The 55,399-nt window shown below is 62.1% G+C and carries 58 protein-coding genes (2 of these 58 cut by a window edge); 44 read left to right on the plus strand and 14 right to left on the minus strand.

Annotation, left to right across the window (positions count from 1 at the left end):
• The 3 genes in view from ACOSV0_RS01490 to ACOSV0_RS01500 are tightly spaced (at most 13 nt apart) and all read left to right on the plus strand, a layout consistent with a single transcriptional unit that may run on beyond the window.
• Positions 1-1,137, plus strand: the 3' portion of a protein-coding gene (locus tag ACOSV0_RS01490) for a D-alanyl-D-alanine carboxypeptidase family protein (RefSeq protein WP_434108261.1). The gene continues 93 nt to the left of window position 1, outside the view; the window shows 1,137 of its 1,230 coding nt (coding positions 94-1,230); its start codon lies off the left edge, out of view; its stop codon occupies positions 1,135-1,137.
• 13 nt (positions 1,138-1,150) lie between these two features.
• Positions 1,151-2,107, plus strand: coding sequence for a D-amino acid aminotransferase (locus tag ACOSV0_RS01495; protein WP_434108263.1), 957 nt, complete (start codon positions 1,151-1,153; stop codon positions 2,105-2,107).
• Complete coding sequence (locus ACOSV0_RS01500; protein ID WP_434108265.1) at positions 2,079-2,348, plus strand: DUF493 family protein; 270 nt, start codon at positions 2,079-2,081, stop codon at positions 2,346-2,348. The genes ACOSV0_RS01495 and ACOSV0_RS01500 overlap by 29 nt, the downstream gene beginning before the upstream one ends.
• 71 nt (positions 2,349-2,419) lie before the next feature.
• On the opposite strand, the gene ACOSV0_RS01505 is transcribed toward ACOSV0_RS01500, so the two are convergent.
• Positions 2,420-3,388: a transcriptional regulator GcvA gene (locus ACOSV0_RS01505; protein ID WP_434108266.1), complete on the minus strand. Its 969-nt coding sequence runs from the start codon at positions 3,386-3,388 to the stop codon at positions 2,420-2,422.
• Between the two features lie 98 nt (positions 3,389-3,486).
• Between ACOSV0_RS01505 and ACOSV0_RS01510 the strand changes: the two genes are divergently transcribed.
• From ACOSV0_RS01510 to lipA, 3 genes are all read left to right on the plus strand, one after another.
• On the plus strand, positions 3,487-3,813 hold the full coding sequence (locus ACOSV0_RS01510) for a DUF2917 domain-containing protein (RefSeq protein ID WP_093645639.1): 327 nt from the start codon (positions 3,487-3,489) through the stop codon (positions 3,811-3,813).
• Between the two features lie 207 nt (positions 3,814-4,020).
• Positions 4,021-4,746 (plus strand): lipoyl(octanoyl) transferase LipB, encoded by a 726-nt coding sequence (gene lipB, locus ACOSV0_RS01515; RefSeq protein ID WP_434108267.1) that lies wholly within the window; start codon positions 4,021-4,023, stop codon positions 4,744-4,746.
• A gap of 13 nt (positions 4,747-4,759) precedes the next feature.
• Complete coding sequence (lipA, locus tag ACOSV0_RS01520) at positions 4,760-5,767, plus strand: lipoyl synthase (RefSeq protein WP_434108268.1); 1,008 nt, start codon at positions 4,760-4,762, stop codon at positions 5,765-5,767.
• A gap of 117 nt (positions 5,768-5,884) precedes the next feature.
• Here the strand turns inward: lipA and ACOSV0_RS01525 are convergent, their stop codons facing one another.
• Both ACOSV0_RS01525 and ACOSV0_RS01530 read right to left on the minus strand, forming a co-directional pair.
• Positions 5,885-6,019 (minus strand): hypothetical protein, encoded by a 135-nt coding sequence (locus ACOSV0_RS01525; protein WP_281370241.1) that lies wholly within the window; start codon positions 6,017-6,019, stop codon positions 5,885-5,887.
• Positions 6,020-6,073: 54 nt separating this feature from the next.
• Positions 6,074-6,661: a hypothetical protein gene (locus ACOSV0_RS01530; RefSeq protein ID WP_434108269.1), complete on the minus strand. Its 588-nt coding sequence runs from the start codon at positions 6,659-6,661 to the stop codon at positions 6,074-6,076.
• 133 nt (positions 6,662-6,794) lie between these two features.
• Here ACOSV0_RS01530 and tauA point away from each other — a divergent pair, with 133 nt between their 5' ends.
• The 3 genes from tauA to ACOSV0_RS01545 are packed head-to-tail and all read left to right on the plus strand — an operon-like array spanning position 6,795 to position 9,531.
• The gene (gene tauA / locus ACOSV0_RS01535; protein WP_434108270.1) at positions 6,795-7,817 is read left to right on the plus strand and encodes a taurine ABC transporter substrate-binding protein; all 1,023 of its coding nucleotides are present in this window, start codon (positions 6,795-6,797) and stop codon (positions 7,815-7,817) included.
• A 41-nt stretch (positions 7,818-7,858) separates the two neighbouring features.
• Positions 7,859-8,665, plus strand: coding sequence for a taurine ABC transporter ATP-binding protein (locus ACOSV0_RS01540; RefSeq protein ID WP_434108271.1), 807 nt, complete (start codon positions 7,859-7,861; stop codon positions 8,663-8,665).
• Positions 8,666-8,697: 32 nt separating this feature from the next.
• Positions 8,698-9,531 (plus strand): ABC transporter permease subunit, encoded by an 834-nt coding sequence (locus tag ACOSV0_RS01545; RefSeq protein ID WP_434110364.1) that lies wholly within the window; start codon positions 8,698-8,700, stop codon positions 9,529-9,531.
• A 115-nt stretch (positions 9,532-9,646) separates the two neighbouring features.
• Here the strand turns inward: ACOSV0_RS01545 and ACOSV0_RS01550 are convergent, their stop codons facing one another.
• Positions 9,647-10,330, minus strand: coding sequence for an HAD family hydrolase (locus ACOSV0_RS01550; protein ID WP_434108272.1), 684 nt, complete (start codon positions 10,328-10,330; stop codon positions 9,647-9,649).
• A gap of 239 nt (positions 10,331-10,569) precedes the next feature.
• Here ACOSV0_RS01550 and ACOSV0_RS01555 point away from each other — a divergent pair, with 239 nt between their 5' ends.
• Positions 10,570-12,237, plus strand: coding sequence for a Na/Pi cotransporter family protein (locus ACOSV0_RS01555; protein WP_434108273.1), 1,668 nt, complete (start codon positions 10,570-10,572; stop codon positions 12,235-12,237).
• A gap of 137 nt (positions 12,238-12,374) precedes the next feature.
• On the opposite strand, the gene ACOSV0_RS01560 is transcribed toward ACOSV0_RS01555, so the two are convergent.
• Entirely contained in the window at positions 12,375-13,145 is a 771-nt protein-coding gene (locus ACOSV0_RS01560) for a DeoR/GlpR family DNA-binding transcription regulator (RefSeq protein ID WP_434108275.1), read from the minus strand.
• 556 nt (positions 13,146-13,701) lie between these two features.
• Between ACOSV0_RS01560 and ugpQ the strand changes: the two genes are divergently transcribed.
• From ugpQ to ACOSV0_RS01600, 8 genes are all read left to right on the plus strand, one after another.
• Positions 13,702-14,487, plus strand: a complete 786-nt coding sequence (gene ugpQ, locus ACOSV0_RS01565) for a glycerophosphodiester phosphodiesterase (protein ID WP_434108276.1) — start codon at positions 13,702-13,704, stop codon at positions 14,485-14,487.
• A 98-nt stretch (positions 14,488-14,585) separates the two neighbouring features.
• Positions 14,586-15,698, plus strand: a complete 1,113-nt coding sequence (locus ACOSV0_RS01570; protein ID WP_434108277.1) for an ABC transporter substrate-binding protein — start codon at positions 14,586-14,588, stop codon at positions 15,696-15,698.
• 157 nt (positions 15,699-15,855) lie between these two features.
• Positions 15,856-16,794 carry an ABC transporter permease gene (locus ACOSV0_RS01575; RefSeq protein WP_434108278.1) on the plus strand — a complete coding sequence of 313 codons (939 nt, stop codon included), beginning with the start codon at positions 15,856-15,858 and terminating at the stop codon, positions 16,792-16,794.
• Positions 16,791-17,582, plus strand: coding sequence for an ABC transporter permease (locus ACOSV0_RS01580; RefSeq protein WP_054035688.1), 792 nt, complete (start codon positions 16,791-16,793; stop codon positions 17,580-17,582). Before ACOSV0_RS01575 ends, ACOSV0_RS01580 begins: the two co-directional genes overlap by 4 nt.
• 45 nt (positions 17,583-17,627) lie before the next feature.
• Entirely contained in the window at positions 17,628-18,698 is a 1,071-nt protein-coding gene (locus ACOSV0_RS01585; RefSeq protein WP_434108279.1) for an ABC transporter ATP-binding protein, read from the plus strand.
• Between the two features lie 496 nt (positions 18,699-19,194).
• Positions 19,195-20,475 carry a dicarboxylate/amino acid:cation symporter gene (locus tag ACOSV0_RS01590; protein ID WP_434108281.1) on the plus strand — a complete coding sequence of 427 codons (1,281 nt, stop codon included), beginning with the start codon at positions 19,195-19,197 and terminating at the stop codon, positions 20,473-20,475.
• Between the two features lie 58 nt (positions 20,476-20,533).
• The gene (locus ACOSV0_RS01595; protein WP_434108282.1) at positions 20,534-22,531 is read left to right on the plus strand and encodes a sensor histidine kinase; all 1,998 of its coding nucleotides are present in this window, start codon (positions 20,534-20,536) and stop codon (positions 22,529-22,531) included.
• Between the two features lie 16 nt (positions 22,532-22,547).
• The gene (locus ACOSV0_RS01600; protein WP_434108283.1) at positions 22,548-23,900 is read left to right on the plus strand and encodes a sigma-54-dependent transcriptional regulator; all 1,353 of its coding nucleotides are present in this window, start codon (positions 22,548-22,550) and stop codon (positions 23,898-23,900) included.
• A 109-nt stretch (positions 23,901-24,009) separates the two neighbouring features.
• On the opposite strand, the gene ACOSV0_RS01605 is transcribed toward ACOSV0_RS01600, so the two are convergent.
• Positions 24,010-24,540 carry a TlpA disulfide reductase family protein gene (locus tag ACOSV0_RS01605; RefSeq protein ID WP_434108284.1) on the minus strand — a complete coding sequence of 177 codons (531 nt, stop codon included), beginning with the start codon at positions 24,538-24,540 and terminating at the stop codon, positions 24,010-24,012.
• A 172-nt stretch (positions 24,541-24,712) separates the two neighbouring features.
• On the opposite strand from ACOSV0_RS01605, the gene ACOSV0_RS01610 reads away from it, so the two are divergent.
• Positions 24,713-25,381, plus strand: coding sequence for a hypothetical protein (locus tag ACOSV0_RS01610; RefSeq protein ID WP_434108285.1), 669 nt, complete (start codon positions 24,713-24,715; stop codon positions 25,379-25,381).
• A 332-nt stretch (positions 25,382-25,713) separates the two neighbouring features.
• Here ACOSV0_RS01610 and ACOSV0_RS01615 read toward each other — a convergent pair whose 3' ends face one another.
• Both ACOSV0_RS01615 and ACOSV0_RS01620 read right to left on the minus strand, forming a co-directional pair.
• On the minus strand, positions 25,714-27,333 hold the full coding sequence (locus ACOSV0_RS01615) for a YifB family Mg chelatase-like AAA ATPase (RefSeq protein ID WP_434108286.1): 1,620 nt from the start codon (positions 27,331-27,333) through the stop codon (positions 25,714-25,716).
• A 120-nt stretch (positions 27,334-27,453) separates the two neighbouring features.
• A complete protein-coding gene (locus ACOSV0_RS01620; RefSeq protein WP_169485370.1) occupies positions 27,454-27,711 on the minus strand; it encodes an accessory factor UbiK family protein in 258 nt (85 codons plus the stop codon).
• 399 nt (positions 27,712-28,110) lie between these two features.
• Between ACOSV0_RS01620 and ACOSV0_RS01625 the strand changes: the two genes are divergently transcribed.
• The 7 genes from ACOSV0_RS01625 to ptsP all read left to right on the plus strand — a co-directional run bounded on the left by ACOSV0_RS01625 (position 28,111) and on the right by ptsP (position 35,907).
• Positions 28,111-28,449: a P-II family nitrogen regulator gene (locus ACOSV0_RS01625; RefSeq protein WP_006048089.1), complete on the plus strand. Its 339-nt coding sequence runs from the start codon at positions 28,111-28,113 to the stop codon at positions 28,447-28,449.
• Between the two features lie 50 nt (positions 28,450-28,499).
• The gene (locus tag ACOSV0_RS01630; RefSeq protein ID WP_434108288.1) at positions 28,500-30,008 is read left to right on the plus strand and encodes an ammonium transporter; all 1,509 of its coding nucleotides are present in this window, start codon (positions 28,500-28,502) and stop codon (positions 30,006-30,008) included.
• A 239-nt stretch (positions 30,009-30,247) separates the two neighbouring features.
• On the plus strand, positions 30,248-31,537 hold the full coding sequence (gshA, locus tag ACOSV0_RS01635) for a glutamate--cysteine ligase (protein ID WP_434108289.1): 1,290 nt from the start codon (positions 30,248-30,250) through the stop codon (positions 31,535-31,537).
• Between the two features lie 100 nt (positions 31,538-31,637).
• Entirely contained in the window at positions 31,638-32,594 is a 957-nt protein-coding gene (gene gshB / locus ACOSV0_RS01640; RefSeq protein ID WP_434108290.1) for a glutathione synthase, read from the plus strand.
• 341 nt (positions 32,595-32,935) lie between these two features.
• Complete coding sequence (locus ACOSV0_RS01645) at positions 32,936-33,463, plus strand: PTS sugar transporter subunit IIA (RefSeq protein ID WP_434108291.1); 528 nt, start codon at positions 32,936-32,938, stop codon at positions 33,461-33,463.
• A 116-nt stretch (positions 33,464-33,579) separates the two neighbouring features.
• Entirely contained in the window at positions 33,580-33,849 is a 270-nt protein-coding gene (locus tag ACOSV0_RS01650) for an HPr family phosphocarrier protein (RefSeq protein WP_085482323.1), read from the plus strand.
• Between the two features lie 309 nt (positions 33,850-34,158).
• Complete coding sequence (ptsP, locus tag ACOSV0_RS01655) at positions 34,159-35,907, plus strand: phosphoenolpyruvate--protein phosphotransferase (RefSeq protein ID WP_434108292.1); 1,749 nt, start codon at positions 34,159-34,161, stop codon at positions 35,905-35,907.
• Between the two features lie 87 nt (positions 35,908-35,994).
• On the opposite strand, the gene ACOSV0_RS01660 is transcribed toward ptsP, so the two are convergent.
• The 3 genes from ACOSV0_RS01660 to gpmA form a co-directional block, all read right to left on the minus strand.
• Positions 35,995-36,753: a HesA/MoeB/ThiF family protein gene (locus ACOSV0_RS01660; RefSeq protein WP_434108293.1), complete on the minus strand. Its 759-nt coding sequence runs from the start codon at positions 36,751-36,753 to the stop codon at positions 35,995-35,997.
• Between the two features lie 187 nt (positions 36,754-36,940).
• Positions 36,941-38,527 (minus strand): S41 family peptidase, encoded by a 1,587-nt coding sequence (locus tag ACOSV0_RS01665; RefSeq protein ID WP_434108295.1) that lies wholly within the window; start codon positions 38,525-38,527, stop codon positions 36,941-36,943.
• A 320-nt stretch (positions 38,528-38,847) separates the two neighbouring features.
• Positions 38,848-39,594 (minus strand): 2,3-diphosphoglycerate-dependent phosphoglycerate mutase, encoded by a 747-nt coding sequence (gene gpmA, locus ACOSV0_RS01670; RefSeq protein ID WP_434108297.1) that lies wholly within the window; start codon positions 39,592-39,594, stop codon positions 38,848-38,850.
• Between the two features lie 137 nt (positions 39,595-39,731).
• On the opposite strand from gpmA, the gene ACOSV0_RS01675 reads away from it, so the two are divergent.
• The 5 genes from ACOSV0_RS01675 to ACOSV0_RS01695 all read left to right on the plus strand — a co-directional run bounded on the left by ACOSV0_RS01675 (position 39,732) and on the right by ACOSV0_RS01695 (position 42,716).
• A complete protein-coding gene (locus tag ACOSV0_RS01675) occupies positions 39,732-40,157 on the plus strand; it encodes a rhodanese-like domain-containing protein (RefSeq protein ID WP_434108299.1) in 426 nt (141 codons plus the stop codon).
• Positions 40,154-40,414 (plus strand): glutaredoxin 3, encoded by a 261-nt coding sequence (grxC, locus tag ACOSV0_RS01680; protein ID WP_028199035.1) that lies wholly within the window; start codon positions 40,154-40,156, stop codon positions 40,412-40,414. The genes ACOSV0_RS01675 and grxC overlap by 4 nt, the downstream gene beginning before the upstream one ends.
• Before the next feature lie 163 nt (positions 40,415-40,577).
• A complete protein-coding gene (gene secB / locus ACOSV0_RS01685) occupies positions 40,578-41,048 on the plus strand; it encodes a protein-export chaperone SecB (protein ID WP_054035743.1) in 471 nt (156 codons plus the stop codon).
• Between the two features lie 21 nt (positions 41,049-41,069).
• Positions 41,070-42,068 (plus strand): NAD(P)H-dependent glycerol-3-phosphate dehydrogenase, encoded by a 999-nt coding sequence (locus tag ACOSV0_RS01690; RefSeq protein ID WP_434108300.1) that lies wholly within the window; start codon positions 41,070-41,072, stop codon positions 42,066-42,068.
• 99 nt (positions 42,069-42,167) lie between these two features.
• Positions 42,168-42,716 (plus strand): O-acetyl-ADP-ribose deacetylase, encoded by a 549-nt coding sequence (locus ACOSV0_RS01695; RefSeq protein ID WP_434108301.1) that lies wholly within the window; start codon positions 42,168-42,170, stop codon positions 42,714-42,716.
• Here ACOSV0_RS01695 and trmL read toward each other — a convergent pair.
• Entirely contained in the window at positions 42,689-43,159 is a 471-nt protein-coding gene (gene trmL, locus ACOSV0_RS01700; RefSeq protein ID WP_434108302.1) for a tRNA (uridine(34)/cytosine(34)/5-carboxymethylaminomethyluridine(34)-2'-O)-methyltransferase TrmL, read from the minus strand. The two genes, ACOSV0_RS01695 and trmL, sit on opposite strands and share 28 nt — an antisense overlap.
• An 18-nt stretch (positions 43,160-43,177) precedes the next feature.
• Positions 43,178-43,972 (minus strand): phosphoribosyltransferase family protein, encoded by a 795-nt coding sequence (locus ACOSV0_RS01705; RefSeq protein WP_434108303.1) that lies wholly within the window; start codon positions 43,970-43,972, stop codon positions 43,178-43,180.
• A gap of 84 nt (positions 43,973-44,056) precedes the next feature.
• Here ACOSV0_RS01705 and ACOSV0_RS01710 point away from each other — a divergent pair, with 84 nt between their 5' ends.
• The 8 genes from ACOSV0_RS01710 (at position 44,057) to ACOSV0_RS01745 (ending at position 51,300) form a co-directional block, all read left to right on the plus strand.
• The gene (locus tag ACOSV0_RS01710) at positions 44,057-45,022 is read left to right on the plus strand and encodes a methyltransferase domain-containing protein (RefSeq protein WP_434108304.1); all 966 of its coding nucleotides are present in this window, start codon (positions 44,057-44,059) and stop codon (positions 45,020-45,022) included.
• A gap of 303 nt (positions 45,023-45,325) precedes the next feature.
• The gene (locus ACOSV0_RS01715) at positions 45,326-45,799 is read left to right on the plus strand and encodes a DUF2244 domain-containing protein (protein WP_063494650.1); all 474 of its coding nucleotides are present in this window, start codon (positions 45,326-45,328) and stop codon (positions 45,797-45,799) included.
• A gap of 66 nt (positions 45,800-45,865) precedes the next feature.
• Positions 45,866-47,485, plus strand: a complete 1,620-nt coding sequence (gene coxB / locus ACOSV0_RS01720; protein ID WP_434108305.1) for a cytochrome c oxidase subunit II — start codon at positions 45,866-45,868, stop codon at positions 47,483-47,485.
• A 44-nt stretch (positions 47,486-47,529) separates the two neighbouring features.
• Positions 47,530-49,143: a cytochrome c oxidase subunit I gene (ctaD, locus tag ACOSV0_RS01725; protein ID WP_434108306.1), complete on the plus strand. Its 1,614-nt coding sequence runs from the start codon at positions 47,530-47,532 to the stop codon at positions 49,141-49,143.
• A 121-nt stretch (positions 49,144-49,264) separates the two neighbouring features.
• A complete protein-coding gene (locus ACOSV0_RS01730) occupies positions 49,265-49,399 on the plus strand; it encodes a cytochrome oxidase small assembly protein (RefSeq protein WP_434108307.1) in 135 nt (44 codons plus the stop codon).
• Positions 49,400-49,442: 43 nt separating this feature from the next.
• On the plus strand, positions 49,443-50,057 hold the full coding sequence (locus tag ACOSV0_RS01735) for a cytochrome c oxidase assembly protein (RefSeq protein WP_175051996.1): 615 nt from the start codon (positions 49,443-49,445) through the stop codon (positions 50,055-50,057).
• A 33-nt stretch (positions 50,058-50,090) separates the two neighbouring features.
• Positions 50,091-50,300 (plus strand): DUF2970 domain-containing protein, encoded by a 210-nt coding sequence (locus ACOSV0_RS01740; protein WP_434108309.1) that lies wholly within the window; start codon positions 50,091-50,093, stop codon positions 50,298-50,300.
• Between the two features lie 142 nt (positions 50,301-50,442).
• Positions 50,443-51,300: a cytochrome c oxidase subunit 3 gene (locus ACOSV0_RS01745; RefSeq protein WP_434108310.1), complete on the plus strand. Its 858-nt coding sequence runs from the start codon at positions 50,443-50,445 to the stop codon at positions 51,298-51,300.
• Between the two features lie 185 nt (positions 51,301-51,485).
• Here ACOSV0_RS01745 and ACOSV0_RS01750 read toward each other — a convergent pair whose 3' ends face one another.
• Entirely contained in the window at positions 51,486-51,695 is a 210-nt protein-coding gene (locus tag ACOSV0_RS01750) for a twin transmembrane helix small protein (RefSeq protein ID WP_007179452.1), read from the minus strand.
• A 114-nt stretch (positions 51,696-51,809) separates the two neighbouring features.
• Here ACOSV0_RS01750 and ACOSV0_RS01755 point away from each other — a divergent pair, with 114 nt between their 5' ends.
• From ACOSV0_RS01755 to ACOSV0_RS01775, 5 genes are all read left to right on the plus strand, one after another.
• Complete coding sequence (locus ACOSV0_RS01755) at positions 51,810-52,526, plus strand: SURF1 family protein (RefSeq protein WP_434108312.1); 717 nt, start codon at positions 51,810-51,812, stop codon at positions 52,524-52,526.
• Between the two features lie 71 nt (positions 52,527-52,597).
• Positions 52,598-53,260: an SCO family protein gene (locus ACOSV0_RS01760; protein ID WP_434108313.1), complete on the plus strand. Its 663-nt coding sequence runs from the start codon at positions 52,598-52,600 to the stop codon at positions 53,258-53,260.
• 22 nt (positions 53,261-53,282) lie between these two features.
• A complete protein-coding gene (locus ACOSV0_RS01765; RefSeq protein WP_434108314.1) occupies positions 53,283-54,392 on the plus strand; it encodes a COX15/CtaA family protein in 1,110 nt (369 codons plus the stop codon).
• Between the two features lie 6 nt (positions 54,393-54,398).
• On the plus strand, positions 54,399-55,304 hold the full coding sequence (cyoE, locus tag ACOSV0_RS01770; protein WP_434108315.1) for a heme o synthase: 906 nt from the start codon (positions 54,399-54,401) through the stop codon (positions 55,302-55,304).
• 4 nt (positions 55,305-55,308) lie between these two features.
• Positions 55,309-55,399: the 5' portion of an SCO family protein gene (locus ACOSV0_RS01775; RefSeq protein WP_434108316.1), read on the plus strand. Its footprint extends 539 nt past the window's final position; 91 of the gene's 630 nt are visible here — the first part of the coding sequence; the start codon lies at positions 55,309-55,311; its stop codon lies off the right edge, out of view.

Here is a 55,399-nt window from a genome sequence, read left to right on the forward strand (position 1 = left end):
CTGCCGGCTACGCTCGTTGCCAGCACGGCATTCGCGCAAGTGCCGCCGCCCGCGGTGAATGCGCGTTCGTGGGTGCTCGTCGATGCAACCAGCAATCAGGTGCTCGCCTCGGGCAATCCCGACGAACGCGTCGAACCGGCCTCGCTGACCAAGCTGATGACCGCGTACCTCGTCTTCGAAGCACTGCAGACGAAGAAGATCACGATGGACCAGACCGTGATGCCGAGCGAAGCAGTGCGCCGCGTGAAAACCGACGAGTCGCGCATGTTCATCGAGGCGAACAAGCCGGTGACCGTGCACGATCTGGTGTACGGCATGATTATCCAGTCGGGTAACGACGCGGCGATCGCGCTGGCCGAACTGGTGGGCGGCAGCGAGTCGCAGTTCGTCAACATGATGAACACCGAAGCGCAGAAACTCGGCATGAAGAACACGCATTTCGCCGATGTGAACGGCATGCCCGACCCGCAGCACTACACCACGGCGGGCGACCTCGCGGTGCTGTCGGCCCGTCTGATTCGCGATTTCCCGGACTACTACAACATTTTCTCGGTCAAGGAATTCACGTACAACAAGATCAAGCAGCCGAACCGCAATCGTTTGCTGTGGATCGATCCGACGGTGGACGGCCTGAAGACCGGTCACACGCAAGCCGCCGGTTATTGCCTGATCGCCAGCGCGAAGCGTTCGCTGCCGGGCACGACCGACGGTTCGCGCCGCCTGGTCTCGGTAATGATGGGCGAGGTCAAAGAACACGACCGCGTGCAGGACAGCCTGAAGATGCTGAACTACGGTTACACCGCGTATGACACGGTGCGTCTGTACAAGGCGAACCAGGTACTGGGCACGCCGCGCGTCTACAAGGGTGCGCAGGACACCGTGCAGATCGGCGTGAAGGGCGATCAATACATTACCGTGCCGAAGGGCATGGGCGACAAGGTGAAGCCGCAGATCGAGCAGATCGATCCGCTGATCGCACCGATCGCGAACGGTCAGCAGGTCGGCACCGCGAAGCTCGTGGCCGACGGCAAGGTGCTGGCGCAATTCCCGGTGGTCGCGTTGCAAGCCGTGCCGCAGGCCGGTGTGGTCGGCCGTGTGTGGGATTCGCTGATGCTGATGTTCAACAAGAAGAAATAAGAGTTCGATTGCGATGACCGCTGTTTCCGATGTTTCGCTCGACCCGATCGTTTATCTGAACGGCGAGCTGGTGGCCTTGTCCGAAGCGCGCGTGCCGGTTCTCGACCGTGGCTTTATTTTCGGCGACGGGATTTACGAAGTCGCGCCGTTGTATCCCCACGCGGGCGGCCGTACGGCGTTTCGCTTCGGGCATCATCTGGCGCGCCTCGCGCGTTCGCTCGATAAGATCGGCATCGTCAATCCGTTCGACAACGCCGGTTGGCGCGAGCTGATCGAGCGCGTGGTCGCGGCCAATGAAAAGGACGCGGGCCTGCGCGCCGATCAGGACGCGATTGCCTACGTTCAGATCACACGGGGCGTCGCGAAGCGCGGTCATGCGTTTCCGGCCGGTGTTCAGCCGACCGTGTTCGTGATGGTCACGCCGCTGAACCTGCCGGATGCTGCCCAGCGCGCGCAGGGCGTGCGCTGCGTCACCGCAGAAGACCGCCGCTGGCTCAATTGCGACATCAAATCGGTCTCGCTGCTCGGCAATGTTCTGATGGCTCAGTACGCGGCCGAAAACGACGCGTTCGAGACGATCCAGTTTCGCGACGGCATGCTGACCGAAGGTTCGTCTTCGAATATCTGGATGGCGAAGGACGGCGTGTTGTATGCGCCGCCGCGCAGCCACAAGATTCTCGAAGGGATTCGCTACAGTCTGATCGAGGAACTGGCGAGTGAGTGCGGCATTCGCTTCGAAGCGCGCGAGATCGCCGAAGCCGAGCTGCGTGCCGCTGACGAGATTCTGGTCAGTTCCGCCACCAAGGAAGTGCTGCCGGTCACGCAACTCGATGGTCAGCCCGTTGGTAGCGGCAAGCCGGGTGCGGTGTTTGCGGCGTTGTACGCGGCCTATCAGCGTGCCAAGGCCAGGGAAGCGCAAGAAGCGCAGCAAGGAGTAGAAAGTGAATCCCGCGAAAGAATCATTGCTTGAGTTTCCGTGCGATTTTCCCATCAAGATCATGGGCAAAACGCATCCCGAGTTCGCCGAGACGATTGTCACGGTGGTTCGGCAGTTCGATAACGAAGTCGACCCTGCTCGTGTGGAAACGCGGCCTTCCAGCGGCGGCAATTACACCGGTTTGACGGTTACGGTGCGCGCCACGAGCCAGGCGCAGCTCGACGATATCTACCGCGCGCTCACCGGGCATCCGATGGTGAAAGTGGTGCTTTAAAGCGCAGTTCGAGCGGGCGCCGACTCTGACTTTGGCGCCCGCACTGCAAGCCGTTCCAACGATGCCTCGTATTACGGCGCGACGTGCAATGCGTCCGCCGCCAGATCTGCGCTTGCTCCAGGTCCCTCCTCGCAAGCGCGCTCGAAAAGCTGCTTGAACCGTCCCACTTCTTCGAATACCCAATCGCGGAACGCTTTGACTCGCGCGGTTTCGAGCATCTGCGGCGGGCAGATGAAGTAGTACTGCCACGGGCTGGGTCCATCCACGTCGAATAGCCGCACAAGGCGGCCTGCTGCGATCTCGTGCATCGCCAGCGAACGGCGTGTCAGCGCGATCCCCTGACCGTCGATGGCCGCCTGCAGCAGATTCGACGAATCCTGATACAACACGCCACGCTTCGGTTCCGGCCAATCGGTGAGTCCGGCGGCGTCGAACCACGGGCGCCAGAGTTCGTCGTCCGAGCGTAGCAGTGGGACCTTAGCCAGATCGGCGGGCGTTTGCGGCAGCTTGCCGCCGTTGAAATTCGGCGCGCAGGCCGGAAAGAAGATCTCCTCCAGCAACAACTCCGCATGCAACCCCGAATATTTGCCGTAGCCGAAGCGGATCGCCACGTCGACGTCGTCACGCGCGAAGTCTGTTAACGCGTTGGTGGACAGCAGTTCGAGGTCCCACTGGGGATGCGCCTCGATAAAGCTGCCGATGCGCGGCGTCACCCAGCGCGCGGCAAATGAGGACAGCATGGACACGACCAGGCGCCGTTCGCGGTCGCCGGCGCGGATTTCGCGGGTGGCGTCGGCAAGCGACATCAGCGCGGTGCGTACGCGCGTGGCATAGCGGCGGCCCGTGTCCGTGAGCCGTACGCGCTTGCCGTCCCGGGCAAACAGCGTGATGCCCAGTTCGGCCTCCAGCGCGCGAATCTGGTGACTGACGGCGCCGTGCGTGACGAACAGTTCGTCCGCCGCGCGCGAGAAGCTCTCGTGGCGGGCGGCGGCTTCGAACGCCTTGACGGCATTCAGTGGAGGTAATTGCCGGAGGTCCATCGCAATATTTCTCACATAAAGGTGAAAATAGATCGTTTTGCGTAAACCCTTGCTACGCCTAGGATTGTAGTCGTGAAACGAATTTTGGCGAGGGCATCATGCGAGAAATTTCCTCTAGCATCGGCTTTGAAATCCGCAACGGCGAAACCATTCCTATGAAGGTAGCACGCAGCACCAAGCTGGTCGTGCACGGCGGCGCGGTGTGGGTCACGCGCAGCGACGATACCGAAGACTACTGGCTGCAGCCCGGGCACACGCTGCGGCTGCGGCGCGGTGAACGCCTGTGGTTGAGCGCCGAAGGCAGCACGCACGCGAAGGTCGCGTTTTCGGTGCCGACGCGCTGCGATGAACGTGCGTTGAACTGGCTCGCGCGGGTCGGCGAACGGTTGGCGGCCCGGATGCGTGGGGGCTGGCGCACGGTTTGAGCGCGGAAGGGGCGCTGCGGTGCTGCGGAGGCGCGTCGCGGGAGATGAGTGGCGCTCCAGGCGGAACAGCGCGGTATTGGAAGACGCCCTGACCAGAACGACGCTGCAGCAAAACAGCGTTCCGGCGTGAATTCGCAGTGACGCAGCGGCGCCCGGGCGAAGCCAGTTCCGGCGGGGATTCCCAGATTTCGGTAAACTGTCGAAATCATGTGCGCCACCCCGGTTTCCCCGTCTCCCTTGCCTGCCACGGCGCCGCTTACGCTGCGCTGGCTCCGCAACGAACCCTATAAAGCCAGTTTCGAAGCGATGCGCGTGTTCACTGACGCGCGCACCGCCGATACCCCCGACGAAATCTGGCTGGTCGAACATCCCCCTGTATTCACGCTCGGCCAGGCCGGCGACCCGGCCCATCTATTGGCCGCCGACAGCGGTATTCCGCTTGTCAAGGTCGACCGGGGCGGACGGATCACGTATCACGGACCCGGACAGGTGGTGGCCTACCTGCTGCTGGACCTGCGCCGGCGCAAGCTGATGGTGCGCGAGATGGTCACCCGGATCGAGCAGGCCGTGATCGACACCCTCGCGGCGTATAATCTCGCCGGAGAACGCAAGGCGGGCGCCCCCGGTATCTACGTGGCGCCCGGGCCGGACGCCGGGTTGCATGCCGGTGCCAAGATCGCCGCGCTGGGTCTGAAAATCCGCAACGGCTGCAGCTATCACGGCGCGAGCCTGAACGTGAATATGGACTTGCGGCCGTTTCTGGCCATCAACCCATGCGGCTACGCGGGGCTCGAAACAGTCGATATGGCAACGCTGGGCGTTGCCGCAGGCTGGGACGACGTGGCCCGTACCTTTGCAGCATGTCTCACCGCAAACCTCGACGGCAGTCCCGCGGCCGTCGCCCAACCGCAGGCCGGTGCTCTCACCGCCTGACTGGACCGAACGAATGACTGACGTTACCGCGAACCTCGCAGCTTCTCCTGTTCCTGATGCCGCGCCGGCCACCGCCGCTGCCTACGACGCCACCGCGAAGCAGAAAGCGCAAGCCAAAACCGCCCGTATTCCCATCAAGATCATTCCGATCGAAAAGCTGAAGAAGCCGGACTGGATTCGCGTCAAAGCGGCCACCGGCAATTCGCGCTTCTACGAAATCAAGCAGATTCTGCGTGAGCACAACCTGCACACGGTGTGCGAAGAAGCGAGCTGCCCGAACATCGGCGAATGCTTCGGCAAGGGCACCGCGACGTTCATGATCATGGGCGACAAGTGCACGCGCCGCTGCCCGTTCTGCGACGTGGGCCACGGCCGCCCCGATCCGCTCGATGTGGATGAACCGGGCAACCTGGCTCGCACCATCGCTGCGTTGAAGCTGAAGTACGTGGTGATCACAAGCGTCGACCGCGACGATTTGCGCGATGGTGGCGCAGCTCACTTCGTGGAATGTATCCGTCAGACGCGCGAGCTGTCGCCGGAAACCCGCATTGAGATTCTGACGCCGGACTTCCGCGGCCGTCTGGATCGCGCGATCGGCATTCTGAATGCCGCGCCGCCCGATGTGATGAACCACAATCTCGAAACGGTGCCGCGTCTGTACAAGGAAGCGCGCCCCGGTTCGGACTATGCGCACTCGCTGAAGCTGTTGAAGGACTTCAAGGCGCTGCACCCGGACGTCGCGACCAAGTCAGGTCTGATGGTCGGTCTCGGCGAAACCGAAGAAGAAATTCTGCAGGTGATGCGCGATCTGCGCGAGCACGACGTGGACATGCTGACGATTGGCCAGTATCTGCAACCGTCGGAACACCATCTGCCGGTGCGCTCGTATGTGCATCCGGACACGTTCAAGATGTACGAGGAAGAAGCGTACAAGATGGGCTTCACGCACGCAGCGGTGGGCGCGATGGTTCGCTCGAGCTACCACGCCGATCTGCAGGCGCATGGAGCCGGGGTGGTTTAAACGGTTTAGTGTGTTGTCAGTTTGAAAATGCAAAGCCCGCACATGTTGCGGGCTTTGTTTTTTGGGGTGCGGGGGGGAGCGGTTCAGCAGTTCCGCCTTGCGATCTACCTGCGTTGCCTAGCGGTAATGACGCGCGAGCAGACTGCAAGTAACGGATATCACTCCGCCGATGATCGTGAACGGGTAGAGAAAGAGGATAAAGCGATGGCGCAGTGCGCGGTCTTCGATGAGGCGGTCGATCAAGTTGGGCATGTTGGATCTCCTTGAGACTGGGACAAAAAGTATAGCTCAGAGTATCAAATTTAGTTAGGTAAACGAATAATGAGATGCGGAAAAGGAGACCGCGACGATAACGGTTATGAGCATCGAGAACCACATCAACCAACTGTCGCGCTCCTGTTCTCCCGCGTGACGCGCTGGACGAACCGCTGCGTCGGCCGCACCCAGGCATACCAGGACTGACGCTGCGACGATGAAGAGCACATGCCAGAGAAGTGCCGCCAGCATGAGCACTAACGTGCTGTGCGTCGGCGCTTCGCTCAAAGCATTACCAATCTCGTAGCACGCGCTCGCACACATCGAAATGACGACCCAGAAAAGCTGGCCGTCCTGAATGGATCGCCGCGTGATACCGCGCGCCGCGTGCCGGTAGTAGCGCGAAAAATTCAACAGAGGAAGCAATGCAACCGGCGCAAATACAGGCACGGCCACATTGAAGAACAACCAGCTCAAGCGGATAAGAAAGTCGACCATAGGAATACGAATTGAAAGTAATCCGTTGATCATGCCGCTGCCGCGAAAGCGCGACAATCCGCCGAATGGCCAGCTTGCATTGAGACGCACCAATCCACCATCATCCGCTTGAACCGATCCACTGCCGATCAAAACAGTCACACCGATCCAACTCAACGTGAAAAGCAATGCTCGAACAGCGTCATTAGCAATTGCGGATTAATTAGAACCGTCCGTGGACAAACTCCCTATAGTCGAAAGCCTCCCAGACAACACACACTAAAGGGGCTTCCCGATGAACCGCTTCCTTCGCCCGCTCGCCGCGTTTGCTACGCTGCTCGCGCTGTCCGCGTCGTTTTCTTCCGCGGCACACGCCGACACCAAAGAAGTCGTGATCGCATATCAGGACATGGTTGTGCCATGGCGTTATGCGCAGGCAACTGGCGAAGTGGAAAAAGCCACCGGCTACAAGGTCACCTATCGCAAGCTCGGTAGCGGCGCCGACGTGATTCGCGCGCTGGCATCCGGCTCGGTGCAACTTGGCGAAGCGGGATCGAGTCCGATCGCAGCCGGGCTGTCGCAAGGCGTCGATATTTCGCTGTTCTGGATTCTGGACAACATCAACGATGCCGAAGCGCTGGTTGCGCGTGACGGTTCGAATGTCACCAGTGTCGCCGGTTTGAAGGGCAAGAAGATTGGCGTGCCGTTCGTGTCGACCTCGCACTTTCACACATTGGTCGCCTTGCAGAACGCCGGCGTGAATCCGTCCGATGTGAAGATCGTGAATCTGCGCCCGCCTGAAGTTGCGGCGGCGTGGGAGCGCGGCGACATCGACGCGACCTACATCTGGGACCCTGTACTGGCGAAGGTGAAGAAAAACGGCAAAGTGCTGATCACGTCGGGTCAGGTTGCGCAGCAAACGGGCAAGGCGACTTTCGACGGCTTCGTCGTCGACCGCAAGTTCGCTAGCCAGAACGCGGAGTTCGTGGCGCGCTTCGTGAAGGTGCTGGCCGCGACCGACGCGAGCTACCGCGATCACACGTCGGCATGGACCGCGACATCGCCGCAGGTCGAAGCGGTTGCGAAGGAATCCGGCGCCACCGCACAGGAAGTACCGGCGAGCCTCGCACTGTATGCATTCCCGACGCCGGCGCAGCAGGCCTCGAATGCGTGGCTTGGCGGCGGTGCGCAATCTGGCGCGGCTAAATCGCTCGCCGCGACCGCTGCGTTCCTGAAAACGCAAGGCACGATTCAGAACGTGCTGGCCGATTACTCGACCGGCGTCGATCCGCAGTTCGTGCAGCGTGCGGCGCATTGATTTTTGAGCATGGTCATCCATCAGCTTCATGAGGCACGGCGATGAGCGGTCTTGAGATACGAGGGTTGCATGTCGCCTACGAAGGCGCGCGCGGCGCGGCGCCGCACGTCGCGCTCGCGGACGTCGATCTGCGCATCGAGCCGGGTGAGTTTGTCGTCGCGCTGGGTGCGTCGGGTTGCGGCAAGACCACCTTGCTGAACTGCATCGCCGGTTTCATTCAGCCGACCGGAGGTGAGGTGCGCCTGAACGGTGAGCCGGTGCTTGGGCCCGGCGCGGACCGCGGTGTCGTGTTCCAGAAGTACGCGCTGATGCCCTGGCTCGACGTGCTCGATAACGTCGCACTTGGCTTGCGTTTTCAGCGTGTGCCGAAGGTGGAGCGTGAGCGCATCGCGCTGGAGATGCTGGCGTTGGTCGGGCTCGAGAAGCATGCACGCTCGCGGGTCTATGCGCTGTCGGGCGGCATGCAGCAGCGCGTGGGCATTGCACGCGCGCTGGCAAGCGATCCGCAAGTGCTGCTGATGGACGAACCGATGGGCGCGCTCGATGCGATGACGCGCGAGTCGATGCAGGAACTCGTGCTGGACGTTTGGGGCCGCACCCGCAAGACGGTGTTCTTCATTACGCACAGCGTGGAGGAAGCCTTGTTTCTGGCGACCCGTCTCGTCGTGATGACGCCGGGGCCGGGCCGTATCGCCGAGAGCTACGATCTGCCATTTGCGCGGCGCTTTCTTGAGACTCGCGATGCACGCGAGGTCAAGTCGTCGCCGGAGTTCATCGAATGGCGTGAACGGCTGGTGCGCCGTCTGCACGAACGGACTGAGCGAGATCAGGAAGAGGTGTTGTCGTGACGGCTTCGCGCGAATCTTTGAGCGACGTGTCGCTGACCCAAACCGGCGAACCGCCGCGGCGCAAAGCGCGGCCGGTACGCGGCTGGCGCTTACCGGGCGAAGGTCCGACCGCGGCGCTGAGCGCTGTTTCGGTCACGACGCTCGCCGCGCTGTGGTGGTTCGCCACGCATCTGCACTGGCTGCCGCCGCTATTTTTGCCGACGCCCGAAGCCGTTTGGGCCGCGTTTCTGGACGCCTGGCACGGACGCATTCAAGGCGGCTTGCCGCTCTCCGAGCATCTCGCATGGAGCGCGCTGCGTGTGTTCGGCGCGTTTGCGCTGGCCGCGGTCACGGCGGTGCCGGTTGGAATCTTGATGGGCGTGAGCCGGGTTGCACGCGGTTTGCTCGATCCGCCGCTGGAGTTCTACCGGCCGTTGCCGCCGCTTGCGTATCTGCCGCTCGTGGTGATCTGGTTCGGTATCGACGAGACGGCGAAGATCGTCGTGATCTACCTCGCCTGTTTCGCGCCAATTGCGATGGCGGCGCGTGCCGGCGTGCGCAGCGCGACCATCGAGCAGATTCATGCGGCGTATTCGTTGGGTGGCCGCTTCGCGCAGATCGTGCGCTTTGTGGTTCTGCCGGCGGCGTTGCCCGAGATACTGACGGGTTTGCGGATTGCCATCGGCTTCGGCTGGACCACGCTGGTTGCCGCCGAGATGGTGGCAGCAACCGCCGGTCTCGGTCAGATGGTGCTCAATGCATCGAGCTTTCTGCGTACCGACGTGGTGGTGATGGGCATCGTGCTGATCGGATTGATCGCGTGGCTGTTCGATCTTGGCATGCGTGCGCTGGAGCGGCGTCTGGTGCCGTGGAAGGGGCGTGTGTAGTTAGCGCACGCGAGGCAGCGCCGGTCGCAAGCGGCGGGCAGCGGTTCTGCTACCAGCGGCAAGTGCAAACGGGCCTTTCGCTACGCACTCCGTTCAAGCGAGTCGCAGCCGATTTTCAGCAAAACAATTCAATCACCTGCCAGCCGCGTTCCGTGGCAATGGCGCGCAGACGCGGGTCGGGATTGGTCGCGACCGGGTGCGTGACGCGCTCGAGCAAAGGCACGTCGTTGATCGAATCGCTATAGAACCAGCTCTGCGGAAAATCCTGCAGGCGATGGCCGAGCGAGGCCAGCCAATTCTCGGTGCGTGTGATCTTGCCTTCACGGAACGTTGGCACGCCGACGGCGTTTCCGGTAAAGCGCGCCGAAGGATCACCGCCTTCGGTACCGAGATCGATACCCAGCAGATGCTCGAAGCCGAGCGCCTTGCCGATCGGTCTCGTAATGAACACGTTGGTGGCGGTGACGATGCAGCATAGATCGCCCGCTTCGATATGACGTTGCACGAGTTCGCGCGCGGCCGGCAGAATTGCCGGCGCAATCACATCCCTCATGAATTGCGCATGCCACGCGTCGAGCTGCTCGCGCGAATGGCGAGCCAGCGGCGCCAATGTGTAGTTCAGATAGGCAGCCATGTCGAGCGTGCCGGCCACATATTGCCGGTAGTAATCGTCGATTTCTTCCGCGTGCTGCGCAGCGCCTTCTATGCCCAATCCGGCAATAAAGTGAGCCCACGCCTGATCGCTGTCGAGCGGCAGCAGCGTATGGTCCAGGTCGAACAGCGCAAGGTTGCGGCTCATCCAGAGTCCTCGTGATGTCGTGATGAAGTGGGCAAGCTAAGTGACCGGGCGAGCCGCGCTCCGGACGAAGACCGGCACATGGCAACATAGCAATTCACAGTGTGGCACGAGCGTATATTTAAAAGCACAAAATTACAATAAGGCAAAAATGTGCAACACTACTGTCATAAACACCCCGGTGCCGGTTCGCGCGGCATGCGGTTCGGGTCATGGCAGCAGGAACGGATGCGCAGTGCCTTATGTTGATTCTCCTTAACCTTCTGGCTGGTGTGGCGCTCCTCGTGTGGGGATCGCACATCGTACGTACCGGCATCCTGCGTGTGCTCGGCGCCGATCTGCGCAGTGTTCTCGGGCGCAGCACCAGTAGCCGCTGGCGTGCCTTCTTCGCGGGTGTTGGCGTTACTAGCCTCGTGCAGAGCAGCAATGCAACGGCAGTGATCGTCACGTCGTTCGCCGCACAGGGTCTCCTGCCGTTGACCAGTGGTCTCGCGATCATGCTTGGCGCCGACGTCGGCACCGCACTGATGGCACGCTTGCTCACACTCGATCTGTCATGGCTGTCGCCGATCCTGATCCTGGTCGGCGTGCCGCTCTTTCTGTCGCGCAAGCAAACACGCCTGGGCCAGATTGGCCGTACGCTGATCGGGCTCGGTTTGATCCTGCTGGCGCTGCACCTGATCGTCGAAGCCGCCCAGCCGATGACGCAGGGCGCCGGCGTGCGCGTGATGTTCGGTGCGCTGACCGGCGACACGATGCTCGACGCGCTGGTCGGCGCGGCATTTGCCGTGCTGTCCTATTCGAGCCTCGCGGCGGTCCTGCTGACGGCGACGCTCGCTTCGTCCGGCGTGATCTCATTGAAGGTGGCGCTGTGTCTCGTGATCGGCGCGAACCTCGGCAGCGGCTTGCTGGCGTTGATGGGCACGCTCGCGCAGAATACTGCGGCGCGGCGTCTGGCCATGGGCAGCCTGGCGTTCAAGCTGGCCGGCGCGTTGCTGATCCTGCCGTTCGCGCCATTGCTCGCGCGCGGCCTGCCGGTGCTGATCGCGAATCCTCGCGAAGCGGTGGTCGGCTTCCACGTGATCTACAACACGCTGCGTTGCTGCGCATGCCTTTCGCTGGTCGATCCGGTGGCGCGCATCTGCTCGCGGGTATTGCCGGACCGGCCACAGCCCAACGGCGAATTGCGGCCGCTGCATCTGGATGCCGCAGCGCTTTCCACGCCGACGCTCGCACTCGCGCATGCCGCGCGAGAGGTGCTGCGCATTGGCGACATCGTGCGCACCATGCTCGATAACGTCTCGGGACTGATTCACGACAACAGCCTCGAGAAGGCGCGTGAAACAGTCCGCATGGACGATGACGTGGACGAACTGTATGCGGCGGTCAAAGCCTATCTGACGCTGATCTCGCGCGAGCAGCTCGACGAGGCCGATAGCCGCCGCTGGACCGACATCATTTCGTTGACGATCAACCTGGAGCACGCGGGCGACATCATCGAACGGATCGTCCGCGATATCGAGGAAAAGAAGATCGCGCACCGGCTGTCTTTTTCGGAGGAAGGGCTGGGCGAGCTGGACGATCTGCAGGCTCGGCTCGTCAGCAATCTGCAGCTTGGCCTGTCGGTGTTTCTGAATAACGATCTGCGTTGCGCCGAGCAGCTGCTGGCGGAGAAGGAGCGCTTTCGCGATCTGGAGCGGGCGTATTCATACAAACACCTGGACCGGCTCGCTGGGCAAACCGTGCGCAGCATCGAAACCAGCGCGTTGCATCTCGATCTGATCAGCGACATGAAGCGGCTCAATTCGCTGTTCTGTTCGACGGCTTACCCGGTGCTCGACGCAGCCGGCGCGCTGCACGACACGCGCTTGCGCAAGCGCGTGCTCGACACGATCCATGTGAAGGAATAAGCGGGTCGCAGCTGTTGGCCGCAAGCGCCGCTTACAGGCGCCACCTGCGCATGCTGCACACGGCATGCGCCGCTCGCACCACGCACTTTCAACGCGCTCGTGCGGCATTCGCGCGACGCCTCCAACAGGCTGGCGCCTTAAGCCAGAACGATCTCTTCCAGCTTCCTTTTGAGCGATGCAAAGTCGGCGGCTTCGGCCGCCTTTTTGTTGGTGACGAGCACGTCGATACGATCGACCGGACAGTACGAGATCCGGCTGCGCTGCCCGATCTTGCTGTAGTCGGCGAGGATCACCACGCGGTCCGCGTTGGCGACCATGGCGCGCGCCACTTCGGTTTCGGCGTGATCGTAATTGGTCGCGCCATGCCGGTGATCGACGCCGACCGGCGAGAGCAAGGCCATGTCCGCACGATAGCGCTGGATGTCGAGTATGGTGGTGGCGCCGGTGGTGGCCATGGCGCGATCGCTGATCGAGCCGCCTAGCAGGATCACTTCGTTGGCGGCCTCCGTTTGATCCACGGCGCCGCGCATTTTCATCGCGACGTCGATGGAATTGGTGACGATCGTCAAGTTCGCCAGTTTCGCCAGTTCTTCAGCGAACGCCGCCGTGGTGGTGCCCGCGTCGATGAAAAGTGTCTGGCCGCTCGCAATCAAACCGGTGGCCGCCTTGGCAATCGCCGTTTTGGATTTGACGCGCATATGGGCGCGTTCGGCGATGGGCGCCTCGTCGGCGGGTTTGATCGCGCCGCCATGCACGCGCCGCAGTTCACCGAGTGCTTCCAGGTCGAGCAGATCGCGCCGCACGGTTTCGCGCGATACCCCGAGGTCCGCCATGATCCGTTCTGTCGACACGCGTTGAAGCGTTGACAGCAACGCGCGAATTCTCTGATGACGGTCTTCCTGCCACATGCATTTTTCCTTGGATGCGAACGCGCGTTCACTGGGCTGTTTTTAATGGTGCCATCGTGGACACGGATGTGTGTCCGGACGATGTCAAGCGTACTACTTTAGTCGAATTGTGTTGTATTTTTTTGGCAGCTTGCAAGTTTGTGTATTTCATCTTAGCCTTCGCAGATTGATGCGTGGCGCCTATTTCGAACATGAAATGTTCGAAAAGGAATTGAAATGTCTGATTTCGAGCATTTCGCGGCGTTTTTGGGCAATTTGATTGATCCATGTCGTTGCCATAATAGATCTTGGGATTTGCCGTCCGATCAATTGGCTGTTGCATGCTGCACTGCCTGGAAGTCACACGGTTCGGCATCCTGACAATGGGACTGTCGCGAGCGGAGTGACGCGCGGCATTGGCCGTGTGGCCAGCTACCGCAGCGTTACCCATTAGCGCGATACTACGCGCGGAGCTCGCGCGTAGAGGCTGCAAGGCGCAGTTGTAGCATGGCGGCAGTGGCAACTGGGAACGTGTCGAGAGCATATTTAACCCGCTCTATCTGGAAGGTAACGAGACGTGGGAAACGGGATTGATCGCATCTTATCCGCAGACTGGCCCTATCCGCGGCTGATTGCGCATCGCTGCGGCGGCACGCTCGCGCCGGAGAACACGCTGGCCGGTTTCGACGCGTGCATGCGCTACGGCTACGGCATGGTCGAATTTGACGCCAAGCTCTCGGCCGACAATCAACTCTTTCTGCTGCACGACGACACGCTGGAACGCACGACCAACGGCCACGGCGCCGCGGCTGAACAGACGTGGGCCCAACTGGCCACGCTCGACGCCGGCGCCTGGTTTGGACCGGAGTTCGCCGGCACGCATCTGCCGACGCTTGCCGAAGCCGCCGGGCATTGCGCGCGGGATGGCATTGCAGCCAACATCGAAATCAAACCGTGTCCGGGTCGCGACGAGATCACCGGGCGGCTGGTCGCAAGCGGTGCACTGACTTTGTGGCAAGGGCAGACGCCGCCGCTTTTGTCGTCGTTTTCGTTCGAGGCGCTCGCCGCAGCGCGCGACACTGCGCCCTCCTTGCAGCGCGGCATGCTGTTCGAAGAGGTTCCGGCCGACTGGCTGCGCATCGTGCGGGAACTGGATTGCGTGTCGTTGCACGCGAGCCACCGGTATCTGACCGAACCGCTGGTCGCCGAGATCCGGGCGGCCGGATTGCGCGTGCTGGCCTACACGGTGAATGACCCGGAGCGTGCGCAGTTGCTTGCGCAATGGGGCGTCGACATGATTTGTACAGATCGCATCGATAGACTGGAACACGACATGTTTTCGGCACGGACGAACCCGGACTGAGCATGGCGCGGGTGCGAGCTTGCACAGGCGTGCACCCATAGAGCTAGAAACTAGAAATTTTCCAAACGTAGCAATTTCGGCAGAGGATGGGGAAGACTATGAAGCGCACCGCGTTAGCTCGTTTACTTTCGATGTCGGCCGCTGCGGGTGTCGCCGCAGCCGGCGTGAGCAGCGCTTCGGCCGCGCCGCTCGACGCACTGGTTGCCGCCGCCAAGCAGGAAGGCCAACTCACCGTGATCGCGTTGCCGCACGACTGGTGCAACTACGGTCAACTGGTGGCCGGCTTTCAGAAGAAATACGGCATCAAGATCAACGAGCTGAATCCGGATGCGGGTTCGGGCGACGAAGTCGAAGCCATCAAGGCGAACAAGGGCAACAAGGGCCCGCAAGCGCCTGACGTGATCGACGTGGGTTTGTCGTTCGGTCCGACTGCGAAGGCCGAAGGTTTGCTGCAGCCGTACAAGGTCGCTTCGTGGAACTCGATTCCGAAAGAGTCGAAAGATGCCGACGGTTACTGGTATGGCGATTACTACGGCGTGCTGTCGTTTGAAGTGAACGCCGACATGATCGACAAGGCGCCGTCCGACTGGAGCGATCTGCTCAAGCCGGATTACAAGAACGCCGTTTCGCTGGCGGGCGATCCGCGCACGGCCAATCAGGCGATCCAGGCTGTGTTCGCCGCAGGCCTGTCGCAAAGCAAGGGCGACGTGAGCAAGGCCGACAAGGCCGGCCTCAAGTATTTCGCCGATCTGAACAAGAACGGCAACTTCGTGCCGGTGATCGGCAAGGCTGCATCGCTCGCGCAAGGCACCACGCCGATCATTGTGCGCTGGGACTACAACGCGCTGGCCGACCGCGACACGCTGAAGGGCAATCCGAAAGTGCAGGTGGTGATTCCGAAGACGGGCGTGGTTGCCGGTGTGTACGTTCAGGCGATCAGCGCCTACGCGCCGCATCCGAATGCCGCCAAGCTGTGGATGGAATACCTCTACTCGGACGAAGGCCAGATCGGCTGGCTGAGCGGCTATTGCCACCCGATGCGCTATAACGAACTGGTGGCGCAGAAGAAGGTGCCGCAAGCGCTTCTCGACAAGCTGCCGCCGCCGTCGTCGTACAAAAACGTGGTGTTCCCGACGTTGTCCCAGCAAGACGCCTACAAGGACACCGTCACGAAGCACTGGGACGAAACGGTCGGCGCGAACGTCAAGTAGTCGTCGCGGCGCAAGCGGTTGCGGCGGCAGTGGGGCAGCGATTTATCGCATGCCGCACACGCCGCCGCTTCTAACCGCAACGCGCAGTTTCAAAGGTAGCGTGCCGCTTCACGAGCGCGGCGCGTCAGGCGTTAGCCAGAAAGCACAAGGGTGGGCTATGAGCGCTTCATCGGATGCCGGATCGGTGCAGCCGGAATTACTGGTTCCGCCTGTGCCCACGCCAACGCCTCGCGTCGACGGTCCGGGTCGCGCGTCGCAGTTCCTCGCCTGGATCGGCGTGGTGCCGTTTTTTACCTTCGCGCTGTTGTTCCTGATTCTGCCGACCGGCTTTCTGATGGTCGGCGCGTTTCAGGATTCGCAAGGCCACTTTACGCTCGGCAACTTTCGCGACCTGCTCCAGCCCACGGTGCTGGACGCCTACTGGATCAGCTTCAAGGTGAGCGCCGCTTCCGCACTCGGCGGCGCGTTGATCGGCTCGCTGCTCGCGTGGGCGGCCGTGCAGGGCAAATTGCCTGGCTGGATTCGTCCGACCTTGATGACGTTCTCCGGCGTCGCATCCAATTTTGCCGGTGTGCCGCTCGCGTTCGCCTTCATCTGCACGTTGGGGCGCGTCGGTCTGGTGACCGTATTGCTGAAGAAGTATCTCGGTCTCAATCTGTACTCGACGGGCTTCAGCATTCTGAGCTTCTCGGGATTGACGCTGACTTACCTGTACTTCCAGATTCCTTTGATGGTGCTGATCGTCACGCCCGCGCTCGACGGCCTGAAGCGCGAATGGCGTGAAGCCTGCGATTGCCTCGGCGGCACGGCTTTCCAATACTGGCGCCATGTTGCGTTGCCGGTATTGTGGCCGAGCGTGCTCGGTGCGACGCTGCTGCTGTTTGCCAACTCGTTCGGCGCGGTCGCCACGGCTTATGCGCTGACCGGCAGTTCGCTGAACATCGTCACGATCCTGCTGTACGCGCAGATTCGCGGCGACGTGATGCACAACCAGAATCTCGGGTACGCACTCGCGCTCGGCATGGTGCTGGTGACCGGGTTGTCGAACGGCGGCTACATCTGGTTGCGCTCACGCGCCGAGAGGGGGCGTCGATGAAAAGTCAATCGCGTGTGGGTGCGTGGACCGCGATGATTGTCGGTTCGCTGTACTTTCTGATTCCGTTGCTCGCCACCTTCGAATTCAGCCTGCGCATGAAGCGCGGCGTCTACAGCTTCGAAGCGTATAGCGTCGTGCTGAGCGATCCGCGTTTTCAGGCTTCGTTCGGCTATTCGATCCTGATGGCGGTGCTGACGATTATCGTGGGTGTGCTGCTGGTGGTGCCGACCGCGTACTACGTGCAGTTGCGGCTGCCGAAGCTGCGCCCGGTCGTCGAATTCATCACGCTGTTGCCGCTGGTGGTGCCGGCGATCGTGATCGTGTTCGGCTATCTGCGTATCTATAACAGCAGCTCGATTCTGCCGCTCACGGCCAACGAGCGCGCAACCGACCTGCTGCTGGTGTTCGGTTATGTGACGCTCTCGCTGCCCTACATGTATCGCGCGGTCGACGCCGGTTTGCGCGCGGTCGACGTGCGCTCGCTGACGGAAGCCGCCGAATGTCTCGGGGCGAACTGGCCGACGATTCTGTTCAAAGTGATCTTTCCGAACATTCGCTCGGGCATTCTGTCCGGTGCGTTTCTCACCTTTGCCGTGGTGATCGGCGAGTTCACGCTGGCGAGTCTGCTCGACCGGCCCGCATTCGGCCCGTATCTGCAATTGATCGGGGCGAACCGCGCGTACGAACCGTCGGCGCTTGCGATCATCGCGTTCGTGATTACGTGGGCATCGATGGGTTTGATTCAGGTATTCGGCTCGGCCCGCGCGCTTAGCGGCCAGAAAGTTTGACGGACTCATTTGACGGACTCATGTGTCCGACTAAGGCAGCGAATCATGGCATTCCTTGAGATCGAAAATCTGCATAAGTCCTTCGGGGCGAACACGGCGCTGCATCACTTCGACATGAAGATCGAGCGCGGCGAATTCATCACGTTCCTTGGACCGTCCGGTTGCGGCAAGACCACGGTGCTGCGGATGATCGCGGGCTTCGAAACGCCGACGCGCGGCATCATCCGGCTGGACAGCAAGGACGTGACGCATTTGCGCACGCGGCAGCGCAAGGTCGGCATGGTGTTCCAGTCGTACGCGCTGTTTCCGAACATGACGGTGGCCGATAACATCGGCTTCGGTTTGAAGATCACGCATCGTCCGCAGGCGGAGATTAGCAAGCGCGTCGAGGAGATGTTGCAACTGATCAAGCTGCCGCATCTCGGCGAACGTTATCCGTGGCAATTGTCGGGTGGTCAGCAGCAGCGCGTGGCGTTGGCGCGCGCGCTCGCGAGCAAGCCGCAGGTGCTGTTGCTCGACGAACCGCTTTCCGCGCTCGACGCGAAGATCCGCATTTCGTTGCGTCAGGACATTCGGGCGTTGCAGCGCGAGTTGGGCATCACGTCGATTTTCGTGACGCACGATCAGGAAGAGGCGCTGTCGATTTCGGACCGCATCGTGGTGATGAACGAAGGGCGTGTCGAACAGGTCGGCACGCCTTCGGAGATCTACAACTATCCGCGCACGCGTTTTGTCGCGTCGTTCGTCGGCACGCTGAACATTCTGGCGGGGCACGTGATCGACCCGAAAACGGGCAAGATGGCCGTCGACGGCCAGGAGTTGACCACCACGCAAGAACTTCCGCCGGACGACGCGGGCAAGAAACGCATGCTCGCGCTGCGGCCCGAAGCCATTGTGCTGGAACCGGCCGCGCCGGGCCGCAACACGCTGAACGCAACCGTCGAGGAAGTGAATTTCCTCGGCGCGGTGGTGCGCATCAGAACGCGTGTGAAGGATGCGGTCATTTCACTCGATGTCTTCAACGACCCGAATCGCGGCTTGCCCGAACGGGGTCAACCGGTGTCGCTGGGTTTCTCGCACGAGAACTTGCTGGTACTGGAAGAGGGTGGCGCATAGGAGCCGAACCGTACGTAGTGTCTGACGTGAACGAGGGTCGCACGTACCGCTGGGTGGTTTCCGCTGACGCGTACTAAATCCCCGCGCGCAGCAGGCCAGGCAGTTTCAGTTTCGGCTGAACCAGGCGAAAGCCGCGACGCAAAAGGCTCTCCGGGTTTTCCCGGATTCGCCGCCCATATGGATTCCGGATTCCCCGACGCCCCTCGTCCGGATTTCCGGAATCCCGGACGGCGCGCATCGCAACATGCCAAAAAGCCTATAAAAATCAATGCGATTCGCCCGGCATCAAGCTGGCATCGACCTTGCAATTTAGATCGCGCGGCCGCAACGGTCCGACAACTAAAGCAAGGAGACAACGATGTCTGATTTCCCTTCCCGGTATTTCTGAATTCGTCGTCTTGTCGCGGCCTAATGCCGTGCACAGGCGTGACGAGAATTCGTTCGCATGATGCGCAGCGTGGCAGGCCTTGAGCTCACCCATATCGCAGGAAACATCGTGAAGAAACCTATCCACAAAGTGCTGTACGTCCAGGTGATCGTGGCGATCATCATCGGTATCGCGCTCGGCCATTATTCGCCGGACTTCGCCATCGACATGAAGCCGCTCGGCGACGGCTTCATCAAGCTGATCAAGATGGTGATCGGGCCGATCATTTTCTGTACGGTGGTGACGGGTATCGCCGGCATGGAAGACATGAAGAAGGTCGGGCGCGTCGGCGGTAAGGCGCTGCTGTACTTCGAAATCGTCTCGACGTTCGCGCTGGTGCTCGGCCTGATCGCGACCCACGTGCTGAAGCCGGGCGTCGGCTTCAATATCGATCCGGCCACGCTCGACGGCAAGGCGGTCGCGTCGTATGCCGCGAAGGCACACGGTCAGACCACGGTCGACTTCCTGATGCACATCATTCCGGACACGCTCGTGTCGGCGTTCGCACAGGGCGAAATCCTGCAGATCCTGCTGATCGCACTGCTGTTCGGCGCGGTGCTGGCCACGGCGGGTGAGAAGGGCAAGGTCGTCACGAACTTCATCGACGGGCTCTCGCATGTGTTGTTCGGCATCGTGCGCATCATCACGAAGCTGGCGCCGATCGGCGCATTCGGTGCGATGGCGTTCACCATCGGCAAGTACGGCATCGGTTCGCTGCTGCCTATGCTCAAGCTGATCGGCACGTTCTATCTGACGTCGATCGTGTTCGTGGTGGTCGTGCTCGGCATCATTGCGCGTGCGGTGGGTTTCAACATCCTGCGCTTTGTCGCGTACATCAAGGAAGAGATGCTGATCGTGCTGGGCACGAGCTCGTCGGAAGCGGCGCTGCCGCAACTGATGCTGAAGCTCGAAAAGCTCGGCTGCTCGCGCTCGGTGGTGGGCCTCGTGGTGCCGACCGGTTACTCGTTCAACCTCGACGGCACCAACATCTATATGACGATGGCCGTGCTGTTCATCGCTCAGGCAACGAACACCGACCTCACGTGGATGCAGCAGCTCACGCTGCTGGCGGTGACGATGCTGACGTCGAAGGGCGCGAGCGGTGTGACGGGTGCGGGTTTCATCACGCTGGCCGCAACGCTCGCCGTGGTGCCGACCATTCCGCTGTCGGGCATGGTGCTGATTCTCGGTATCGACCGTTTCATGAGCGAATGCCGCGCGCTGACCAACATCGTCGGCAACGGCGTGGCGACGGTGGTGGTGTCGGCATGGGAAAAGGAACTGGACCGCAGCAAGCTGAACGCCGCGTTGCGGGGTGAAGTAGCGCTCAAGGAGCCGGCTGAGGTTTAAGCCGCGTTCCGGCTACGATCCCTGCTCGCATTCTGATCACCGCCGCGGAGGTCTGCGTATGAAAACGGCGGCCGCGCGCCGTGACCTCGCGCCGTCGGCCGACGGCGCGTCGCCTTATGCCACAATATCCGATCCTCTCCGATCGGGAATTGCCAACGTGACGCGCCGCCTGCTGATCCTCTTCGCGCTCGTCGCCGGGCTCGTGGCGGCGTGCGGGCTCACCTACAGCATCGCGTGGCAGAGCGGCATCGACAATTTGCGGCGCAACGCCGCGGTGCGGGTCGATCGTACCGCCAGCGCGCTGAAAAGCACGCTCGAGCGTTACGAATCGCTGCCTTATCTGCTGGCCGAACATCCCATTGTGCAGGACGTGCTGGTCAATCCCAGCCCAGGCAATGTCGAGCGCGCCAATCTTTATCTCGAGGACCTCAACCGCCACGCGCGGGCAACGGTCACCTACATCATTCCGCTCGACGGCTATTGCGTCGCCGCCAGTAACTGGCATGGGCCGGGCAGTTTCATCGGCGCGGGTTATCAATTCCGGCCGTATTTTCTCGATGCGGTGAAGGGTGGCGTGGGCCGCTTCTTCGGCATCGGCACAATTTCGCAGGCGCCGGGTTACTACATCTCTCAGCCCGTGCGGCGTGACGGCAAGATCGTCGGCGTGGCGGTCGTTAAACTCGATCTCGAATGGTTTCAGGGCGCGGACGCATCCGAACCTCTGGTTGTCACCGACGATCACGGTGTGATCTTTCTATCGTCGGTGCCGGCGTGGAAATATCACACGATCCGGCCGTTGTCGGGACAGGTCGCCGATTCGATCTATCAGGCGCGCCAGTACGCACAGCAACCGATCGCGCCGTTGCCGGTGACGATCGAACGCACGCTCGAAGGCAATGCGCAGATCGTGCGCATCGGCGGCGGCCGTTACGCGCCGCGCTATCTGGCGTCGCGGCGCGGCATGGGCGAGCCGGACTGGCATCTGATCACCATGTCGCCCGTCGATCCAGTCGACGCCGACGCACGCAATGCCACCATCGTTACCGGGTTCGGATACGTGTCGCTAGTGTTGTTCGCGTTCTACTGGAGAATGCGCCGCGCCCGGGTGCGCGAAGTGATGCGCAGCCGTTCCCTGCTGCAAAAGGCCTACGCGGAATTGAACCAGCGAGTGGCTGAGCGCACGGCCGATCTTTCCCAGGCGAACGAGCAGTTACAGAAGGAAGTCGCCGAGCGAACGCGCGCCGAACAGGAACTGCGAGCAGCGCACGACGAATTGATCCAGGCGAGTAAGCTCGCCGCGTTGGGTCAGATGGCGGCGGGCATCACGCATGAATTGAATCAGCCGCTCGCGGCGTTGCGCGGTTTCTCCGACAACACGCGCGTGCTGCTGGAGCGCGGCGATCAGGCCTCGGCGCGCGAAAATCTCGAAGCGATTGCGGCGCTCACCGAGCGCATGGGCAAGATCACCAATCAGTTGAAGCTGTTCGTCGGCCGCGCGCGGCCGCGCAATGCGCGTGCGCCGATCATGCGGGCGTTGCGCAACGTTATCGCGCTGTTGCAAAAGCGTCTGCAAGGCGTCGAAGTCGAGTTTGCTTTGCTCGATGCCGATGCCGATGCCGATGCCGGCGCGCGCAGGCCGCTGAATCTTGCCGACGATCATCCCGAACTGATTGCCCATTGCGACGATCTGCGTCTCGAACAGGTGCTGATCAATCTGCTCGGCAACGCGCTCGACGCGACTGAGGGCATGACGCCGCCACGCATTTCGATCGACATCGAAGCGACTGAGTCGAGTGTATCGTTCGCTGTGCGCGACAATGGCCCAGGCATTCCCGACGACGTGCTGCCGCGTCTGTTCGAACCGTTCTTCACAACGAAGGAAATGGGGCACGGGTTAGGGCTTGGCCTGGCGATTTCATCGTCGATTGCGCGCGACTGCGGTGGCACACTCGTGGCGCGCAACGCGCCGGACGGCGGCGCATTATTCGTGTTGACGCTGCGCCGCGCGCGCGTGCAGACGAGCCATACATCGGACCCGCTCACTACGGGCTCCTGAATCAGACGAGAACTCCATGCTGAACCACGGCTTGCAAGTGCTGTATATCGAAGACGACGAACTGGTGCGGCGCGCCAGCGTGCAGAGTTTGCAACTGGCGGGCTTCGACGTGGTCGGCCATGCGTCGGCGGAATCCGCGGCGAAGATGATCAGCGCGGATTTCTCCGGGGTGATCGTCAGCGATATTCGCTTGCCGGGCGCGAGCGGGCTCGAACTGCTTGCGCAGTGCCACGAGCGTGCGCCCGACGTGCCGGTGATCCTGGTCACCGGTCACGGCGATATTTCGATGGCCGTGCAGGCGATGCGTGACGGTGCGTATGACTTCATCGAAAAGCCGTTCGCATCCGAACGGCTGATCGAAACCGTGCGGCGTGCACTGGAGCGTCGCAAGCTGGTGCTGGAGAACCTCGCGCTGCGCCGTGAACTGGCCGGACAGAACACGGTGGCGCCGCGCATCATCGGCCACAGTCCGGCGATCGAGCAGGTGCGCCGGCTGATCGCGAATATCGCACCGACCGACGCGTCGGTGCTGATCAACGGCGACACCGGCGCGGGCAAGGAGTTGATCGCGCGCAGTCTGCATGAACTGTCGCCGAGGCGTGACAAACCGTTTATCGCAGTGAATTGCGGCGCGCTACCGGAGCCGATGTTCGAATCGGAAATGTTCGGCTACGAACCCGGCGCCTTCACCGGCGCGGCAAAACGGCGGATCGGCAAGCTCGAACATGCGTCGGGCGGCACGCTGTTCCTCGACGAAATCGAGAGCATGCCGCTCGCGTTGCAGGTCAAGCTGCTGCGCGTGTTGCAGGACGGCGTGCTGGAACGGCTCGGCTCGAATCAGCCGATTCGCGTGAATTGCCGCGTGGTGGCCGCGGCGAAGGGCGACATGGCCGAACATGTCGCGGACGGTTCGTTCCGCCGCGACTTGCTATACCGGCTGAACGTGGTAACGATCGCGCTGCCGCCGTTGGGTGAGCGTCGCGAAGACATCGTGCCGTTGTTCGAGCACTTCCTGCTGGATGCCGCCGTGCGTTATCAACGCCCGGCGCCGATTCTCACGGACCGGCAGCGTGCGAGCCTGATGCAGCGCGAATGGCCGGGCAATGTGCGTGAGCTGCGCAATGCCGCCGACCGCTTCGTGCTCGGCGTGGCCGACGATCCGGTCATGTCCTTCGCCGACGACGGCGCAGCGACTCAACCGTTGAAGGAACGTGTCGAGCAATTCGAACGGGCGATGATCGCGGAGGCATTGGAACAGGCCAGCGGTGTAGTCGCGGTCGCAGCAGACAAGCTGCAGCTTGGAAAAGCGACGCTCTACGAGAAGATCAAGCGATATGGCCTGGCGGCCAAAGGGGAGGGGGAGCGGTGAAGGTTTGAAGCACCGGCGGCGAAGAAGTATGACCTCGCCGCCGGCATGTTTGATTCAGTGCGCTTTACTTCATGCGTGACGCTGCATTCGGGTGGTATTCGGGCGGCAATCAGGCCGCGTTCAGCGCTTTTTCCAGCAACTGGTCGAGTTCCGCGAATTGCGGCTCGCCGACGTAGCGCTTCAGAATTTTGCCGTCCTTGTCGACCAGGAAAGTGGTCGGCGTGAGCTGGACGTTGCCGAACTGCTTGGCGGCAGAGCCGTCGTCCATCGCAACCTTGAACGGCAACTGGCGAGTTTGCGTGTAGTTGGTCACGTACATCGGCGCGTCGTAGTTCATTGCGACGGCGACGAATTCCAGCCCTTTGCCCTTGAAGCGGTTATAGGTCTGGACCATCTGCGGCATTTCTTTCATGCAGGTATCGCAACTGGTCGCCCAGAAGTTGATCAGGTAGACCTTGCCTTTCAGATCGGCGGTCGAAACTTTCTGGCCTGACAGCAACGTGAAGGTCGCATCGGGCACACGTTGCTGACCGGCGAACGCGAAATAGCCGGCAATCGCAAGCGCGACGGCCACGACAGCGATGACGATAGTGCGAATCGGATTCGTGCGCCGGGCGGCGGTGGACTGGGTGGAACTCATGAACGGAACCTCGAGAGTCGCGCAGACGGCGCGGAACAGTGCTTCGGTTTGGGCCTTAAACCCGGTACTGCTTGGCGTCGCTATTGTAGCCCCATTCCGGCTGCGCGGCAGAGGGCGGCACGGGAGGGGATAATGGAGTTTTACGTTCCCGTCAGTCCGATCTTCTGTCCCCATGCTCCGAACCGCTTTTCGTTTCATCGCCCGGATCTCGATAGTCCCGTTTGACCGTTCCGTTAGCCGAATCCCACGTTTCTCCCTGACTGGCGGCCGCCTGGCCGGCACCACATTCCATTTGCAGCGGGCGCGGGCCGTATTCGGCACGATGGCTTGCGCGCTGGCGCTGGGCGGAGCATTGGCCGCGTGTTCGCCGACTTTCGACTGGCGCACCATCATGAATAACGACAACGGCTACACCGTCGACCTGCCCGCCAAGCCCGGCAACGACCAGCGCGCGGTTCAGATAGACGGCACACCGATGCAGATGGCGATGCAGACAGCCGAAGCCGGCGACGCCGTGTTCGCGGTTGGCACCATCATGCTGCCGAACGACAACGAAGCGACGCAACGCGCCGCCCTCGAATTCCTGCGCACTGGCCTGGCTCGCAATGTGGGCGCCACGCCGGACGCGCACGCGGTGCAAATCCCGCTCGCCGCCGGCGGTCAGGTGCTGGGTCTGGAAATGAAGCTGACCGGCGAGGCCGGCTCGCAGCACGAAACGCGAACCGTCTACGCGCGCCTGGTTGCGCGTGGCCGGCATGTGTATCAGGCGGCGATCATCGCTTCCGGGCCGCTGCAACAGGAACAGATCGATCAGTTTTTTTCGTCATTCCAACTGTATTGAGCGTGGCGGTTCTGGCTGATTTGGCGCGCGCGAGATCGCCACGCACAGTGAAAGTTCCTTCGCAGCATCGCGCGCTAATTCCCGGTTTACGTTGAAGTTTTTCGGTTACTCACAGGGCCTGTGGATAACTCTGTTGAGAACTCCGTATTTTTTGCCTCGGATGCCCTTCCCGTGGGCATTCTGTCAGATTGGGCCTACTCGGGGCAGTCGAAAAAAATCAATCAAATCAATGCCCTTTGAATGCAGGCTTCCGTGAGCCTTTCAGATGTTTCGAAATCTATCTGGAACGCGCGTATGTGCATAAGTCAAGTCTTGACAGTCGATTTTTCGCCTTATACCGACCCAAAAGCCCGGCGATATTGAACGGCTTCACCGATCTGCGCAGCGCTCGGCATGGCGGTGCCGGCGAGGTCGGCGATGGTTCGCGCCACCTTCAGAACCCGGTAGTAAGCGCGCGCCGACCAGCCGAAGCGCTCGCCGGCCTGGCGCAGCAAAGCTTCACCGGCTGCGTCGGGACGGCAGACCTCGTCCACTTCCCGTCCGCCCAGTTCCCGATTGGTTTTGCCTTGCCTCGCCAGTTGCCGCTCGCGAGCGATATTTACCCGCCGGGCAATCGTCGCGCTGGTTTCACCGGAGGCGGTAGAGCGTGCCGACAACTCGGCCGGCGTGAGCGCCGGAATCTCGATCTGGATGTCGATCCGGTCTAGTAGCGGCCCGGACAGCTTGCGCAGATAGCGCGCCGCAATTTCCGGCGTACAGCGGCAACGCCCGTTCGGGTCGCCGCGCCATCCACACGGACAAGGGTTCATTGCGGCGATCAATTGGCAGGCTGCCGGAAAGTCGGCTTGCAAGGCGGCGCGCGAGATTGTGATGCGACCGGCCTCGAGGGGTTCGCGCAGGGTTTCCAGCACGTGACGATCGAATTCCGGCAGCTCGTCTAAAAACAGCACGCCCAGATGCGCCAGGGTGATCTCGCCGGGTTGCGGCGGATTGCGCCCGCCGACCAGCGCCGGCGCGCTCGACGAATGATGTGGCGCGCGAAACGGCCGTTGCCGCCACTGCGAGGGCGTAAAGCCGGCCCGGCTGGCGGAGAGTAGTGCTGCCGAACTGAGCGCTTCGTCGTCGGTCATGGGCGGAAGCAGGCCTGGCAGGCGAGCGGCGAGCATCGATTTGCCCGCGCCAGGCGGCCCGACCAGCAGGACATGGTGTCCACCGGCTGCGGCGACTTCAAGTGCGCGGCGCGCGCCGCGCTGGCCGATCACGTCGGTCATGTCAGGAACGGCGGCGGATGCGGTTTCGCCGAGGTCGGGCGCCGCAACCGGGTAGAGCCGGGCGTCGGGCGCGCCGGCCAGATGCGCGCACAGCGACGGCAGATCGGCGGCGCCGTAGACATCGACGCCGGGCACGAGCGCCGCCTCGGCCGCACTTGCCGCGGGCAGATAGAGCTGCGGGGTGGATTGAGCGGATGTCTCGGGCGTCGCCGGTTCGGCTGAAGTAATACGCGTGGACGCAGAAGCAGACAGAGACATACCCGCCTGGCCGCTGTGAGACGCCGCGCTGCGAGCCGTCCCGCAGGCCATCGCGAAAGCCCCGCGCATCGGCCGCAGTGCGCCGGTCAGCGACAGTTCGCCGGCGAACTCGCGATGCAGGAGCGACTCGGCCGGAATCTGCCCGCTCGCCGCCAGAATGCCCAACGCGATCGGCAAGTCGAAGCGGCCGGACTCCTTCGGCAAATCGGCGGGCGCGAGATTGACCGTGATGCGTCGTACGGGGAAATCGAAGCTGCAGTTTTGCAGCGCCGCGCGCACGCGCTCGCGGCTTTCGCGTACTTCCAGATCTGGAAGGCCGACGATCGAAAAAGAGGGTAATCCGTTCGCGAGGTGGACCTCGACGGTTACTTCGGGCGCGCGGCCAGAGGCCGGCGCGCGACTGCGCACCACGGCAAGCGACATGTTTTCTCCCGTCGGACGGCGCGCCGGGGCGCGCGCGAGTCCCCTAAAACGCTGATGACGTCACGGCTCGCTTGCCAGTGATGTGCAGCACTACGCAGCTAAAGCGCTGCGAGCAAAGCCTTACGACGCCTGCGTCGTGACCGGCAGTTTCTGTTCGAGCTCGGCGACGCGGCGCTCCAGCTCTTCGAGGCGCGCGCGGGTGCGCACCAGCACCTGGGTCTGCGTATCGAATTCCTCGCGCGTGACCAGGTCGAGCTTGGAAAAGCCTTGCGACAGCATGGCTTTCACGTTGCGTTCGACATCTTTGGCCGGCGAGTTCTTGAACAGCTCGCTCATGCGGGCCTGAAAATCGTTAAAGACATCGTTCGGTTGTTTCATGGCGTTCCCTTTGGTGCACAAAAAATGTGCATGTTTCGTTGCGTCTGTGCTTTGTCACACCGGATGGGCCGTTTTGGTGCATGGCCGGTTGACTGCCGCTGCCGCATGAGCCCGTTTGGTGCGTGCTCAAACGTTAAAAGCCTTCGAACACTCTAGCAACGATCCATGCGCCGCGCCAGCATGCCCCGCCAACGTTGGCCATCCAGCCAGGGCCGCTTGCGCCCCTTTGGCAGCGTGCCCGGAGGCGAAGTCTGACACAACATGGCACGCGAGTTGCTGTTACTGCCCCGCGCGCACTGCCAGGTGCTTTTTACCGGCAGCGGAACGAGACCACGCGAACGGGTTACAGGTACGCAAACAGGGTTACGCAACGGGTTACGCAACTTAGCGAGGGATTTCATGAAACTCATTACCGCAATCATCAAGCCGTTCAAGCTCGATGAGGCGCGCGAAGCCTTGTCGGCCATCGGCGTCTCGGGCATCACGGTGACCGAAGTCAAGGGCTTCGGCCGCCAGAAGGGTCACACGGAACTGTATCGGGGCGCTGAATACGTCGTCGATTTCCTGCCGAAGGTGAAGATCGAGGCCGCTGTCTCGGACGACATCGTCGACCAGGCGATCGAGGCGCTCGAACGCGCGGCACGCACCGGCAAGATTGGCGACGGCAAGATTTTTGTCACCCCGATCGAGCAGGTGATCCGGATTCGCACCGGGGAGACCGGCGCGGACGCTCTGTAAAACCAGAAGATAGCGACACACGACACAGATAGCGACAAGAGGAAACGAAGATGCGCAAATTAATGATGTCCTTGCTGATGGCCGGTTCACTGCTCGCGGGCGGTATCGGCGCCGCCCTCGCGGACGACGCTTCCGCCCCTGCAGCCGCCTCGGCAGCGGCTTCCGATACGACGGCGAGCGCGCCGGCGCCTGACGCTTCGGCAGCACCCGCTGCCGCCGCGGCTTCGGCACCGGCCGCCGATGCGTCCGCCGCGCCAGCGGCCAGCGCCGCCGCAGCCGCGCCGGCAGCTTCGGACGCCGCGCCCGCCGCACCGACCGCGCCGTTCTCGGTCGATTCGTCGAAGATCAATTCGGGCGACACCGCCTGGATGCTGACCTCCACCGCGCTCGTGCTGTTCATGACGATCCCGGGCCTGGCACTGTTCTACGGCGGCATGGTCCGCAAGAAGAGCGTGCTCGCGATCCTGATGCAAAGCTTCGCGATCACCTGCCTCGTGTCGATCATCTGGGTGGTGGTGGGTTACACCCTCGCCTTCACGCCGGGTAACTCGTTCATTGGCGGCTTCTCGCGCTTCTTCATGGCGGGCATGAACTACATCAAGGGCGACAAGGCCACGACGCTGACCGTCAGCCACCTCGCACCGACGATCCCGGAAACGGTCTACGTCGTCTATCAGATGACGTTCGCGATCATTACCCCGGCACTGATCACGGGCGCGTTTGCCGACCGTATGAAGTTCTCGGCGATGCTCGTGTTCATGACGCTGTGGTCGATCATCGTCTACTCGCCGATCGCGCACATGGTGTGGGAACCGTCCGGCTGGCTGGCTAGCGCGGGCATCCTCGACTTCGCGGGCGGCACGGTGGTGCACATCAATGCCGGTATTGCGGCGCTGGTCTGTGCTCTGGTGCTCGGCAAGCGTGTCGGCTACGGCAAGGAAGCGATGGCGCCGCACAACCTGACGCTCACGCTGATCGGTGGCGCCATGCTGTGGGTAGGCTGGTTCGGCTTCAACGCGGGTTCGGCAGTGGCGGCAGACGGCCGTGCCGGTTTCGCGATGTTCGCAACGCAAGTGGCAACCGCAGCAGCTGCACTCGCCTGGATGTTCGCCGAATGGGCAACCAAGGGTAAGCCGTCGGTCCTCGGTATCGTGTCGGGCGCCGTGGCAGGTCTGGTGGCGATTACGCCGGCTTCGGGCTTCGTCGGTATGGCGGGTTCGCTGGTGATCGGTATCGCGGCAGGTGTGATCTGCTTCTGGTCGGCCACGTGGCTCAAGCACAAGCTCGGTTACGACGATTCGCTCGACGCGTTCGGCGTGCACTGCATCGGCGGTATCGTGGGTGCGATCCTGACCGGCGTGTTCGCGGTCAAGGACATCGGCGGCGCGGACGGCAGCGTGATTCTGCAAGCCAAGGGCGTGCTGACGACGCTGATCTACAGCGGCGTGGTGAGCTACATCCTGCTGAAGATCATCGACATGGTGATGGGCATCCGCGTGACGGAAGAACAGGAACGCGAAGGCCTGGACGTGAGCCTGCATGGCGAACACGTCGAATAAGGACTTTTTGTACGCAAAGTCGAGCTCCAAGGCTTGACGAATCAGAATCAAGCGCAGCGACTTTGGCCCGCCTTTATGGCGGGCTTTTTTCTTGCCGCTTATCTTGTAAACAGTAGTTTTCCCTGCCTATCATGGCGATAGCGAGAATGCATTCGCATCGGCTTGCGAATGGAGAAACCGTCCCCAAATGGACAAAGCATTTGCACTACAATCTTTTTTCTCCAGTCTGCGAGTGATCAATGGTTCCGCACCTAGTTACGGCGTTAAACGGCCCGCTGCTCGATCTCGAGCGGAAGATCCTCGACGCTACGCCCGCCATCGAACGCTGGTTCCGGCTCGAATGGCAGGAGCACACGCCGCCGTTCTACTGTTCAGTCGATCTGCGTAACGCGGGTTTCAAGCTCGCGCCGGTCGATACCAATCTGTTTCCCGGCGCGTTCAACAACCTGCCGCAAGAAGTGTTGCCGCTCGCCGTGCAGGCCGCGATGGCGTCGATCGAGAAGATCTGCCCGGACGCGAAGAATCTGCTGGTGATTCCGGAGCGCCATACGCGCAATGCGTTTTATCTCGAGAATGTCGCCCGGCTGGCCGCGATCATGCGTCAGGCGGGCTTGAACGTGCGTTTCGGCACGCTCGACGAAAGCATCGTCGGGCCGGTCACGATTGCGCTGTCCGACGGACAGAAGCTGGTGCTCGAACCGCTCGAACGTTCGCAGCGGCGCCTTGGCCTGAAGAATTTCGACCCGTGCTCGATTCTGCTGAACAATGACCTGTCGGGCGGTATCCCGCCGATCCTGGAAAATCTGCACGAGCAGTATCTGCTGCCGCCGCTGCATGCCGGCTGGGCCGTTCGCCGCAAATCGACGCACTTCTCCTGCTATGACGACGTCGCGAAGAAGTTCGCGAAAATGGTCGAGATCGATCCGTGGATGATCAATCCGTACTTCGCGCATGTCGAAGGGGTCGATTTCCAGGAGCGCACCGGTGAGGAAGCGCTGACGGATGCGATCGACGGCGTGCTCAAGAAGATCGCGAGGAAATATCGCGAGTACGGTATTTCCGAGAAACCGTATGTTGTCATCAAGTCGGATGCGGGCACGTATGGCATGGGCGTGATGACCGTGCACGACGCCTCTGAAGTGGCCGCGCTGACCAAGCGCGAGCGCGCCAAGATGGCCGCCACCAAAGACGGCCTCGAAGTGCATGACGTGATCGTGCAGGAAGGCGTGTACACCTTCGAGCGGATCGGCGAGGAAGTTGCCGAACCGGTGGTGTACATGATCGACCGTTACGTGGTGGGCGGCTTCTACCGCGTGCACGGCAGCCGTGAGCGCGATCAGAATCTGAACGCGCCCGGCATGCACTTCGTGCCGCTCGGCTTCGAGCACACGGCGCTGCCGGATGCGCACGCGAAGCCCGGCGCAGCGGTGCCGAACCGCTTCTATATGTACGGCGTGGTGGCACGGCTCGGCTTGCTGGCTGCATCGGTCGAACTGGAAAAGACCGATCCGGAAGCGATTCAGGTTTAAGCCTCGCGAGGTGGCGATGGCGGCATGCGTGCCGCCATCGCCATTTTCACCGACTATATTTACGATCAATGCCAAGCCCGAAGGGCGCACCGGAATCCCCATGGACATTCTTTTCATCGCCGATCCGCTTACGCAGTTCAAGATCTACAAAGATTCGACCTACGCGATGATGGCCGAAGCCACGCGCCGCGGTCACACGCTTTACACGTGCGAGCCGAAGCATCTGGCGTGGACGGGCGGCGATGTCGAGGCGAACGTGCAGCGCTTTGCGATTGTCGGCGACGTGACGGACCTGCATCGCGACACCTGGTACGCCGCTGAAGCGGCCGCGCCGAAATCGCTGAAACACTTCAGCGCGGTGGTGATGCGCAAAGACCCGCCGTTCGACATGGAATACGTGACGTCGACATGGCTGCTGGAAATGGCCGAACGCGGCGGCGCGCGCATTTTCAACAAGCCGCAGGCTATTCGCGATCATTCGGAAAAGCTGGCGATCGGCGAGTTCGCGCAGTTCGTCGCGCCGACGCTGGTGACGCGCGACGCTGCCCGCCTGCGCGCCTTCCACGAAGAACACGGCGACGTGATCCTGAAGCCGCTCGACGGCATGGGCGGCATGGGCGTGTTCCGCGTGAAGGCCGACGGCATGAACCTCGGCTCGATCATCGAGATGCTGAGCCACGACGGCGCGCGCTCGGTCATGGCGCAAAAATTCATCCCCGAGATCAAGGACGGCGACAAGCGGATCCTGCTGATCGGTGGCGAACCGGTGCCGTTTTCGCTGGCGCGGATTCCTCAGGGCAATGAAGTGCGCGGCAATCTCGCGGCCGGCGGCCTGGGCGTGGCGCGCCCGCTCACCGAGCATGACCGCAAGATCGCCGACACACTCGCGCCGGTGCTCGCCGCGCGCGGCCTGCTGCTGGTCGGACTGGATGCGATCGGCGACTGGCTTACCGAGGTGAACGTCACGAGCCCGACGTGTTTCCGCGAGATCATGGATCAGACAGGCTTCGACGTCGCCGCGATGTTTATCGACGCACTGGAGCGTGCGGCAGCGTGAGCCGGAGTTGAGACGCGGCCCTTGAATGGCCGCCATGCTCCCCAAACTGTGTAGTAAATCCGCATCAAGCGAAACGCCGGCTTTGGCGCGAAAATGGGCCTGATACAATGCCCGCTCTCCCGCGCCAAGCCGAATCGAAGGCGTCTGCCGGACACTGCAGGCATGGATTGCGGACTGTAAGCGGGCAGTTTTCCGCTGGTGCCGTGGCGATTCCGGCACCGCGGGCCGCTCGCCAAATGATGCGTTCCGGTCCTCGCGACCCACGGCCGGTCGAGGACGCTTACGAACCGGGTTTCGTCCCGGTCCACGGTTCGGGGCCGTTCTTTTGCAGTAAGGCTGACATGGCAGGCATTCTGATCATTGCGCACGCTCCGTTTGCCACCGCGTTGCGCGATTGTATTTCGCATATTTATGGTGGCTTACCGGCTCGTATCGGCGTGATCGACGTATCGCCGGATTGCGATCCCGCGCAGCAGGTCGCGTTCGCGCATTCGGAAATCGAGCGGCTCAAGGAAGAAAACGGCGCACTCGTGCTCACCGACATGTTCGGCGCCACGCCGGCGAATATCGCCGGGCGGCTCGCTTCGTTGCCGAACGTTCGCGTGCTGTGCGGCGTCAATCTGCCGATGCTGGTGCGCGCGGTCTGTTATCGCGCTACGCCGCTCGACACGCTGGCCGACAAGGCGCTCGCCGGCGCTACCAAGGGCGTGCATGCAATCGGGCCTGCCACGCCGGCGCCGGTTGCGCCGCCCGCGGGGTCCGGCGACTGTTTGCCGGCTTTGCCGCCCACTGCCGCTTCCGCAGACTGTTTGTCCGCGTTGCCTCCCGGGGCCGACCTGACGCAGAAGGCCGGCTCGGGCGGGGTGTAAGCGGATCGCACGGCTTTAAGCTTAAGCAGTGGCGATCGGGTTGCGTGCAACCCGTTGGCTACTGGTTTGCAGTTTCACCTTTCACTACAACACTTACCCGCGCTTCGGACCATCACATGCTGCAACAGGAAACGACTATTGTGAACAAGCTGGGGCTGCACGCGCGCGCGTCGGCCAAGTTGACGCAACTCGCGGGCAACTACCAGGCGGAAATCTGGATGAGCCGCAATGGCCGCCGTATCAATGCCAAAAGCATCATGGGTGTGATGATGCTGGCCGCGGGTATCGGCAGCACGGTGCTGATCGAAACGGAAGGCGCCGACGAAAAAGACGCGATGGACGCATTGTTGAAACTGATTGCCGATAAATTCGGCGAGGGTCAGTGAAGTCACGCGTTTGCCTTGCCGGAAGCAAAATGCCGCGGCTGTCCGCGGCATTTTTTTTAGCGCATGACAATTGGCGCTTGAGAGTCTTGCAAGGCGCGCGAGCCGGTAGCTGAATCGACAAGTGAAGGGTCGCGTTGCCGGAATGCAGGCGCCACGAGGGGGACATTATTGCGGCCGCTTACGATATTTCGTGCTGCGGTGCACACAGCCCCGGCGTACTTGTAAAGAGCGCGGAATTTATAATGACGACGAGAGTCTGAGAGCATTGCAGCGGTTTGCCGCGGCATCACACAACTAGAGGAGGTGCGCGTGTCCTTCACGCTGCATGGAATTCCCGTGTCACGCGGTATCGCCATCGGGCGGGCTTATCTGATCGCCCCGGCTGCACTTGACGTAGACCACTATCTGATCGAACCCGCCCAGATCGAGGGCGAGGTCGAGCGCTTTCGCACGGCCCAGCAACTGGTGCATCAGGAGCTCGACACGTTACGCGCCGATCTCGCGGCAGACGCGCCCAGCGAAATGGGTGCGTTCATCAACGTTCATTCAATGATCCTGAACGATGCAATGCTCGTGCAGGAAACCATCGACCTGATCCGTACGCGCCGCTACAACGTGGAGTGGGCGCTAACGGAGCAACTTGAGCGCCTGTCGCGCCATTTCGACGATATCGAAGACGAATACCTGCGCGAGCGCAAAGCCGACATCGAGCAGGTGGTGGAGCGCGTGCTGAAGGCGCTCGCCGGCGCATCGGTCGCGCTGGTGGATGGTGTGCACGGCACCTGCGAGGAAATGATCGTAGTCGCGCACGACATCGCGCCGGCCGACATGATGCAGTTCAAAACGCAAACGTTTCAGGGTTTCGTCACCGATCTCGGCGGGCGTACTTCGCACACGGCGATCGTTGCGCGCAGCCTCGGTATTCCGGCCGCGGTGGGTGTGCAGCATGCGAGCCAACTGATCCGCCAGGACGATCTGATCATTGTCGACGGCGATCATGGCATTGTGATCGTCGATCCCGCGCCGATCGTGCTGGAAGAATACTCGTACCGTCAGAGCGAAAAAGCGCTGGAGCAGCGCAAGCTGCAGCGGCTGAAGTTTTCGCCGACACAAACACTCTGCGGCACGCGTATCGAACTTTGCGCGAACATCGAGCTGCCGGAAGACGCGCGCGCCGCGGTCGATTCGGGTGCGACCGGTGTGGGCCTGTTCCGCACCGAGTTCCTGTTCATGAATCACAAGCATCATTTGCCGGAAGAGGAGGAGCAGTTCGCCGCTTACCGTCGCGCGGTCGAGTTGATGAACGGTTTGCCGGTGACGATTCGTACGATCGACGTCGGCGCCGACAAGCCGCTCGATTCGATGGCCGGCGGCGATGGTTACGAAACGGCGCCGAACCCCGCCTTGGGGCTCAGAGCGATCCGCTGGAGCCTCTCGGAGCCGCAAATGTTCCTGACGCAACTGCGCGCCATTCTTCGCGCGTCGGCGTTCGGCTCGGTGAAGATTCTGATTCCGATGCTCGCGCATGCGCAGGAGATCGATCAGACACTCGATCTGATTCGCGAAGCCAAGCGTCAGTTGGACGATGCCGGCATCGCCTACGATCCGAACGTGCAGGTCGGCGCGATGATCGAGATTCCGGCCGCCGCGATTGCGTTGCCGCTGTTTCTCAAGCGGCTGGATTTCCTGTCGATCGGCACTAACGATCTGATCCAGTACACGCTGGCGATCGATCGGGCGGATAACTCGGTCGCGCATCTGTACGACCCGCTGCATCCCGCGGTGCTGCATCTGATCGCCTTCACGCTGCGCGAGGCGAAGCGGGCAGGCGTGCCGGTGTCGGTATGCGGCGAGATGGCGGGCGATCCGGCGCTGACGCGTTTGTTGCTCGGCATGGGCCTCACCGAATTTTCGATGCATCCGAGCCAGTTGCTGGTGGTCAAGCAGGAAGTTCTGCGCTCACACCTGAAGACGCTTGAGAAGCCCGTGGCCGACGTGCTGGCTTCGTTCGAACCGGAAGAAGTGCAGGCGGCGCTCAAACGCGTCGTGCAGGCTTGAAAAACTGAGAGCCCGGATGATCGGGTTCAGGTGAATAAAAAACGCCGCACATGTGCGGCGTTTTTTATTCTGCGTCCTGCGGCTTGCTCAGGCCTGATGCCGTTGCCCGCATACCGGGCAATCCGGCTGACGCGCTATGCGCATCGTGTTCCATTCCATTCGCAGCGAATCGAGCATCGTGAGGCGGCCTACCAGCGGCGTGCCGATTTCGCCGATTACTTTCAGCGCTTCAGCGGCTTGCATCGAACCGATGATGCCGACCGTGGGTGCGAACACGCCCATGGTCGAGCACGCGACTTCTTCGAACGGTTGATCTTCCGGGAACACGCACGCGTAGCAGGGTGACGCCGCGTCGCGAAAATCGAAGGTGCTGATCTGCCCGTCGAAGCGCAGTGCCGCGCCCGACACCAGCGGCACGCCATGTTTCACGCACGCCCGATTGATCGCGTGACGCGTGGCGAAGTTATCCGTGCAATCGAGCACGACGGTGGCGTGCGGCACTTCGCGATCGAGCCATGCATCGTCGACACGTTCGGCGACCGCGTTCACCACCACCTCGGGATTGATCTGGGCGATCGCGTCGCGCCCCGACTCCACCTTCTTGCGCCCGACCGACGCAGTGACATGCAGAATCTGCCGCTGCAGATTCGTCAGGTCGACCGTATCGGCATCGACCAGCGTCAGGCGGCCCACGCCCGCCGCCGCCAGATACATCGCCGCTGGCGAACCTAGCCCGCCGGCGCCGACGACGATCGCGTGCGCGTCGATAAAACGCTGCTGCGCCTCGATGCCGATTTCGTCGACGAGGATGTGGCGGGAATAGCGGAGGAGTTGATCGTCATTCATGGCGGGGCGCGTGGAGTGTCGCGCAATGAGGTGCAGGACCGGTGGCCTGCCATGCGCGGTTTCGTTATTTTAATCGCGCGGGGAGCGGGTGTTCGTGCCGGCGCTGGCGCCGGGTATTACAGCAACAGCATGTACTGCCACGTGTCTTCGCAGCATGTTCGGCTGCGAAGACACGTAGGTTTGCGGCTTAGTTGCTCTGCGTGGCAGGCGCCGAGGCCGGAACCGGGCCCGATGCGCCCGGTACCGGTTGTGTCGGCTTCACCGCGACCGGCGCGGACGCCGACGTTGCCGGCTTGTTCTGCGCCAGACGCCGCTCGGTCAGCGACTTCGATTCCTGCACCGGCTTGCCTTCCAGCTTGTTCAGCGCCTGTTGCAGCATGAAGTCGTCGGCCGAACCGAACTCGACCGGCTTGCGCTCACGATCCTTCTGACGCTGTTCCGGCGTCTTCTTGTCGTTCTGCTCTTCAAGCTGACGCAGTTGGTCCATGCGTTCCTGTTCGCGCTGGTCCGCTTCTTTCTTCTCGTTCGGGTCCTGCGTGTTCGCAAGGTGGTTCGAGTAGTCGACTTCGCGGGTAACCAGTGCGTCGTCCGGATCGCCTTCTGCGTATTGGTCGACCGCGATATCAGGACGAATGCCCTTGTTCTGGATCGAACGGCCGCTCGGCGTGTAGTAGTACGCCGTGGTCAGACGCAGGGCCGTGTCGGCCGTCATCGGCCGGACGGTTTGCACCGAGCCCTTACCGAACGTGGTCTTGCCGACGATCAGCGCACGATGCTGATCCTGCAGCGCGCCCGCGACGATTTCCGAAGCCGACGCCGAGTAGGCGTTGGTCAGCACGATCATCGGCACAGTCTTGAAGATCGGCGCTTCGTCTTTCAGCGGATCGCTGTCGAAGGATTGCAGGCGGTAGTTGTCGTACGTATCGCGATAGACCTGCTTCGAATCCGGGATCTGACCGTTGGTGGACACCACAACGGAATTCGCCGGCAGGAACGCGCCGGCCACGCCGACCGCGCTTTGCAGCAGACCGCCGCCGTTATTGCGCAGATCGAGCACGAGACCCTTCAGGTTCGGCTGCTGACGCGCAATGTCTTGCAACCTGGCGGCCAGATCCGGCGTGGTGCGTTCCTGGAAGCTGGTGATGCGGATGTACGCATAGCCCGGAGCAAGGATCTTCATCTTGACCGACTGGACCTTGATGATCGCGCGCGTCACCGTGAGCGGGAACGTGCGGTCGTCGGTCTTGCGGAAGATGGTCAGCGTGACCTTGGTGCCCGGATCGCCACGCATCTGCTTGACGGCCTGGTCGAGCGTCATGCCGCGCACGGGTTTGTCGTTGATGCGGGTGATCAGGTCGCCCGGACGGATGCCGGCGCGGAATGCAGGCGTGTCTTCAATCGGCGAGATCACCTTGATCAGGCCGTCTTCCGACGAAATTTCGATGCCGAGACCCGCGAAGCGACCCTTGGTCTGCTCCTGCAGTTCTTCGTAATCGGTTTTGTCGAGATACGACGAGTGCGGGTCGAGGCTCGACACCATGCCCTTGATCGCGGCGGTGAGGAGTTTCTTGTCGTCGACCGGTTCGACGTACTCATGCTTGATTTGCCCGAAGACTTCGGCAAAGAGCCTGAGCTGGTCCAGCGGCAACGGCGCGACAGCACTCGATGCGGCGCTGGCGGGTTGCTGGGCCGAGGCGGAGAGTTGCAGGGTGGCAAATACGCCGGTAGCAAGGCCCGCGGCAATCAGGCCGATATTTTTCAGGTTCTTTCGCATAGAGTCTGTTGCGGTCGGAAGCGCGTGGCAGCGTCGATAGAGATGGGGACGGACAAGTATAACTGCACACCCGCCCTGTCAGGGCGCAGCACAGGCAATCGTGATTCGACAGCACGAGCCGGGCCCTGGTTCGCGAGCCGGAGGGCGCGGTGCCGAAGTAATGTGTAGTAACGGCAAGATGGCAGGGCGATGGCGCAATTGACAGCCGGCGCATCGCGTACGCCGGGAGGTCCCGCCGGTGGGGCGGCCCGTTTGCCGGGCCCCCGCTGCACATTTCCACTACAGGCGGGGCGGGGGCCGCAACGGTCTGTGGCCCCGGTTTAGCCCGCTTTGCCTTGCTTGGCCACCGCGGCCTGCGCCTTTGCAATCGCGTCCTGGTCGCCCAGATAGTAGTGCTTGACCGGCTTCAGGTTTTCGTCGAGTTCATAGACGAGCGGCACGCCGTTCGGAATATTCAGGCCGACGATGTCGTCGTCCGAAATATTGTCGAGATACTTCACCAGGGCGCGGATCGAGTTGCCGTGCGCGGCGATCACGACCTTGCGGCCCGACTTGATGGCCGGCGCAATCGACTCGTTCCACAACGGCAGAACGCGCGCGACGGTATCCTTCAGGCACTCGGTGAGCGGCAATTGTTCGCGCGGCACTTTGGCGTAGCGCGGATCGTTGTAGGGCGCGCGTTCGTCCGACGGATCGAGCGCCGGCGGCGGCGTATCGTAGCTGCGGCGCCAGACCAGCACCTGTTCATCGCCGAATTTGGCGGCGGTTTCCGCCTTGTTCAGGCCCGACAGCGCGCCGTAGTGGCGTTCGTTCAGGCGCCAGGAATGCACCACCGGCAGATACATCAGGTCCATCTGGTCCTGCACGTGCCACAAGGTGCGGACCGCGCGCTTGAGCACCGACGTGTAGGCGATATCGAACGTGTAGCCCGATTCCTTCAGCAGCACGCCCGCTTGCTGCGCTTCACGATTGCCCTGCTCGGTCAGGTCGACGTCGACCCAGCCCGTGAAGCGGTTTTCCTTGTTCCACGTCGATTCGCCGTGGCGGATGAGAACGAGTTTGTACATGAGATTGCCGGTCGGTAGTAAGGAAGCGGTAAAGCGCTGCGAGGGTCCTCTAGAGGAGCGCCGCCATCGCGTCAGACGGTTATTTTATAATGGCTGGATTGCCCTTTTCGATTTCTCTCTTTTTCGGCGGATTTTCCGTGAAGTTTTTCACTGATTACACAAACCTTGTACTGATCGCAATCGTCCTCATCTCCGGTGGGTTGCTGCTGTGGCCGACGATCAGCCGGCGTGGCCGCGGGGGCCTGTCGGCCGCCGAGGCGACCCAACTGATCAACCGGCGCAATGCGGCGGTCATCGATCTGCGTTCGTCCGCCGACTTCGCCAAGGGCCATTTGCCCGCCGCGCGGCACCTTGAATTTGCTGAGTTGCAGGCGAAAGTCGCGCAACTCGTGAAGAACAAGAACAACCCGGTGCTGCTGGTTTGCCAGACCGGCCTGCAATCGAACAAGGCTGCGCGTATCGTGCAAGATGCCGGATACGCCGAAGTCCATGTTCTCGAGGGCGGCCTCGACGCCTGGCAGAAAGCCGGTATGCCGGTTGTGAAACAAGGAGCAGTCAAGTGAACAAAGTCATCATGTACAGCACCCAGGTGTGCCCGTATTGCCAGATGGCCGAACGTCTTTTAAAGTCGCGCGGCGTCGAGCACGTTGAAAAGGTACTGATCGACAAAGACCCGGCCCGTCGTGAAGAAATGATGACCCGGACCGGTCGCCGCACGGTGCCGCAGGTGTTCATCGGCGAGACGCATGTCGGCGGGTACGATGACCTGTCCGCGCTCGATCGCGCGGGCGGTTTGATGCCTCTGCTCGAAGCTGCCTGAACGAAGTTGCTTTGCTTATGCGCCGGCCGGCGCGTGAGTGGGGCAGGTGGAATACAAGCCGGCGTTTCGTCTCTTTCAGGGCGGGGCGATGCGCCGCAACGATCTGGCGGCCCGTGAAGCCATGGGCCGCCGCCATGCATACCTATCAGGGAATCACTCAATCATGTCCGACGAGAACAATCAGCCGTTTTTCAACATCCAGCGCATCTACCTGAAGGACATGTCGCTCGAGCAGCCGAATTCGCCGGGCATCTTCCTCGAGCAGGAAATGCCGTCGGTGGAAGTCGAAGTCGACGTGAAGGCCGAGCGCCTCGCCGACACCGTGTTCGAAATCCTCGTCACAGGCACGGTCACGGCCAAGGTGTCGGACAAGGTCGCGTTCCTGATCGAAGCCAAGCAAGCCGGCATTTTCGACATCCGCAACATTCCGGCTGAGCAGATCGATCCGCTGGTCGGCATTGCCTGCCCGACGATCCTGTTCCCGTACCTGCGCTCGAATATCGCCGACGCGATCACCCGCGCAGGCTTCCCGCCGATCCATCTCGCCGAAATCAACTTCCAGGCGCTGTACGAGCAACGTCTCGCGCAAATGGGCGGCCAGGAAGGCGCGGCGCAAAACGGCGTCACGCATTAACGCGTCCGTTCGGTGCCGGCTATGAAGGTTGCTGTCCTCGGCGCCGGTGCATGGGGCACAGCCCTCGCCGGCCATCTGGCCGCGCGGCACGACACGGTGCTGTGGGCGCGTGAACCCGCGCTCATTGCCGAACTCTCCGCATCGCACGAAAACGCCCGCTATCTGGCGGGCGTTGCTTTGCCGCCGTCCCTTCGCTATGAAGCCGATCTGAACGCAGCGCTCGACCACGCGCTCGCCGACAACGCGTTATGCGTCGTGGCGACGCCCGTCGCCGGCCTGCGGGGTCTGTTCCGGGCGATGCGCGACGCGGGCAAAGTACCGGCGCATGTGGTGTGGTTGTGCAAAGGTTTCGAAGCCGACTCGCAGCTGTTGCCGCATCAGGTGGTCGCGGCTGAACTGCCGGGGCATGGCAGCAACGGCGTGCTGTCGGGCCCGAGCTTCGCGCGCGAAGTCGGGCAGGGTTTGCCGGTCGCGTTGACGATCGCGAGCACGTCATTGACATGCCGGGAGCGCACGGTTGCCGCGTTCCATCATGGCGCCATGCGCATCTATACCGGCGACGACATCGTCGGTGTAGAGGTGGGCGGCGCGGTGAAGAACGTGCTGGCGATTGCCACCGGTATCGCCGACGGCCTCGGCCTCGGTCTCAATGCGCGCGCGGCGCTGATTACGCGCGGTCTGGCTGAAATGTCGCGCCTCGGCGTGACGCTCGGCGGACGGGCGGAGACGTTCACCGGTTTGACCGGCCTTGGCGATCTGATTCTGACCGCCACGGGCGATCTGTCGCGCAATCGCACGGTCGGCGTGCAACTCGCGGCGGGCCGTACACTCGACGATATCCTCGGCGGCCTCGGTCACGTGGCCGAAGGTGTGCGTTGCGCGCAAGCCGTGCTGGCGATTGCTCGCGCTCATGCGATCGAGATGCCGATCACGCAGGCAGTCTGCGCCGTGCTGTTCGACGGCGTAGCGCCTCGCGACGCCGTCAGCGCCCTGCTGCGGCGTGATTCGAAAGCAGAATAAGTCTTGTCTTTCAGCCGTTTAGCGCAAAAGCGCTGAACGGCTGCCCGCTCTTGCTGTCCACGTTTTATCGACGCTTCGGACCACAGCGAGGTTCTTCCCATGCCCAGTTTCAACAATTGCACGCTAGAGGCGCGCGTGGTCGACATCACGACGCTTGCGGTGGATGCGATCGTCAATGCCGCGAATACCTCGTTGTTGGGCGGGGGCGGTGTGGATGGTGCGATTCACCGCGCGGCGGGTAAGGAACTGGTGCGTGAGTGCGAGGCGCTCGGCGGCTGTGCGACCGGCGACGCAAAGATCACCGGCGGCTACCGTCTGCCGGCCAAACATGTGATTCACTCGGTCGGCCCGGTGTGGCGGGGCGGCGCGCATGGCGAGGCCGACCTTCTCGCATCCTGCTATCAGCGCTCGCTCGAAGTGGCGCATCAGGCGCTTTGCACAAGCATTGCGTTTCCCGCGATTAGTTGCGGGATCTACCATTTCCCCGCTGACGAGGCGGTGCGGATTGCCGTCGGCACCGTGCTTGAAACCCTGCCGCGCACGCCGAAGATCGAGCGCGTGGTGTTCGCCTGTTTCGACAGCGCCATGCTCGCGCGCTACGAAGCCGAACTGGAACGCCGTCAGGCGCCGCCGTCGAAGCCGGTCTGACGCCACGCTTCGAACACGACCACGGCGACGGTATTCGAGAGATTCAGGCTGCGGTTGCCCGGCCGCATCGGCAGACGCACGCGTTGTTCGTTGGCGAATTGATCGAGCACCGCGTCAGGCAGGCCGCGCGTTTCGGCGCCGAACACGAACCAGTCGCCGGATTGAAATGCATGCTCGTGAAAGCGGCCGGAGCCACGGGTGGTGAAGGCGAACATGCGCGCCGGATCGGGCGTTTCTTTGGCGACGAACGCCGCCCAATCGGCATGCACGTTCATCTGCGCGTACTCGTGATAGTCGAGACCGGCGCGGCGCAACTTGGCGTCGTCGAGCGGAAAACCGAGCGGTTCGATCAGATGCAGCCGCGCGCCGGTGTTGGCGCATAGGCGGATGACGTTGCCGGTGTTCGGCGGGATTTCCGGTTCGACGAGGACGACATTGAACATGATGGCTTCAGGTAGAGACTAGTTTTTCGGCGTGCGCAGCGCGACGAAGTTGGTGACGCGCCGCGCACCGGCGGCTTTAAGTGTGCGCGCCAGCGCTTCGAGTGTCGCGCCGGTGGTCATCACGTCGTCGACGATGCCGACGTGCAGACCCTGGACCGGTTTGGCGACCCGGAAGGCGCGGCCCACGTTTAGCCGGCGCGCGTCCAGGTCGAGCCGCGATTGCGGCGCGGTGTGGATCACGCGATGCAGCAGGGTGGCGTCGCTACGCACATTCAGCGCGCGGGCCAAGGGTCTGGCGATCTGCCAGGCCTGGTTATAGCCGCGCTCCGTAAGACGTTTGCTGGCGAGCGGCACCGGCGCGAGCACATCGGGCCGTTCGGACGCTTCTTGCCAGGTGTCTTCGGCGAGACGTGCAAGGCGCTGTGCAAACTCGCGCGCCAGCATCAACCGGGCGCGGAATTTCAGGCCGAGCGCCAGGGCGTCGAGCGGCTGACGGTAGTCGGCCAACGCAAAGGTCGCCGCGAACGGCGGCGGCTCACCGACGCAATCCGCGCAGCGATATTGCGCGCGACCCGCCCAGCGCGTTCCCGACAAAGGCACCGCGCATACAGTGCAACGCAATCTGCCTTCGTTCCAATATGTCTCGTCGCAACCGGCACACAACGTCTTGTGCGACAAATTGCCGCACAGTGCGCACAGGTTCGGCAGGGCGGCGTGCAGCACATGCGGCCATGCCGAATACCAGCCGCGCGTGAAGCGTGCGAAACGTTCGTTCGAGCGGCCGGGAGACGAGGAATTTTTTCGGAATAGCATGATTGGACCGCCCGCGAAGGCCTTTCAGGCTGAATGGACGGAAGCGAACGAGTATACTTCGTGCTCTACGCCAGTACGACACTCATGCCCCCAACTTCGTCTCAATCTGGCCGTCCGGCCTATGATTCCCGGCGCCTCAGGCAGATTTTCGACCGCCGTGCGGCGACCTTCGACACGGTCGCGTTCCTGCCGCGCGAAATCGCGCAGCGCATGCGCGAGCGTCTCGACTACATCAAGGTCACGCCCGCCAGCGTGCTCGACGCCGGTTGCGGCGCGGGCGAAGACATCCCCGCATTGCGCGAACGCTTCCCCGAGGCGCCGGTGTTCGGCACCGACCTGTCTCATGGCATGCTCGGCCGCGCGCTGCGTCACGATTCCGGCGACACGAGCTGGCGGCGTTTTCTGCCGGCCACGCTCGGCAAGGCGCTCGGCGCGCGCGGTCCGCGCTTCGCGCAGGCCGACTTCTCGGCGCTTCCATTCGCGGCCGGCGCCTTCGAATTCATCTGGTCCAATCTCGCCCTGCACTGGCACTCGCGGCCCGATCTCGTGTTTCCCGAGTGGCAACGGGTGCTGAAAGTGAACGGCCTGCTGATGTTCAGCACGCTCGGTCCCGATTCGCTGAAGGAATTGCGCGGCGCTTACGCCGAGGTCGAGGCCGCCCACGGCGTCGCTTCACGCAAGCATGTGATCGACTTTGTCGACATGCATGACCTGGGAGATATGCTGGTTGAGAGCGGTTTCGAGATTCCTGTGATGGATCAGGAAACACTCACTATTACGTATAAGTCGCCCGAGTCGCTGCTCGCGGACGTGCGCCGCTGGGGCGCGTATCCGTTCGAGCGCGAGGCCGCCTCGAATGCCGTCGCGCGTAGACTGCACAAGGCTTTGCTGGCGGCGCTCGAAGCCCGTCGGCGCGCCGACGGCACGATCGCGCTGACCTTCGAAGTGATCTATGGCCACGCGTGGAAAGCCGTGCCGCGCACCACCGCCGAAGGTCACGGGATCGTGCGGATCGAGGATATCGGACGAGGTTCGTCGAGGAGTCGGTGAGGAATCAGGGAAGCGGTAAAGAGGACATCTGTTATGTCTGAAATTACCGCTTCAAAAGACGCGCGAAAGCTGCGTCGAAACGGCGCGGAGGCTTGTCGCACCTGGCTTGTGAGCCGATTGAGGCTTGCTTGTGGATGCTATGGATCGCGCCTATAATGCGTCAGTTTGTCGCCCGGAGTTCCCACATTTGGGGCGGCAGGCCCGAGGCGCAGGGCTGCAATATGAAGTGACGCGGCGGTGAATCGAGTGGCCGTTCAGCGGTCGCGAGCAATAGCCGCAGGTGGCGGTCTGCAGGGGGCAGCGATGGAAGCATCTGATCTGCTGGCGGATTCAGAACCGGTTCTCAAAGACTGGACGATGAAACGCAACTGTTCGATATCGCCGCGGCAGTTTGTATGTTTCTACGTGTCGCTTGCGTTGTTCTCGTTGGCAATTGCTTTCATGCTGGTTCTGGTCGGCGCCTGGCTGGTGTTGCCGTTCACCGGTATTGAATTGCTGGCGGTGGGCATCGCGTTTGCCATATATGCGCGTCATGCTGTCGATTACGAGCGTGTCCGGCTGTTTCAGAACCGGCTCGTGATCGAGCAGGTCAGCGCCGAGCGGCTCACGCAGTTCGAATTCAATCCGCGCTGGGTGCGGATCGAACCGGGTGCAACGCCGCGTGACCAGATCAAACTGGTCTCGCGCGGCCAGACGATCATGATCGGGCAACATCTCGCGCAGTATCGGCGCGCGCAGTTCGCAGGCGAATTGCGTATGTGGCTCACACGCTGTTAGGCGTGTTGAGACGCGCGGCGTTCACGGGGGGCGCGAGACAGCCTGCCAGCGGGGTCGAGGGTTTGAATGGAAATTTTGGGTAAGGAAGCTATGAAAACAATCAAGCGAGCCCTCATGGGCGTGCTGGCGATGAGCGGACTGCTTTTCGCCGGTGCCGCCCTGGCAGTGGGCGATGTTCCGGGCGGCCCTGCCGTCAACGAGATCAATCTCCAGCCGCCTGCGACAAAAATCGCTGAGGAGCTCTTCAGCCTCCACATGTTCATGCTGGTTCTTTGCCTGGTGATCTTCGTCGGCGTGTTCGGCGTGATGTTCTATTCGATCTTTGCGCACCGCAAATCGAAAGGTCACAAGGCTTCGAATTTCCACGAAAGCACCACCGTCGAAATCATCTGGACGATCGTGCCGTTCATCATCGTCGTGCTGATGGCGCTCCCCGCCACCAAGACCGTGGTGGCGATGAAAGACACCACGAACGCCGACCTCACCATCAAGGTTACCGGCTACCAGTGGAAATGGGGCTACGACTACGTGAAGGGCCCGGGCGAGGGGATCAACTTCCTGTCCACGCTGGCCACGCCGCGTGCGGAAACCGATGGCCGTGAGCCGATTTCCACCACGTATCTGCAGGAAGTCGACAATCCGCTCGTCGTGCCGGTCGACAAGAAAATCCGCATCATCACCACCGCGAACGACGTGGTCCACTCCTGGTACGTGCCGGCTTTCGGCGTGAAGCAGGACGCGATTCCTGGTTTCGTGCGCGACACGTGGTTCAAGGCCGATAAGACCGGCACGTTCCGCGGCTTCTGTACCGAACTGTGCGGCAAGGAACACGCGTTCATGCCGGTGGTGGTCGAAGTACTGTCGGCAGACGACTACGCGAAGTGGGTCGATACGCAGAAGAAGAAAATGGCCGCTGGCCAGGACGATCCGAACAAGACCTACACGATGGCCGAGCTGATGGAGCGCGGCGGCAAGGTGTACGCGTCGAACTGCGCGGTCTGCCACCAGCCGACCGGTAAGGGCGCGGGCGCATTCCCGGCGCTCGACGGCAGCAAGATCGCCAACGGTCCGATCGCCGAACACGTGAGCCTGGTGCTGAAGGGCAAGAACGCGATGCCTTCGTGGGCGCCGACGCTGAACGACGTCGAAATCGCTTCGGTGATCACGTACGAACGTAACTCGTGGGGCAACCACACCGGCGACATTCTCCAGCCGAAGCAGGTGCTGGACGCACGCAATGGCAAGCTGCCGGAAGGCGGCAATCATCTGGCCGACGCGGGCGGCGCAGCTAGCGGCGCGGCGGCAGCTTCGGGCGCCTCGGGCGCGGAAGCGGCTGCGGCCGCTTCGGACAGCGCGGCGGCATCACCGGCGGCTCTCCCGGCAAACGTCTACTTCGATACCGGCAAGAGCGTGCTGCCGGCCGACGCGAAAGCGGCGGTCGACGCGGCCGCGGCTTACGCGAAAGCCCACCCGGACGCCAAGTTCACGCTGTCGGGCTTCACCGACGCCACCGGTTCTGCCGAAGTCAACGCGAAGCTCGCGAAGACTCGCGCCGAAGCTGTGCGCGACGCGCTGAAAGCAGCCGGCATTGCCGAAGACCACATTATTTTGAAGAAGCCGGAAACGATCACGGGCGGCGGCGACGCGAAAGAAGCCCGGCGTGTCCAGATCAGCCCGGCTGCCTGACGTGTTCATGGTCAGCACCGCAGTATTCGCATTAGGAGATTGTCATGTCTAGCATCGGACACGATGTAACCGCGGGCCACGAGCACGTGCACGGCGACCATGCCCACGAAACGCCGCATGGCTGGCGTCGTTGGCTGTTCGCAACCAATCACAAGGACATCGGTACGCTGTACCTGATCTTCTCGTTCACCATGTTCCTCTCCGGGGGCGTGATGGCGCTGATGATCCGTGCCGAACTGTTCGAGCCGGGTCTGCAGATCATGCGTCCCGAGTTCTTCAACCAGTTGACCACCATGCACGGCCTGATCATGGTGTTCGGCGCGATCATGCCGGCCTTCGTCGGCTTCGCGAACTGGATGGTGCCGCTGCAGATCGGCGCATCGGACATGGCTTTTGCGCGGATGAACAACTTCAGCTTCTGGCTGCTGCCGGTGGCCGCGGTGCTGCTGGTCGGTTCGTTCTTCGCACCAGGCGGCGCGACCGCCGCGGGCTGGACGCTGTACGCGCCGCTGTCGACGCAGATGGGTCCGGGCATGGACTTCGCGATTTTCGCGGTCCACTTGATGGGTGCTTCGTCGATCATGGGCGGGATCAACATCGTCGTGACGATCCTGAACATGCGCGCGCCTGGCCTCACGCTGATGAAGATGCCGATGTTCGTCTGGACGTGGCTGATCACCGCGTACCTGCTGATCGCCGTGATGCCGGTTCTGGCAGGCGCGATCACCATGGTGCTGTTCGATCGCCACTTCGGCACATCGTTCTTCAATGCGGCGGGCGGCGGCGACCCGGTGATGTACCAGCATATCTTCTGGTTCTTCGGGCACCCCGAGGTGTACATCATGATCTTGCCGGCGTTCGGGATCGTGTCACAGGTGATCCCGGCGTTCTCGCGCAAGCCGCTGTTCGGCTATAGCTCGATGGTGTACGCAACCTCGTCGATCGCGATTCTGTCGTTCATGGTCTGGGCGCACCACATGTTCGCAACCGGCATGCCGGTGACGGGCCAGCTGTTCTTCATGTACGCGACGATGCTGATCGCCGTGCCGACGGGTGTGAAGGTGTTCAACTGGGTCGCGACGATGTGGCGCGGTTCGCTGTCCTTCGAAACGCCTATGCTGTTCGCGGTCGGCTTCCTGATCGTGTTCACGTTCGGCGGTCTGTCGGGTCTGATGCTGGCAATGGCGCCGCTCGACATCCAGTATCACGGTACCTATTTCGTGGTGGCGCACTTCCACTACGTGCTGGTGGCGGGATCCCTGTTTGCGCTGTTCTCCGGGTGGTACTACTGGTCGCCGAAGTGGACCGGCTGGATGTACAACGAAACGCGCGGCAAGATCCACTTCTGGGCGTCGATGTTCTTCTTCAACCTCGCGTTCCTGCCGATGCACTTTGTCGGTCTCGCAGGTATGCCGCGTCGTTACGCTGACTACCCGGCACAGTTCACGGACTGGAACCAGGTCATCTCGATCGGCGCATTCGGCTTCGGTTTGGCACAGGTCTACTTCCTGTTCGCGGTTGCACTGCCGGCCTACCGTGGCGGCGGCGAACTCGAAAAAGCGGGCGACAAGCCGTGGGACGGCGCAACGGGCCTCGAATGGACCGTGCCGAGCCCGGCACCGTTCCACACGTTCGAACACCCGCCGACCGTCGAGTAATCGGCGTTCCGTGAGGTCGCCGGTCCGGGCGGCGTGGCTGTAGTCAGGCTCGCCGCCGGAACGGGCAACCGCACGAGCAGTGGCGGCACTTGTAGTGACGAAAGTATTCAGAAAATTGAGCATGACGCGCAATCCTCAAGAGAGACGTACACCCGAGCAGATTCGCGCGGGCAACCGGCGGATAGGTTTCGTGATGTTCGTGATTGCCGCGGTCTTTTTCGCGAGCGTCATCATTCATCAGAAGTGGTTCCCCTGAAGTAGTGGATCAAGTCTGATTTGCAGGTCTGTTGAGGATTGAGATGTCGACGCAACCGCCGGCTCAGGCCGATCGCTCTTTTAACCGTTCGATGCTGATCAAGCTGTTCGTCGTCGCGTTGATGATGTTCGGTTTTGGTTTTGCGCTGGTGCCGATGTATCGCGCGATCTGCCAGATCACCGGCATCAACAACCTCGTGCAGCGTGATGCCACGGTGCGCGAGGCGAAGAATACGCAGGTCGACATGAGCCGCACGATTTCGATCGAATTCGATGCGAACGCGCGCGGCCCGCTGGGTTTCAAGCCGGAGCAGCGCAGCCTCGACGTGCATCCGGGCGAAGTGACGACAGTGATGTACGAGGTCAGCAACGAACAGGCGCGCACGATTCAGGCGCAAGCCATTCCGAGCTACGCGCCGAAGCAGGCCACCGAGTACTTCAAGAAGATCGAGTGTTTTTGCTTTACGCAGCAAACTTTGACTGCGAACCAGACGAAGCGGTTGCCGGTGGTGTTCGTGGTCGACCCGAAGTTGCCGAAGGATGTGAAAACGATCACGTTGTCGTACACGTTCTTTGAATTGAATACGCCGGCAGCGGCGACGGCCGGGAGCGCAGCGCCCACGGCCAACACGGCGGCAACCACCGCCAATCCCGCCTGACGGCATTGGCCGCAGGTGAAGGAAGAAGACGCAATGAGCGATAACAGCGGTAGCCCGCGCAAGAGCAGTTTCGGCCAGTCGATGAAAGCCGTGTTCTGGTCGTTTTTCGGGGTGCGCAGGCGTCGTGATCTGGAAGCGGATGCCACGCAGCTGAACCCGCTGCATGTGATCGTGGCGGCCTTGATCAGTGCGGCCATTTTCATCGGCGTGCTGATCCTGGTCGTGCGCGCCGTAGTCGGTTGAGGCAGATTGCGCCGGCAGGCGCACGCGGTGGTACGGGGCGCAGCAGAGCCCACGAATTAGAGTGAAGCGGTGCGGTATCGACGCGCCGCCGAAGATACAGCCGGAGATTCCGGAACAACTGGACTGAAGTGGAGAATCAAGAATGAGCGGTCAAAACGAGAGCCCGTACTATTTCGTACCGCATCCGTCGCGGCATCCGATCAGCGCCGCTGTCGGGTTGCTGGTTATGCTCGGATCGCTTGCGGCCTGGATCAACGACCATGAATTGGCACCGCTCGGCGTCGTCGTCGGTTTGTTGTGGCTGCTCTATACCCTGTGGCACTGGTTCGGCGACGCGATCGCCGAGTCGGAAGGCGGCATGTACGGCAAGAATGTCGACAAGTCGTACCGCTGGAGCATGAGCTGGTTCATCTTCTCCGAAGTGATGTTCTTCGGCGCTTTCTTCGGCGCGCTGTTCTATGCACGTGAAATCGCGTTGCATCAACTTGGCAGCCTCGACTACAAGCTGATCTGGCCGGATTTCTCGGCGGTATGGCCGAACAACGGTCCGGCAGCGCTGGTCTCGACCTTCAAGTCGATGCAGCCGTGGCCGGTGCCGACCATCAACACGGCGCTGCTGCTTTCGTCGGGCGCTACGTTGACGGTTTCGCACCACGCGCTGCGTGAAGATCATCGCAAGAAGGCGATCGTCTGGCTGGCGGCTACGCTGGTGCTCGGCGTCTGCTTCCTGTTCCTGCAAGGCTTCGAGTATTTCCACGCGTACAACGAACTGAACCTGACGCTGGCTTCGGGTGTGTACGGTTCGACGTTTTTCCTGCTGACGGGCTTCCACGGTTTCCACGTGTTCCTCGGCGGCACGATGCTGGCCGTGGTGCTGGTACGGATGATCCGCGGCCACTTCACGGCGGAACACCATTTCGCGTTCGAAGGCGCCGCCTGGTACTGGCACTTTGTGGACGTGGTGTGGCTTGGGCTGTACGTCGTCGTGTACTGGCTGTAAAGCAGTCTGGCCTGCTACGTTACTGGAAGCCGGACGGTTTCCGGAACGCTGCGCAGGCCGTTCGCGCATCGCCATTCAAGGGCGCGGCGCACGAGCAGTACGCAGGTTATGCAGCGCCGCCCTCGACCCTGTCAGGGCGGCGTTTTGTTTGGTGAGTTTGGCGGCGCGAAGTTTTTCCGCCGGACTCAACGCCCGTAGGGAATACCGGTCGATTGAATCCAGCCCATCCAGTGAGCGAACAGGATGAACAGGAACAGTGAGATCGACAGACCCACCCGCGTGGCGAGCGACCAGACCATCCGCTTGGTTTTGCCCTTGTCATGCATCATGAAATACAGCGCCGACACCATGCTGGCGATGATCAGGACGAAGGCGATGGGAACGAGAATGTGCATGGAACCAACTGAAACCAGAAAGCGCAGAGGCAAGACGTTTATTATCGCACCGCGCGCCGGCGTTTGCCGTACGGCCCAGACACCGGCGCAAGCGCTGGCGCCGGAGTGCGTTCGATGAAGTTCCGCCTCATTCCCGCGCTGCTGATTCTGCTGGTGATCGTGGTGACGGTGCGGCTCGGTTTCTGGCAGCGCGATCGCGCACATCAGAAGGAAGCGCTCGAAGCGCACATCACGCAGTTCGAAAATGCGCCCGCGCAGCCTGTAAGCGCTACGCCGGTTGCACTCAAGGACATCGAATTCCATCGCGTGAAGGCACGCGGCAGTTTCGTCGCGGATAAAGTCGTCTATCTGGATAATCGCCCGTATAACGATCAGCCGGGCTTTTACGTCGTGATGCCTTTTAAACTGGCCGACGGTGGGTATGTGCTGGTCAATCGCGGCTGGCTGCCGCGTAACATGAACAATCGCGAGACCATCGCGCCGTACACCACGCCGCAAGGCGAGATCGAAATCGAAGGCATTGCACGTGCCGATGCATCGCGTGCTTTCGAGTTGGGGCAGGGCGGATCGGCTGAGCATCAGAAGATCCGTCAGAATCTGGATACGGCGGCCTACGCCGCGGAAACCGGGCTGCCGTTGCAATCGTTCGTGATCCAGCAATTGAGCGACGACGGCGACAAGCTGGTGCGCGACTGGCCGGCGCCGACAACCGGCGTCGAAACCAACTACGGCTACATGTTCCAGTGGTGGGGCATGGCGGCCGCGGCGCTGGTCTTCGGCCTGTACGCCGCGCGCCGCGCCGCGAAGAAAGAGCACGCCCCAAGCGTGTAACGCATCGCCTGTGGTTTCGTGCCCCCGAGCAAGGGACACGAAGCCGCGCAATCATTCAAAGAGGTCCTGTAGTGTCGACGCAATCTCCCCGTTCGCCGCAAGCCGGCAAATCCGCAGCTTCGAAAGCGATGCCTGGTCAACCCAATGGCGAGGGTTCGTGGAAGCGTGGCCGCTGGATGCTGCTGCTGCTGGCGATCATCTGCGCTGCGCCGATCGCCGTGTCGTATTTCGTCTATTACGTGGTCAAGCCGGCCGGCGGCAGCACGAACTACGGCACGCTGGTCGAACCGCAGCGGCCGATCCCCGAATCGCTCGTCGTCACGGGTGAAGACGGCAAGCCGCTCAAGCTCGCGTCGCTACGCGGCCACTGGCTGATGATTTCCGTCGACAACAGCGCGTGTGACAAAGCGTGCGCCACCAAGCTGTACTTCATGCGACAAATCCGCGCAGCTCAGGGCCCGGAACGCGAGCGCGTCGTTGAAGTATGGCTTCGCACCGATGCAGGCAACGTGTCCGACGTGATACAAAAGGCCTACCCCGACACCGACATGCTGATCGCCAATCCGGCGCAGGTGTCCGCATGGCTGCCGACCGACACCGGCACTCAGCTCACCGACCACATCTACCTGGTCGATCCGAATGGCAATCTGATGATGCGTTTTCCGAAAGATCCGAACCCCAGCAAGATCAAGGGCGATCTGACCAAGCTGCTCAAATGGTCGAGGATCGGCTGACACCGCAACCAGGGTAAGAAAGATGTTCGTATTGCAACTGGCCCTGATCGGCTTGTGTATCGCGTTGTTGCCGCTGTCCTATGTATGGGTCAAGGCCGACGACAACAAATTCCGCAAGCTGGTGTGGCTCACCACCTTCCTGACGCTGGACCTTGTGATGTTCGGCGGCTTCACGCGTCTCACCGACTCCGGTCTCGGCTGCCCGGACTGGCCGGGCTGTTATGGCACGTCGTCGCCGTTCATCGCGCACGCCGCAATTACAGCCGCGCATCAATTGATGCCGACCGGACCGGTCAGCATGACCAAAGCCTGGATCGAGATGATTCACCGTTACTTCGCAATGGCGATCGGTGTGCTGATCATTGCGCAGACGTTGATTGCGTGGACTGCGCGCATCAGACGCCGTCCGCTGCATGTGTCGCCGTGGTGGCCGACTTCGCTGCTGCTGCTGATTCTCGTGCAGGGGGCGTTCGGCGCATGGACCGTGACCATGAAGTTACAGCCGATCATCGTGACGACCCATTTGCTGCTCGGTCTCGCCTTGCTCGGCACGCTCGGCTGGCTGGCCGCGCGCCAGACGCCGCTGCCGGCTTATGAGCCTGAAGCCGCGCGCTGGCGCGCGGCGGCAATCGCCGGTCTCGTGCTGCTGGTCGTGCAGATTGCTTTGGGCGGCTGGGTCAGCACCAACTACGCGGTGCTCGCCTGCACGGACTTCCCGACCTGCAACGGCCAATGGATCCCGCCGATGGACTTCGCGCACGGCTTTCACTTGTGGCGCGCGCTCGGCATGACCGGCGACGGCGACATGATCACGCAAGACGCGCTGGTCGCCATCCATTGGACGCACCGTACGTTCGCGATCGTCGTGGTCGCCTATCTGGCCTGGTTCGCGCTGAAAATACGCCGTTTCGAGTCGCTGCGGCGGCCGGCAAACGGCGTGTTGCTGGTGGTGCTGATCCAGTTCATTACCGGGCTGTCGAACATCGTTTTGCAATGGCCGTTGCCCATTGCGGTCGCGCATAACGGGGGAGCCGCAATCCTGCTGCTTTTGCTCGTTATGTTAAACTTTCGGATCGCTTATAGCCGTCCCGGCCGCGCCGTGTTGCCTGCGCGCGATGCCGCGCCAGCGTGACTCCACATGGACAGCACAACTCTCTCCCAAACGCCCGGTAGCCGGGTCTCCCAGTACATCGCTCTGACGAAGCCGCGCGTCACGCAGCTCGCTGTGTTTTGCGCAGTCATCGGCATGTTTCTGTCGACGCCAGGCATGGTGCCGTGGACCGTCCTGATCGGCGGCACGGTCGGCATCTGGCTGCTGGCCGGTGCGGCGTTCGCCATCAATTGTTTGATGGAACAGAAGATCGACGCGAAGATGCGTCGCACGTCGTGGCGGCCGTCCGCGCGCGGCGAAATCACGACCCCGCAAATCCTGCTGTTTTCGGCCGTGCTCGGCGGACTCGGCATGTGGACGCTTTACACGTTCGCCAATCCGCTGACCATGTGGCTCACGCTCGCCACCTTCGTCGGCTATGCGGTCATCTATACGCTGCTGTTGAAGCCCGCCACGCCGCAGAACATTGTGATCGGCGGGGCGTCCGGCGCGATGCCGCCGGCGCTCGGTTGGGCTGCCGTCACCGGTCACGTGCCGGGCGACGCCTGGATTCTCGTGCTGATCATTTTCGTGTGGACGCCGCCGCATTTCTGGGCGCTCGCACTGTATCGCCGCAAAGACTACGAAAACGCCGGTCTGCCGATGCTGCCGAACACGCACGGCGAAAAGTACACGCGTCTGCATATTCTGCTGTACACCGTGGTCCTGTTCGCGGTCACGATGATGCCGTTCATTTCCGGCATGAGCGGCGTGGTGTATCTCGCAGCGGCCGTGTTGCTGGGTGCCGTGTTCTTGGCGTATGCGTGGAAGATCTATCGGGACTATTCCGACGACCTGGCACGCAAGACCTTCCGTTACTCGATCGTTTATCTGTCGCTGCTGTTCGCGGCGCTGTTGATCGACCACTATGCGCGCGTCGTGATCGGCGCGTAACACCATGCTTACACACCGCTTTGTGCGCACGGCGCGTGCCGCCGCGCGCGTCACCGTGATCGCTTGTGCACTCGGCGGCGCGCTGTTGGTGGCGG

It is taken from the genome of Paraburkholderia caffeinilytica (genome assembly GCF_051027425.1).
Classification (GTDB): Bacteria; Pseudomonadota; Gammaproteobacteria; order Burkholderiales; family Burkholderiaceae; genus Paraburkholderia; species Paraburkholderia caffeinilytica_A.

Excerpts from the sequence above, each read along its gene's own strand:
- ACOSV0_RS01495 (WP_434108263.1), top strand. The coding sequence starts at position 1,151 with ATGACCGCTGTTTCCGATGTTTCGCTCGACCCGATCGTTTATCTGAAC.
- ACOSV0_RS01505 (WP_434108266.1), bottom strand. The coding sequence starts at position 3,388 with ATGGACCTCCGGCAATTACCTCCACTGAATGCCGTCAAGGCGTTCGAA.
- ACOSV0_RS01510 (WP_093645639.1), top strand. The coding sequence starts at position 3,487 with ATGCGAGAAATTTCCTCTAGCATCGGCTTTGAAATCCGCAACGGCGAA.
- lipB (WP_434108267.1), top strand. The coding sequence starts at position 4,021 with ATGTGCGCCACCCCGGTTTCCCCGTCTCCCTTGCCTGCCACGGCGCCG.
- lipA (WP_434108268.1), top strand. The coding sequence starts at position 4,760 with ATGACTGACGTTACCGCGAACCTCGCAGCTTCTCCTGTTCCTGATGCC.
- ACOSV0_RS01525 (WP_281370241.1), bottom strand. The coding sequence starts at position 6,019 with ATGCCCAACTTGATCGACCGCCTCATCGAAGACCGCGCACTGCGCCAT.
- tauA (WP_434108270.1), top strand. The coding sequence starts at position 6,795 with ATGAACCGCTTCCTTCGCCCGCTCGCCGCGTTTGCTACGCTGCTCGCG.
- ACOSV0_RS01540 (WP_434108271.1), top strand. The coding sequence starts at position 7,859 with ATGAGCGGTCTTGAGATACGAGGGTTGCATGTCGCCTACGAAGGCGCG.
- ACOSV0_RS01550 (WP_434108272.1), bottom strand. The coding sequence starts at position 10,330 with ATGAGCCGCAACCTTGCGCTGTTCGACCTGGACCATACGCTGCTGCCG.
- ACOSV0_RS01555 (WP_434108273.1), top strand. The coding sequence starts at position 10,570 with ATGTTGATTCTCCTTAACCTTCTGGCTGGTGTGGCGCTCCTCGTGTGG.
- ACOSV0_RS01560 (WP_434108275.1), bottom strand. The coding sequence starts at position 13,145 with ATGTGGCAGGAAGACCGTCATCAGAGAATTCGCGCGTTGCTGTCAACG.
- ACOSV0_RS01570 (WP_434108277.1), top strand. The coding sequence starts at position 14,586 with ATGAAGCGCACCGCGTTAGCTCGTTTACTTTCGATGTCGGCCGCTGCG.
- ACOSV0_RS01575 (WP_434108278.1), top strand. The coding sequence starts at position 15,856 with ATGAGCGCTTCATCGGATGCCGGATCGGTGCAGCCGGAATTACTGGTT.
- ACOSV0_RS01580 (WP_054035688.1), top strand. The coding sequence starts at position 16,791 with ATGAAAAGTCAATCGCGTGTGGGTGCGTGGACCGCGATGATTGTCGGT.
- ACOSV0_RS01585 (WP_434108279.1), top strand. The coding sequence starts at position 17,628 with ATGGCATTCCTTGAGATCGAAAATCTGCATAAGTCCTTCGGGGCGAAC.
- ACOSV0_RS01595 (WP_434108282.1), top strand. The coding sequence starts at position 20,534 with ATGAAAACGGCGGCCGCGCGCCGTGACCTCGCGCCGTCGGCCGACGGC.
- ACOSV0_RS01600 (WP_434108283.1), top strand. The coding sequence starts at position 22,548 with ATGCTGAACCACGGCTTGCAAGTGCTGTATATCGAAGACGACGAACTG.
- ACOSV0_RS01605 (WP_434108284.1), bottom strand. The coding sequence starts at position 24,540 with ATGAGTTCCACCCAGTCCACCGCCGCCCGGCGCACGAATCCGATTCGC.
- ACOSV0_RS01610 (WP_434108285.1), top strand. The coding sequence starts at position 24,713 with ATGCTCCGAACCGCTTTTCGTTTCATCGCCCGGATCTCGATAGTCCCG.
- ACOSV0_RS01615 (WP_434108286.1), bottom strand. The coding sequence starts at position 27,333 with ATGTCGCTTGCCGTGGTGCGCAGTCGCGCGCCGGCCTCTGGCCGCGCG.
- ACOSV0_RS01620 (WP_169485370.1), bottom strand. The coding sequence starts at position 27,711 with ATGAAACAACCGAACGATGTCTTTAACGATTTTCAGGCCCGCATGAGC.
- ACOSV0_RS01625 (WP_006048089.1), top strand. The coding sequence starts at position 28,111 with ATGAAACTCATTACCGCAATCATCAAGCCGTTCAAGCTCGATGAGGCG.
- ACOSV0_RS01630 (WP_434108288.1), top strand. The coding sequence starts at position 28,500 with ATGCGCAAATTAATGATGTCCTTGCTGATGGCCGGTTCACTGCTCGCG.
- gshA (WP_434108289.1), top strand. The coding sequence starts at position 30,248 with ATGGTTCCGCACCTAGTTACGGCGTTAAACGGCCCGCTGCTCGATCTC.
- gshB (WP_434108290.1), top strand. The coding sequence starts at position 31,638 with ATGGACATTCTTTTCATCGCCGATCCGCTTACGCAGTTCAAGATCTAC.
- ACOSV0_RS01645 (WP_434108291.1), top strand. The coding sequence starts at position 32,936 with ATGGCAGGCATTCTGATCATTGCGCACGCTCCGTTTGCCACCGCGTTG.
- ACOSV0_RS01650 (WP_085482323.1), top strand. The coding sequence starts at position 33,580 with ATGCTGCAACAGGAAACGACTATTGTGAACAAGCTGGGGCTGCACGCG.
- ACOSV0_RS01660 (WP_434108293.1), bottom strand. The coding sequence starts at position 36,753 with ATGAATGACGATCAACTCCTCCGCTATTCCCGCCACATCCTCGTCGAC.
- ACOSV0_RS01665 (WP_434108295.1), bottom strand. The coding sequence starts at position 38,527 with ATGCGAAAGAACCTGAAAAATATCGGCCTGATTGCCGCGGGCCTTGCT.
- gpmA (WP_434108297.1), bottom strand. The coding sequence starts at position 39,594 with ATGTACAAACTCGTTCTCATCCGCCACGGCGAATCGACGTGGAACAAG.
- secB (WP_054035743.1), top strand. The coding sequence starts at position 40,578 with ATGTCCGACGAGAACAATCAGCCGTTTTTCAACATCCAGCGCATCTAC.
- ACOSV0_RS01690 (WP_434108300.1), top strand. The coding sequence starts at position 41,070 with ATGAAGGTTGCTGTCCTCGGCGCCGGTGCATGGGGCACAGCCCTCGCC.
- ACOSV0_RS01695 (WP_434108301.1), top strand. The coding sequence starts at position 42,168 with ATGCCCAGTTTCAACAATTGCACGCTAGAGGCGCGCGTGGTCGACATC.
- trmL (WP_434108302.1), bottom strand. The coding sequence starts at position 43,159 with ATGTTCAATGTCGTCCTCGTCGAACCGGAAATCCCGCCGAACACCGGC.
- ACOSV0_RS01705 (WP_434108303.1), bottom strand. The coding sequence starts at position 43,972 with ATGCTATTCCGAAAAAATTCCTCGTCTCCCGGCCGCTCGAACGAACGT.
- ACOSV0_RS01710 (WP_434108304.1), top strand. The coding sequence starts at position 44,057 with ATGCCCCCAACTTCGTCTCAATCTGGCCGTCCGGCCTATGATTCCCGG.
- ACOSV0_RS01715 (WP_063494650.1), top strand. The coding sequence starts at position 45,326 with ATGGAAGCATCTGATCTGCTGGCGGATTCAGAACCGGTTCTCAAAGAC.
- coxB (WP_434108305.1), top strand. The coding sequence starts at position 45,866 with ATGGAAATTTTGGGTAAGGAAGCTATGAAAACAATCAAGCGAGCCCTC.
- ctaD (WP_434108306.1), top strand. The coding sequence starts at position 47,530 with ATGTCTAGCATCGGACACGATGTAACCGCGGGCCACGAGCACGTGCAC.
- ACOSV0_RS01730 (WP_434108307.1), top strand. The coding sequence starts at position 49,265 with ATGACGCGCAATCCTCAAGAGAGACGTACACCCGAGCAGATTCGCGCG.
- ACOSV0_RS01735 (WP_175051996.1), top strand. The coding sequence starts at position 49,443 with ATGTCGACGCAACCGCCGGCTCAGGCCGATCGCTCTTTTAACCGTTCG.
- ACOSV0_RS01740 (WP_434108309.1), top strand. The coding sequence starts at position 50,091 with ATGAGCGATAACAGCGGTAGCCCGCGCAAGAGCAGTTTCGGCCAGTCG.
- ACOSV0_RS01745 (WP_434108310.1), top strand. The coding sequence starts at position 50,443 with ATGAGCGGTCAAAACGAGAGCCCGTACTATTTCGTACCGCATCCGTCG.
- ACOSV0_RS01750 (WP_007179452.1), bottom strand. The coding sequence starts at position 51,695 with ATGCACATTCTCGTTCCCATCGCCTTCGTCCTGATCATCGCCAGCATG.
- ACOSV0_RS01755 (WP_434108312.1), top strand. The coding sequence starts at position 51,810 with ATGAAGTTCCGCCTCATTCCCGCGCTGCTGATTCTGCTGGTGATCGTG.
- ACOSV0_RS01765 (WP_434108314.1), top strand. The coding sequence starts at position 53,283 with ATGTTCGTATTGCAACTGGCCCTGATCGGCTTGTGTATCGCGTTGTTG.
- cyoE (WP_434108315.1), top strand. The coding sequence starts at position 54,399 with ATGGACAGCACAACTCTCTCCCAAACGCCCGGTAGCCGGGTCTCCCAG.